Source organism: Alteromonas sp. KUL150, assembly GCF_009811475.1.
GTDB lineage: Bacteria > Pseudomonadota > Gammaproteobacteria > Enterobacterales > Alteromonadaceae > Alteromonas > Alteromonas gracilis.
On record NZ_BLIJ01000033.1, the window covers coordinates 57,672 to 115,342 of the forward strand.

A 57,671-nucleotide genomic window follows, 5' to 3' on the forward strand; every position below is an offset into this window, starting at 1 on the left:
GTATATTAAGTAATCAATTAGACGTGTGACTACTCGTCTTCATTAAACCTGCCTTCTATTAACTGCTCGATAGCAGCAAGCGCGTCTGTGGCATCAACACCGTCAACAATAACATCGACTTGCTCACCCTGATGACTTTCCAGCATCATTAAGCCAAGAACACTACTGGCGTCGGCTTCCTTGTCGCCTTTTTTCAGAATGATCTTGGCGTCAAATTGATTTGCAAGTTTAACAAGCTGTGTAGCTGCTCTAGCATGCAGGCCGAGCTTGTTTACAATAGTGAGCGTTTTTTGAATCGTCATTATTGGTTTAACTCCCTATGGCGAATTTGAACATCTGGATGAATTTCGCCGAAGGTTTTAGATAAAGTCTGAGCGATATATACCGAGCGGTGCTGCCCGCCGGTACACCCTATTGCGACGGTGACATAGCTTCGGTTGTTGCGCTCTAAATGAGGTAGCCATGTGGTTATCAGGTTTTGAATTTGCCAAATGAACTTGGTTACCACTGGTTGTGAGCCTAAGAAGACTTCTACCGGTGCATCAAGGCCAGTAAGGTGCTTAAGGTCGGGCTCCCAATGAGGGTTTGGTAGAAAGCGTGCGTCAAAAACATAGTCGGCGTCTTTTGGTATACCGTGTTTGAAGCCAAATGATTCAAATACCAATACAAGACGAGAGCTTTTTTTACCAAGAATGCGCTCTCGAATTAACTCCGCGAGTTGATGTATTGTTAGCTTATCAGTATCTAAATACAGGTCTGCTCTTTCTACAATAGGCGCAAGTAGTGCAGATTCGGCTTTTATTGCCTCAAAAAGTGATTTGTTAAGTTTGGCGAGAGGATGAAGACGACGGGTTTCGCTAAAGCGTTTGACGAGTACATCGTCGCTTGCGTCGATATAAACAATCGTCATCGACCAAGATGAGGGTAGATAATCAAGTATCTCGACTAGGTCATCAGGGTTCTTAGGTAAATTTCTGACATCAATACTCACCGCGACTTGATCGTATTCATCAACAACCGTGTGAGTGAGGGTAGGGAGTAGATTTACCGGAATGTTGTCAACACAGTAATAGCCTAAATCTTCTAGTGCTCGTAGCGCCACAGATTTACCAGAACCCGAACGACCACTGATTATAATCAGCTTCACCTCATTTCTCCCTAATAGACTGGTTTTATCTTGTTTGCGTTATCGATTGAAACGGCTCAATTGCCCAAATACAAACGGGCATTAGAAATTAACATAATGCAGAGAGGATCTCATCGCTCTTTGTAGCGCGGCGTATTGCCTTAATCGTCTCTTTGTCGCTCAGTTTACCGGCAACTGTTGCCAAGGTTTGTAAATGCCCTTCGGTTTGCTCTTCAGGAACCAGTAAAGCAAAAAATATATCTACCGGCTTTTCATCTAAGGCGTCAAAATCTATAGCCGGTGTACAGGTTACGACAATTGCAATTACTTTATCGAGACCCGCTAAACGTCCGTGAGGCAAGGCAATACCGTTACCGATACCCGTGCTTCCCATACGCTCTCGAGACATTAGACTGTTGAGTACCGTCGCCGAGTCGATGTTCTCATTATTTTTGGCGGCAATATCTGCGATTATCTCAAGAATTCGTTTTTTACTATTACACTGAACCGCACATTCAGTGCGGTCCAGACTTACGATGGCTTGTATGTCCATGCTTAATTAACTACTAATGTTTTTTCAGTTTTTCCTTATGCTTGATTACTTGCCGGTCGAGTTTATCAACCATGCTGTCAATCGCCGCATACATGTCGGTGTTTTCTGAGGATGCGAATACTTCTGCGCCACTTAAATGAACAGTCGCTTCGGCTTTTTGATTTAATTTTTCAACGTTCAGGATGACATGCACATTAGAAATGTGATCAAAGTGACGTTCAAGTTTGCTGAACTTCGTATCGACATAATTACGCAAAGAGTCGGTGATTTCGACATGATGACCAGTAAGGTTGATTTGCATATTTCGTCTTCCTTATATTATAGAGCCCGTTTAAATAAGGCTTTTGCGTTGGTTCGACGGCGGGATCGATAACGATTCCCGGTATTTTGCTATTGTCCGCCGAGCGACTTTTATGCCTTGCTCGGCCAACAATGAAGCAATCTTGCTATCACTTAGCGGCTTGCTAACATTTTCAGCGGCCACCAGCTTCTTGATCAATGCTCGAATAGCGGTGGATGAACACTCACCACCAGACTCTGTCGCAACGTGACTTGAAAAGAAGTACTTCAGTTCAAAAATACCACGTGGTGTGTGCATGTATTTTTGCGTCGTCACACGAGAAATAGTCGATTCGTGCATATCTACCATTTCTGCGACATCATTTAACACCATTGGTTTCATCATTTCCGGGCCGTGCTCGAAAAAACCCATCTGCTGCTGCACAATGCAATTCGCAACCTTCATCAGGGTTTCATTGCGTGACTCTAGGCTCTTTATGAACCACTTGGCTTCTTGCATGTGTGAGCGGATGAATTGAGAGTCGCTACTGTTCTTTGCACGACGACTCATCGCAGCGTACTGTTGATTCACGCTTAATTTAGGCAGGCTGTCGGGGTTTAATTCTACCACCCAACGACCATTCTTTTTGGCGACTGAAACATCAGGAATAACATATTCAGGCTCTTTAGTAACTAAAGCACTACCTGGGCGAGGATTCAAGGTTTGTAACAAACGCATAGCCTCACGCAGCTGATCTTCCTTCAGGCGACTCTTACGCATTAACGTGCGATAGTCTTTGCTACTAAGAAGGTCAGAGTACTCTTCGATTAACTGCTTCGCTTCAGCGAGCCACGGCGTATCGTCTGAAAATTGGCGAAGCTGAACCATTAAACACTCTTGAGGTGTCCGTGAACCAGAACCAATGGGGTCGAACATTTGAATACGCTTTAATACGCACTCTACTTCGTCCATCTCTATAGGCTCTTCTAAGTCATCATCGTTTACCGCATCAAGAATTTCTTCAAGAGAGACGGTTAGATAGCCAGATTCATCAATCGAGTCAATAATCGCCGTTGCAATTGCCCGGTCAGTTTCCGAGAAATGGGTCAGGCGCATCTGCCAAGAAAGGTGTTCTTGAATATCGTCAGTAGTTTCGCCTTGGAAAATCTGTTCATCATCACTTGATGGACCTGGCGCTGGCGCTGAAGATGCGGAATAATACTCATCCCACGTACTGTCGATAGGCAACTCGTCAGGGAGATCGTTTTTTTCTAACGCATCTCCGGCTTCCAGGGTGTCGCTTGATGCAGTAGCAGACGCTTCTGATGCTCCATCATCATTATCGAGATTGTTCTTTTCTGATTGAGGCTCGTCATTACCTTCCTCAACTTCTAACAGTGGGTTAGAGTCAAGCGCCTCTTGAATCTCCTGTTGAAGATCAAGAGTAGACAGCTGCAGCAATTTAATAGCCTGCTGAAGCTGAGGTGTCATGGTAAGTTGTTGGCTAAATTTTAGCTGTAAAGATGGTTTCATCTACGTCTTATTTAAATGCTCTAAATTGAATATACCAGAGCGAAATTGAAAAATGACAATTCGGTTACATTAACTATAGCCTGAATTGTTCGCCTAGGTATACATCCCTTACTTTTTGATTACTTAAAACCTGTTCCGCTGTTCCTTGCGCAATAAGCTCGCCATGACTCACAATGTACGCTTTTTCGCAAACATCCAATGTTTCTCGTACGTTATGGTCAGTGATAAGGATACCAATTCCTCTATCACGAAGATGTTGTATTATCTTCTTTATATCATTAACTGATATTGGATCAACACCAGCGAATGGTTCGTCTAATAAAATAAATTGTGGATTTGCCGCTAACGCTCGTGCTATCTCCACCCGGCGTCGCTCACCACCCGACAAACTCATACCCGCACTATTACGTATATGGTTGATATTAAATTCATCAAGTAGTGCGTCAGCTTCTTCTTCTTGCTGGTGTGAATTTAAATCTTTACGAGTTTGCAAAATTGCCATGATATTTTCGTGAACGGTCAACTTTCTAAATATTGATGCCTCTTGTGGAAGGTAGCCAATTCCGCGGCGTGCGCGCTCATGCATGGGTTGATGAGTGAGCTCGTTTTCGTCAATTTCAATCTTGCCTTTGTCCAGGGGTACCAGACCTACAATCATATAAAACGTGGTGGTCTTACCAGCGCCGTTTGGACCAAGAAGACCAACAATTTGCCCTGTAGAAACAGAAAGGCTAACGTCTCTCACCACTTGACGAGATTTATAAGCCTTAGCAAGGTTAGTTGCGCTAAGAGTGGCCATGGCTATTTGTTGTCCTCACTATCTTTGTCTTGCTTTTTCGATGTTTTACGAATGGTGTCAGGCGTAAATACCGTCGTAACGCGACCTTCACCATCTTCTCCGCTGCCGCCAGTAGCAAGCAATTGCTCGGTAATCATATCAAATGTAATGTTGTCACCTTGCACTTTACTCGTGTCTTGCTGAAGTTCGGCATTGCCAGCGAGAGAAATGGTGCGGTTAATAACCTCGTAACGAATTTCATTGGCTTTTGCCGAAACAGGCGTGCCGTCTTCTAAAGTTTGAGAGTAGCTCGCCGGTTTGCCTCTAGCGATGAAAATTTCACGACCGCTACCTTCACTGGCGATAACTTCAACTTCGTCCGCTTCAATCAGTAGTGAACCCTGTGTGATGAGAACGTCTTCTTTATAAAGTGCAGTCTTGTTTTTCCCATCAATAAACTGGGTGTTTGAACCTATTTTTATGGGCTGCGAAAAGTCGTCTTCGCTCGCGATCACCGCACCGCTAGCGATGGCAAGAAAAAGGCTAGTTGCTAGGGGAATAAGTGGTTTGTACATGATCTAATAGCTCGTATTCTTGTGTGCGTAAATTCGCGTTAAACCCATTGCTCAAAATAACGTACTGAGTACCTTGTATTTCAACGGGCTGGTCAGAAGTCATTTGTTTGGTGTCCAAATTTATTTGAATATATTCGGTTGATAAGCTTTGGACAAAATCATCGCTCGTTTGGTTCTCAATAACAACGCGATTTTCCAGCTGAATAAGCTCGTTGTTGTAGAGTGTGCCTTCTTTAGCCGTAACAACCCAAGGAGACGTTGCATTTTCGGTATAAAGGGTATATCTAGGTTGTTGAAACAAGACAAAACCTAGTTGGTCGTAATGCTCCATTGATTCAGCAAAAACCTTATGGTTCAGCTCCCCCTCTTGATTGTAGAGGGTCGTGGTTAAATTTTTCGCTTTATAAGTGGGCTTTAATGCGTCATTTTCACCACTGCTCTGCGCTTCTGGCTCCTCTTCCATCCATGTTGGTACATACATCAACATCGCTAGAATAAAAAGCGAAGATATACTGAGTCCTAAGCGATTAAAGCCAAATTGGCTCATACACTTGCTCCGAATATTTCATTCGCCACACCCTTGGCTTGTAAAATGGTGTCCGATATTTCACGAACCGCACCAAACCCCCCCGGGAGTGTGGTAATCCAGTTGGCTTGTTTAGCGACAAAAGGATGCGCATCGGCAACCGCAATCTTGACTGCTACATGCTTAAACATACCTGTGTCAGGCATATCATCGCCAACTGCTGCCACGTCATCGGCATTTAGTTCGAGATTTTCCATTAGTGCGCTCAAAGCCTCGGCCTTGTTTTCCTCACCTTGAATAATGTGCGCCACATTCAATGCTTTCATTCTGTTTTCAACAATGGCTGAACGACGACCCGTGATGACAGCGACATTAACATTATGGCTTACCAAGGCTTTGACGCCGTAGCCATCTCGCGTATGAAAGGCCTTTAGTTCTTCGCCCGCATTGCCTAAATAAATTCGGCCATCTGAAAACACACCATCCACATCACATACCAATAATTTAATCTTCGATAGTTGAGTGAAAAGTGTGTCATTCATTTCTGTGTATAAGGTTGCTGGCATTTATAGCACTCCCGCTTTGAGTAGCATATGCATATTAAAGGCTCCCACGGGTATGCGCTGAGAATCTGTTACCATAAGCGCACTGATTTTATGGGCTTCCATCAAGTTAAGCGCCTCTACAGCGAGTTGCTCAGAAGTGGTTGTTTTACCGCCTTTTGTCATTACACTTTCAACCGAGGCACCGTGAACGTCAATACGAGCGTCTAGAATTCGGCGTAAATCACCGTCAGTGAATACACCGGTAAGTGTACCATCAGAGGCAACAACGCCCGTCATCCCAAGGCCTTTTTTGGAAATTTCAAGAAGTGCGTCAGCCACTGAAGCATTCAAACTAACAAGCGGAATATCGCTACCAGTAAGCATGATGTCATGCACTTTAAGCAACAGCTTTCTTCCTAGACTCCCCCCCGGGTGTGACAATGCGAAATCGTCAGACGTGAACCCTTTCTGATCGAGAAGAGCCACAGCAAGCGCATCGCCCATAACTAAGGTGGCCGTGGTGCTTGATGTAGGGGCTAGGCCTAATGAGCAGGCTTCTTTATCCACACTGATATCGAGCACTACATCAGCGTGTTGGCCTAATGAACTTGACGCGCTGTTTGTCATCGCTACCACTTGAATTCCCAGTCTTTTAACGACTGGCAGCAAGTTGACTAATTCGTTTGTTTCACCAGAATTAGAAATAGCTAATAAAACATCACCCTTACTCAACATTCCCAAGTCACCATGATTGGCTTCACCAGGGTGCATGAAAAAAGCGGGTGTGCCTGTACTTGCCAGCGTGGCAGCGATTTTGTTTCCTATATGCCCAGATTTCCCCATTCCGCTAACAACAACTTTTCCCTTGCAGTGGTATAGAATATCGCATGCTGCAATAAAATTGTCGTTTAAACGTTCTGCAAGGTTCGCTATAGCGTGCGTTTCAATGTCGATAACGCGTTTTGCTGAGTCGATATAGTTCATCTGAGTTTGTGTATTCATGATTATCCGAACAGCCAGAATTGGTAGCCAATGAAGCAAGCAAGAAGTATAAATCCATTCGTTCTTGATATTGTACGCTTACCGATTAAATCAAAGCTGAACAAGAATAGCAGTAGCGTTAGTCCAAGCATTACGTACATATCTCGATTATAGACATCTGGATCCAACAAGCCTGGCGCTATTAACCCCGGCATTCCAAGTACGGCGAGCAGGTTGAAGATATTAGAACCAATAATATTACCAAGGGCTAAATCATCCTCACCTTTGAGTACGCCGGCAATGCTTGCAGCAAGTTCTGGAAGGCTGGTGCCAAAAGCAATGATAGTTAAACCAATCACCAAGTCAGATATCCCCATATACCTTGCAATTTCTACAGCGGAGTTCACCAAAAAATGTGCACTCAGGGGCAAAATGACCAGACCCACACCAATCCATATAAGCGCAGATGTATTTGAAACGCCTTTAGGTATTTCGTCAGCTGTTTCAGCTATCAATGGGTCTTCTTTGTCTACTTGTAGCGACAGCCAGGCCATCATGGCTAATACAAAAATAAACAGAGCAAGTAGAATAATGCCCTCGTAAGACTTAAGTTCGCCATCGAACAAAAAGCCGATAGCAATAAGGGAAATAATAAGAAGAGCCGGAAGCTCTCGCTTTAACGTTGTTGATGAAACAAGCAGCGGCTTAACCAATGCTGTTATGCCAAGGACAAGAGCGACGTTGGTAATGTTCGAGCCCAGCGCGTTTCCTACAGCGGTATTCATATTACCATTTACAGAGGCAATGGCGGATACCACGATTTCAGGCGCAGAAGACCCCATAGCGACAATCGTTAAACCGATCATCATAGGTGAAATACCGATGTTCTTTGCTAGCGCTGAAGCACCATAAACAAAACGGTCAGCGCTCCAACTAAGTACAATCAGCCCAATAAGAAAAATGACGATGTTTAAAAGCACAACAACCTGTAATAAAAAGTATTTCGCTAGATTGTCGCAAAAAGAGTGCCATTTGCCTATGCTCGCATTACTTTATTTTTATCAAATGCTGCGAAATGGTAAAAACCTGTGTTAAATGAAGAGTAAATCGACAAATTAGTCCTCGTTCGTTGCCTTTGATTGGCAGCGATAGCAGCAACACTGCATGTTGGTGTTCAGTTTCCATTAACAAACTATCAAATACGATAGACGTGCTCACTCACTTTCGACTTGTTGTCTTATATAAGAAGTGCGCTTGAGCGCGCGTGACCTTACATTCGTCTTAATCGAACATAACTTGTAACTTTTTGACTTTTGCGAGGGGCTTGAAAAAGCGTACAATGACACTAAATCACATCGCCCAGCCACGACTTTTTACCAATCGTGTTGATAAACTACACTGCCGAGTAAACTTTATTGGTATTATGTGTTCTTAAAGTAAACTCAAGAGTATACATTTACAGTAAAATGTTTAAGGCATAGAAATTGAATACGCTAGGCAACCTATTCAATTACTCTTTTAAAAGTGCAGTGTGGGTGAAATTTTTACAGCCACTTTCTTTCGTCAGGGGTCGACATTTAAGTACTTATGGATCATTTAGTTGAAGTAGATAACCTAACTTTCAAGCGTGCTGACCGCGTTATATATGACGGCATTTCGCTCAAAGTACCCAAAGGTAAAATTACTGCGGTAATGGGGCCTAGTGGTATAGGTAAAACAACGTTGCTGCGCCTTATTGGCGGGCAGTTAACGCCAGATGAAGGCGACGTGAGATTCGATGGTGACTCGATTGTTTCTATGTCGAGAAAGTCCCTTTACAACACGCGCCGAAGAATGAGTATGCTGTTTCAGAGCGGCGCACTTTTCACCGACATGAGCGTGTTCGACAATGTTGCGTTTCCGCTTCGCGAGCATACCAAGTTATCTGAAGATATTATCGCGACCATTGTCGCTTTAAAGCTACAGGCTGTGGGATTGCGCGGTGCTGCTCAACTTATGCCAAGCGAATTATCTGGTGGTATGGCGCGCAGGGCTGCACTTGCAAGAGCGATAGCGCTTGATCCTGATTTAATCATGTATGACGAGCCATTTGCAGGCCAAGACCCTATTTCCATGGGGGTCTTAGTAAAGCTTATTCGTGAGCTTAACGATGCGCTTAGCCTAACAAGTATCGTTGTTACTCATGACGTAACCGAAGTACTCACTATTGCAGATTATATTTATATACTGGCTGATAAGCGCGTAATAGGTGAGGGTACGGCTCAAGAAATCAAAGAAAGTGATTCTGAGCTGGTACAACAGTTCTTAAAAGGTAAAGCAGATGGTCCAGTGCCATTTCACTACCCTGCACCTGATTTGAAAACGAGTTTTTTGGGGGGCGATAAATGAAGTACTTCCAGTCAGTCGGTGCAAAAACGATCGCTAAAATAACTTCAATTGGACGTGCCACATTAATGCTGTTCGGTGCGCTAGTGGCAGTTCCTCGCGTTAAAAATATTCCGTTAGTGATCAAGCAGCTTTATGTTGTAGGCGTGCAGTCGCTCCTAATTATCATGGTATCTGGTTTGTTCATTGGCATGGTAATGGCGCTCCAAGGCTATACAATTTTGGTTGATTATGGCGCTGAAGGAAGCTTAGGTCCTATGGTGGCTTTGTCGCTACTGCGGGAACTGGGCCCAGTTGTGACTGCATTGTTGTTTGCTGGTCGTGCTGGCTCAGCGTTGACAGCTGAAATAGGCTTAATGAAAGCCACAGAGCAATTAAGCAGCTTAGAAATGATGGCAGTAGATCCGCTTAGGCGTATTGTGGCTCCTCGCTTTTGGGCTGGAATGATTGCCATGCCAATGCTGGCGATTATTTTTAGCGCCATTGGTATCCTAGGCGGGCATTTGGTCGGCGTGGATTGGTTGGGCGTTGATGCGGGCAGCTATTGGTCAATTATGCAATCAACAGTAGATTGGAACCAAGATGTCATAAACGGCGTAATAAAAAGCCTCGTGTTTGCCTTAGTTGTGACGTGGATTGCCATATTTAAAGGTTACGATTCTATTCCAACATCGGAAGGGATCAGCAAAGCGACCACTGAAACAGTGGTCTATTCATCATTAGCAGTATTAGGGCTGGACTTCGTGCTTACCGCCCTTATGTTTGGTATCGAGTAGGGGTTAGGAATGAGTAAGTATAAAACGGAAGTGATGGTTGGTATGTTTGTCATGCTTACTATAGGTGCATTGTTATTATTAGCGCTTAAAGTGGCAAATCAAACGGTAGCGACCGAAGGTGACACCTACACGTTATATGCAAAGTTCGACAATATTGGCGGGCTGAAACCGAGATCTGCAGTAAAAGTAGGTGGTGTTACGGTTGGTCGTGTGTCGTCAATTTCTTTGGATCAGGAAGATTTCACTCCTGTGGTAGAGCTATCTATCCTCAACGAATACAACGGCTTTCCTGAAACCAGTTCGGTATCTATTTTGACTTCAGGCCTATTAGGCGAGCAGTACGTTGGTTTTCAGCCAGGGTTCTCGTTTGACGGTGTGGCAAACTTACAAGATGGCGATTACCTGCAAGATACGAAGTCAGCGCTGGTTCTTGAAGATTTGATTGGTCAGTTCTTGTTTAACCGCGGTAGTGACGAAAACTAACCATTGCCCATTATATTGCTTGCACTGCATACAGTTACCAATGAATTACAGCAACTTGATGAAACTAATTTGACGGTAATCAGGTCTGCTAAACAGAGTTTGAAGTTAGGAGATAAAATTTTGAAAAAGATCATAGCAGCCATTGGCATCTTTATGATGTCGATAACGAGCGTAGTGAATGCGCAAGAAGTGAATGAGCAAAACCCGTATGAATTGGTGCAGGATGTAGCAAATCGTACGTTTGAACGTATTAAGGCTAATCAGGAGGCTATCAAAGCCGATCCAGAAATGCTTCGTACGATCATGGAAGAGGAACTAGTGCCGCATATCGATTATAAATTTGCGGCATTTATGGTGTTGGGTAAACACTTTAAATCGGTGCCTCAAGAGAAAATGGGCGAATACATCAGTGTGTTTCGACAATATCTAATTACTTCTTATGCAGTTGCGATGGGGTATTACGATAATCAAGAGGTGATATTCGAGCCAGAGTCATCTTTTGATGATAAAAAATCAGTAACGGTGCGTGCCGTAGTACAAGACCCCAGCCGTCCAGAAATTAAAATTGCGTTTAAAGTGCGTAAAGACAGTAAAACGAATGAGTGGAAAGCGTACGACATGGTTGCCGAAGGCATTAGCATGTTGAATAGTAAGCGTAGCGAGTTCGAATCAATTCTTCGTCAAGAAGGCATAGATTCTGTGATTGCTTTAATGCGCGATAAAATTGGTAAGCCGGTTGAATTAAAACAAGGTGAGCCGATTGAAATCGAGGGAGAGGCTGAGTGAGCCTCTTTGAGATAAACGACAAAGGTAACGTGATTGTTCACGGTCAACTTGACCGTGACACTTTGTCAAAGAATTTCTGGGAAAGCCTGAGCAGTAACGAGCGAGGCACCCTGCAGCAAAACAAACGTTGCACTCTGGATTTGAACGATGTCGAACGTGCAGACAGTGCCGGTTTGGCGTGGCTTATCAATGCCGTTAGGGATGCAGAGCAAAATGGTGTTAGCATAACACTCAGCAAAATACCGGAAAAGCTTCAAAAGCTTGCAAAAATCAGCAATGCAGATAGCTTTTTACCTGTAGAATAAACACCAGTTAGCGAATTAAGAAGTAAGTTATGGAATTGTCTGAAATTGAAAAAATCTTGAAAGATGCCTTAGACCTTCACGAAGTACATGTGAAAGGAGAGGGATCGCATTTTAATATTATTGCTGTAAGCGATGCGTTTAATGAAATGAGCCGCGTAAAGCGTCAGCAAGCTGTTTATGCGCCCTTAGCTGATAAGATTGCAGATGGCAGCATGCACGCAATCACAATCAAGACGTTTTCGGTTAAGGACTGGGAGCGCGAGCGCCAGTTCAATATCCCTCAATAATAGGCGCAGCTTGTGGATAAACTTGTAATAAAAAAGGGCCCAGCGCTAAACGGCACGGTTCGTATTTCTGGTGCTAAAAATGCGGCTCTTCCATTGTTGATGACAAGCCTGCTTACTGACTCTCCTTGTCGATATACTAATGTTCCTCGTCTTCGCGATATCAATACCACCACTGCGCTATTACGCGAGCTGGGCGTCGAAATTGCTCAACCTGCACCTAACGACATCGTTATTGATTCGAGTACGCTGGAGAGCGTGACTGCATCGTATGATTTAGTGCGTACTATGCGAGCGTCTATTTTAGTTCTAGGCCCTCTACTTGCGAAACAGGGTAAGGCAAACGTGTCTTTACCCGGTGGCTGTGCTATTGGTGCTCGCCCGGTCAATCTTCATTTAACTGGCCTTGAAAAAATGGGCGCTAAAATAGAAGTTGATGAAGGCTATATTCGTGCAGAAGTTGACGGACGCTTAAAAGGCGCGCGCATCTTTATGGATATGGTAAGTGTTGGCGCCACAGAAAACTTGCTTATGGCTGCGGCGTTGGCAGACGGTACGACGGTGCTAGAAAACGCTGCACGCGAGCCTGAAATTGTAGATTTAGCAAATTGCCTTATTCAAATGGGCGCAAAAATTAGTGGCGCTGGAAGTGACAAAATTACTGTTGAAGGAGTGGAAACGCTAAACGGCTGTGACTATGCCGTGCTACCTGATCGTATTGAGACGGGGACCTTCCTTGTTGCTGCTGCTGTTACTGGCGGAAAGGTTCGCTGTACCCATGCCGCGCCTGATACGTTAGATGCCGTGCTAGACAAGCTAGAGCAAGCTGGCGCTAAAATTACGACTGGTGATGACTGGATTGAACTCGATATGGAAGGGCGAAAGCCACAGGCAGTGAGGGTAAAAACCGCCCCTCATCCAGCTTTTCCTACCGATATGCAGGCCCAGTTTGTTACTTTAAACTGTGTTGCAGAAGGCACAGGTGTTATTACCGAGACCATTTTCGAAAACCGTTTTATGCATGTGCCTGAATTACAGCGCATGGGTGCTGAGATAGCGCTAGAGGCTAACTCTGCTGTTTCGAAAGGAAGCTCACGCTTAAAAGGTGCGCCCGTTATGGCAACTGACCTTCGCGCATCAGCAAGCTTGGTTATAGCCGGTCTCATCGCAGATGGGGAAACTCATGTGAATCGTATTTATCACCTTGACCGTGGTTATGAAGCTATTGAAGAAAAGCTCAGAGGTTTAGGTGCAAATATCGAGCGAGTGAAAGAATAAGCGAGAAGTCGTTATTCAGATAAAAGAAAAGCGCCTTTTGGCGCTTTTCTTTTATCGATAAAGTGAAACAACAGACTTCTACTGACTCGCGCGAAGTTCTCCAACCGTAGCTGTTAAGGTTAAAGAGGTACCGTCTCGGCTAAGTTCAATCTCAAGCTCTGTGCCCGGCTCTGTTTCAGCAATCATATCTAAGGTTTTAGACGCACTTTCCAGTCTTACTCCGTCAATTGCTACTATGATGTCGCCGGGACGAATGCCAGCGATGTCTGCTGGGCTACCCTTTGCTACCGCCGACACATCGATGCCAGGACGGTTGCGATTTTCACCACCTACGAAGCCGAGCTGACCGCGTATTACACGGCCATTACTGATAATTTCATCCATTACCCGTTTAGCAAGTTCATAAGGTACCGCAAAGTTAATTCCGTCTACATTGCGGACGCGGTTATTTGAATCGAGAACTTGGAAGTTAGCATTAGTAATACCCAACAATATGCCGTTGCTATCTACTAATGCTCCGCCGGAGTTACCTTGGTTGAGTACCGCATCAGTCTGAATAAAATCCACATAGTTGGAAAGTCCGTTTCGTCCTGCTCTGCTTACGATCCCCTGCGTAATTGTCTGACCTAAGTCGAATGGGTTACCGATAGCCATTACCACATCACCTACATGAGTATCTGGTTCTGGGACTTGAGGAATAATATGAAGGTTATCTGCAGTAACTTTTAGAACCGCTAGGTCTGTAAGCGGATCTGTACCGATAATTTGTGCTTCAAGAATACGGCCATCTTGAACTGCTACGTAAATGCTGTCGGCGTTTGCAACTACGTGGTGACACGTAAGTAGGTAGCCGTTTTCAGTCATGATCACGCCAGAGCCCAAGTTAGTTCGACCGCGCGATTGATTTCTAAAAAGCCCGGAACCATTCTCAATGCTTACGCTATAAATATTGACGACGGCTGGTGCAGAGCGGCTGAGCGCAGTGAAATAGCTTTCACGATTAGCACTTACTGATACATCAGTGAAAAAGCCTTGAGCCAGCCCTTTACCTTGTCGAAGTTCTGGAACAAAAATCAAAAGCAACGCTGCAACGGCAACGCCGAGGAGAACAGATTTTAATAAGAAATTTATTATTGAGCGGCCAGTCACAAGTCACACTTATCGTTTTCTGTCGCACTTACTCTAAACGCACTATTTTTGTGGTGCGACATCATAAAAAAGCGCGACGTTTTTAAATTATCATTCTTAACATAAAGGATATCACTTAATTGAATAAACTACCGTAATGAAAAGCAAATTTAGTGCAATCGAATTTGAATTATCATTTCCCTTCAATGGTGTCAGACAAACTGTTCACGTTTGCCATATTCTAGTATTCAAATAAAAACGGCGCTTTAAAGAAGCGCCGTTTTCTATTAGTCAAACTTTCAATCTAGCCTAAAGCTATTGTCTGATAACCAAGTACAATGTTGAATTACCGCGTTTCACGTTAAGCGCAATAACACCTTTCGCTTCATCTAGTGCATTTCTGAACTCAGCCACGGTAGATGTGCGAACTCGGTTAACACCTATGATCACGTCTTCAGACTGTAAACCAATGCGCGCCGCTGGTGCACCACGTTCAATGTCAGACACTACAACACCGGCATTACCCGCGTCATCAGTACCGTTTGCGAGCGTTGCACCCTCAAGCGCTGGGTGTATTTGAGCCGCAGTAACAGTGGTATCTGCCGCATCATCTAGCACCACATCTACCTTCATTTTCTTACCTTTGCGCATAACAGTAAGCTCAACTTCAGCGCCGGCCCCCATGCTTGCAATCTTAGCTCGCAACTCTTGGAAGCTGTTAAGTTTACGTCCATTTATAGCGGTAATAATATCACCCGCTTGAATTCCACCTTTTTCTGCTGCTGAATCAGGCTGCACCTCACTAACGAATGCACCAATGTTAACCTCAGCATTCATGGCTTCAGCCAGACCCGCATCGATGTCACTACCAAGAATACCTAACAGGCCGCGTCTTACTTCACCAAACTCAGCAATCTGATCAACTAAACTCTTCATCATGTTTGCTGGAATGGCAAAGCCGATACCAACGTTTCCGCCGTTGGGACCAAAAATTGCGGTGTTAATTCCAACGAGTTCGCCACGTAGGTTAACCAGTGCACCGCCCGAGTTACCTCGGTTGATTGCGGCGTCAGTTTGAATGAAATCTTCGTACCCGCCAATGTTTAAACCTGAACGACCTAATGCGCTAACAATACCTGAGGTGACTGTTTGCGATAGACCAAATGGGTTACCAATTGCTACCACAAAGTCGCCCACACGCAGGGCATCTGAGTCGGCTAATGGCAGTGCTTTCAAATCGTCCGGATCAATTTTCAGTAGCGCGATATCGCTTTGTTCATCTGAACCCAGCTTCTTCGCTTTGAACTCACGACCATCCGTTAATTTGACGGTGATTTCATCCGCGTTATCAACTACGTGGTTATTGGTTACTACGTAACCTTTGTCCGCATCAATTATGACCCCAGAACCTAGACCTCGGAAAGGACGTTCCTGAACTTGCTCTTGCGGTGCACCAAAGAAGTAGCGAAACATTTCTGGTACACGCTGTGTAGAAGTTTGCGTGCCTTCTACAGCAATACTTACTACGGCAGGCGTCGCCTCTTCCAGCATGGGTGCTAGAGAGGGAACTTCATCTTTTTTATCTGAAAAGAACGGTAACGCCGCCTGTGTGTTAGCAGTAAAGCCCAGAGAACTAACAACAACGGCAGACGCCAATAGACAATGGCGGAAAGACATTTTCATGTTCGCTTACACTCCTTCATGTTATATGCGACATAGCATGGTTTCACTAAAAGAGTCCGAGGTCGTGATAAAGTTCCCGATGTTACTGTTTTTCTGCGTTATTCTGCTCAGAACCACCGACGAACAACCCTGAACCTGAGTTTGCAAAGTCCTTTGGCTGTGTGTCAGAAACACGGTTAACTTTAGACTTATCTGAACCTTTTAGATTATTACGTAAATAGGTTGTGGCTTGCTCCCCGTAGAACGGGACTTTGCTGCCTTCTTCTTCACCGCCTTGCTCAAGCAGTGTTTCGTACTCAACAATCTGTTGCTTTAGTGTTTCGCACTGGCTTTCAATGCTCTCTAAACTCTGACGAGTTTGATGAATGTGATGCTGTGCTTGCTGTGCAAGGATCTCTTTAACTTGCTTCTCAGTCTGTGCAGCACTGCCTGCGCCCTGCTTTTGCTGAAAAAAACGACCTACAAAAAAGCCAATAATTAAACCAACAACTAATAGAGCAAGAGATACTAACAATTCCATTATATTCTCCGAATAAATCTACATCGCGCAGCCGACCTTTTGTTGTACGATCTAAAAGCTGCTTTCGACCATAAGCTGAATATAGCAAGGTCAAACCCGAAAAGCGCATACATAGTCACATTTATTCAGTGTATGTCGAATTTCAATGTGAGATTCTACCGTGATTTCCATTAAAATTAAGGTCATAATTGAGAAATTCAAGCAGGTCGGTGCAGCAAGCGCCACTATTGACTTTTGTACGGAGTGAATTCGGCGATGACGCCATGGGAAAAATATCAGCTAGATCTTCAGTCGTCTGATTTTCATTACGACGCAGCACAAGAAAATGCAGTAAAAGAACTTCAACGTTTGTTCGACGAACTGACTCAGCCTGAAAAGAAAACAACGTGGCGGGTGAAGTTAAAAGCAGCATTTGGTAAAGGCCACGCCAAACCAGGTATTCAGGGTATCTACTTCTATGGAGGAGTAGGGCGAGGCAAAACCTACCTTGTTGATACTTTCTACGATTGTCTCCCGTTTGAAAAGAAGATGCGCGTTCACTTTCACCGTTTTATGTATCGTGTACACGACGAATTAAAGCAGCTCAAAAGTGCCCAAGACCCCCTAAAGTTAGTGGCTGCTAAGCTGGCAAAAGAAGCGCGGGTAATATGCTTTGACGAGTTTTTCGTGTCTGATATAACCGATGCCATGATTTTAGGCACGTTAATGGAAGAGCTGTTCGGGCACGGTATTGTGCTGGTGGCGACGTCGAACATAGTACCTGACGATTTATATAAAAACGGATTGCAACGTGCGCGGTTTTTACCAGCCATCGACTTACTAAATCAGAATACCCGTGTGGTAAATGTTGATAGCGGTATTGATTATCGTCTTAGAACGTTAGAGCAAGCCGAAATTTATCACTACCCACTTGACGAAAAAGCCACCGAGAACTTGCATAGCTACTTTTCTCAGCTAGCGCCAGAAGAAGGCTCTCAAGGCGAAGACATTGAGGTGAACAATCGCGAAATACCAACGCTTAGAAATGCTGACGGGGTATTAATGATTGATTTTAAAGCCCTGTGTGGAGGTCCTCGCAGCCAAAGTGACTATATCGAGTTAAGCCGTTGTTATCATTCGGTGCTATTAGCCAATGTTATGGAAATGGGGCAACATAATGACGATGTGGCGCGCCGTTTTATTGCCATGGTGGACGAATTCTACGAGCGAAATGTAAAGCTGATCATATCTGCAGAAGTCGCGTTGGAAAGCCTGTATACCGAAGGACTACTTAACTTTGAGTTCAGGCGCTGTCTTAGCCGCTTAAAGGAAATGCAGTCACACGACTACCTAGCAACCGAACACTTGCCGTAAGCACAAGTGTGTGGGGTCAGAGTACATTTTGAACTCATTGAAAATGTGAAATCTATTTACCTATAGCCTTTCTAGGGGCGTTCACATTGGTATTACATTAAAATTAAGGTAGAATTTCGCCCAAATTTTTTGTGTTGCTTAGCCTGCCGTTATTTTAGGCAATGTTTCGCTTGGTAATTCTAAGCACTGTCGCGCTGCGCCATTTTAGAAACGTCGCGTTCGGCAATGTTACCAAGTAAGGCAGAGCGGCGCAGCCTGGTTTAATGGTCAGGCAAATAGTAGCCCGATAAAACCCAACGCAGCATTTTAAATTGCGAAAAAGAGAATTTTAAGATGGGAAGAGCATTCGAAGTACGTAAAAACGCCATGGCAAAAACTGCCGGCCAAAAAACTAAAGTTTATTCTAAATACGGTAAAGAAATTTACGTATGTGCGAAAAATGGTGGTGCCGACCCAGACACTAACCTTTCACTTCGCCGCCTAATGGAAAAAGCAAAGAAAGACCAAGTACCAAGCCACGTTATTGAAAAAGCGATAGATAAAGCCGCTGGCGGCGCAGGCGAAGACTTCCAGCCTATGCGTTACGAAGGCTTTGGCCCGGGTAACTGTATGGTTATTGTTGATTGCTTGTCTGACAACGCAAACCGTACCATTACTGAAGTGCGCAACTGCTTCACTAAAACTAATGCCAAGCTAGGTGCACAGGGTGCGGTATCGCACATGTTCGATCACCAGGCTGTTTTCCAATTTGAGGGTGACGACGAAGACGCCATCTTAGAAGTGCTAATGGAAGCAGACGTAGACGTAACTGAGGTTGAAGTTGAAGACGGTAAAGTAACCGTATATGCGCCGCACACCGAGTTTTACCAAGTAAAAACAGCGCTAACTGAAGCCTACCCAGACATTACTTTCATTGCAGAAGAAATGAGCTGGATGCCTCAGACTGAAACTGAGATTAGTGAAGAAGACATGCCGATGTTTGAAAAATTCATGGACATGCTTAACGATTGTGACGACGTACAAGACGTTTACCACAACGCGATTACGCCTAATTAATTGATTTGAGTAAATAAAACGTTTACTGAGATTAAATAAGTCGTTTACAGTAAATAAAGCGTTTAATAGATAGCTAAAGCCCACTTTGAAGTGGGCTTTTTTATTGTCTCTAGTAGTAACAATCAACGTTAGTCTCGAATCTCTGTGAAATACCAAATTGATTTATTTGTCACCGTAATCTATTAATACCTTCTTAAAATCAAGAGTTTCGGTATAGAGTCTGTTAGCATATAGCTAGGTTAGGAAGACTGAAATCTAAAATGCTAAAAATTAGAATGCAAAAAGCAGATAATGGAGATTGTATTTCAATAGAAACCCAATCTGAGTTTGTCTTAATTGATGGTGGTACGGCTCAATCTTTTTCAAATTGGAAAGGGAGTATTATTGGCAAAGATAAAATAGACTCATTGATCGTCACTCATATCGATAATGATCATGTTAATGGCATTATTAAATTACTTCTGCATGATGACTGCCCCAATATAGAACAGTTTTATTTTAATGGTGCTGAGCAACTATTTGGTCAGTTGGGCGATACCGATGAGCCGGACCGTATATCTGACACAAAATTGAAGGCCTTGTCAGTAGAAGGTTCTACAACCCGAAATAGTGAACAAATAGGGTACTCAGAAGGCTCTTCGTTATCGTACTTACTTGCTAAAAAGAATTGTCACTGTAACGTTATTGTTGACGGCACAGCTCTTTATAGAGAAAAATGTCAAAGTTTTTATGTTGGTTCAATAAAGTTTTCAATTATCGGTCCCGAGAAGGCTGCTTTACAAGACTTGAAAAGCGACTGGGAAGATAAATTAAATGAAAGACGTATAAAACCCAAAATTATTAGCAAAGCTTATTATGAAGCGTTTGAACAATATGCTAAGAATCTCCAAGGCTCTGTCAAAAATGTTGTTCCTATCACTTCCTCCGAAGAAACTTGTATTGAATCTTTGTCCAAAGTAAATTTTGAAGATGATAACTCCCTACCTAATAAGAGCAGTCTATCTTTTTTGATTGAATCAAATGGTAAACGATTACTTTACCTATCTGATTGTGATGCCAAGATGGTTACGTCTTGGCTAGATGATCTCGAGTTAAAAAATATAGAAGTCGATGCTGTGAAAATATCACATCATGGAAGCAAAAATAACACCAGCTTAGAGTTGTTAAAGCGGATTGTTTGCAATAAATACCTGATTAGTACAAATGGTAAATCACATGGTCATCCTGATTTGGAGGTGTTGGCACGAATAGCAGTTGTCAACAAAAGTTCTGGAGCAGAGATCTTTTTAAATTATGAAGTGGAGCATATTCCTGATTGGTTCATGACTGATCTTGAAAATAACTACCCCAACATAATTTTATCCATGAACTCTTGTGAGGTTGTCTTATGAGCACAGATTTAATCAAAGATTTTAAACTAGATTCTATTTATATTGTTGAGTCATTAACGTCTAATGGTTCATGTAAGAGAGGTACTTGTTTTTCTATTTCTGATAGCTTGATATTAACAGCTAACCATGTCGTTAGTGAAGCCGCATCACTAAAGATATTCCTGTCTAGTGATAATTATGCCGATGATAAATGGATTGAGGCGACTTACATTTACGGAAGTGATCAACTCGATGTGGCTATTCTGAAAGTAGCAAATGGAATTACTAGCAACATTATCGAATTGTATAAAACAACAATTAGTCAGGATAGTGAAGTAAAGTTATGTGGTTATCCAGTTGAGAAGGGGCACTACCATGCACCAATAAATGTTGAGGTAACTAATACATTTGCTCATATGACTTCAAAAGAATTTAGCTTTGAAGTTTCTCAATCAAGTACTGTCAGTCAGTACAAAGGTATGTCCGGGTCTCCGGTACTCTATGGTGGTAGATGTATAGGTATTCTTTTAGTACAGCAAAGCAGCAACACCCTTTATGCGGTTTCGGCTGTTGATTTTTTAAATGATGAATCGATAAAAAAAGCTATAGAGTCAGATAGTATTGCAGTAAAACTCCAAGAGGGTTTAGATTATAAATCGCCAACTTACCCTAAATCTCCCTTTAGTTATTGCATACATTGCACTAAAGATATGCCTAGCATCAAGGGTATTGATATAGGTTTCACTCTTGAATGTTGGAATATAGGCAATTTCACTGAGACTGTGTATGACTGGATTATCGACTATGCCCTTTCTCATAAAGCTAAAGCTAATTTTAAGGGAAGCTCTAGGAGTTTATTCAAGTACGCTAGAGATAACTATCCGTCATCAGATTTGAATGCATTAGCGGATCTTTGTCTGCATATTGCTATCCGTGAATCATACTCAACTATTCCGATAATGAACAAAGTTTTCGATCAAAACAACAAAACGTTTTCTTGCACTCATGCAGTTTTAAACTTTGATAGCATCGAGTTATGGATAGGAGCATCTTCTGTGAGCACTACAGTTGAAGATGCAGTAAAACAAGCAATTGAAAACGTAGAATACATTGCAAACATACAATCCCTTAAAACACGCTTGTATGCCCTTACTTCCGAGATCGATTCGACTTGGCCACATAAAAATAAATTAGAAAGGCTTGCTGACTCAGAACTCGATTTAGAAGATAGGTTTGATAAGATCATAATACCGATTTTCATCATGCACGATAGTGAGCTTATAACCAACTACGATAAGAACAAATTTATTAGCTCCTTTGAAGGTGAGATTCAAGCGTGCCGAAGATTGATTCAAGGTGAGCTTAACGAAAGTCTAGTCAAATTAATTAATTTAAGAGTCTTTTACTTTCCCGTATCTAACATTAATCAACTTAATGATGCATTAATTAAGGAGTTGAACTCATGATTGATTGGTATCAAGAAGCAAAAATTAAATTGAATAATAGCTCATTTGACGATTGGGATAGCTTTCTTTCATCTCTTATTAATGAATTTAATAGTCATACTCATGACACTTTAGTCCAAGATATTGTTATTAGAGCGTTAGAGCGGAAAAAAGAAATGAGAGGTGCTTTCATTTTGGATCATTTGTTAGGTGAGTTGGGGCTTTTTCCTTACATGGATAGAAAAAATTCAACGACTAAAGACAAAATAAAGCAGAGTTTATTTACTACTCCTCAAGACAATGGAAAAACATTTCATATACGACAAGCAGAAGTGTTTCACAGAATCATGAATGGTGAAAATATCATTCTTAGTGCCCCCACAAGTTTTGGTAAAAGCCTGATAATTGAAGCCTTAGTTGCTAGTAATGAATTTGACAATATAGTAATTGTTGTCCCAACAATAGCCCTGATCGATGAGTTAAAGAAAAAGCTATTCAAATATAAAGATAAATATAAAATCATTACTCAAGTTACTCAGGAATCTACTAAACGTAACATTTACATTCTCACTCAGGAGAGAGTCCTAGAATACAAAGGATTATCATCAATAGATTTTTTTATTATTGATGAGTTTTACAAGCTAGCACCAACTAACTCTAATGATGAGAGGTGCGACAGACTAAACTTGGCGTTTAGAAAATTGTATAAGGAATGCAAGAGGTTCTACATGCTTGGCCCGAAGGTTAATGGGTTAGTTTCTGGTATTGAAGAAGAATTAAGATGTACATTTCTTAAGTTCGATTCCTATGTGACTGTCGCTACAAATGAATACTTTTACCCAATAGAAGCGACAGGTAAAGATGCAATTGTTGATGTTGAAAGAGATCAAAAATTATTCAACATATTGAAAAATATAGGTCGCGATGAGCAAACAGTAATTTACTGTAAATCACCTAAAAGAGTCAGTTCATTGCTGTATAGGCTGATCCAATCGGAACTTTTAGTCCCTGACAATGCTAATGATGATTTATCTGAATGGCTATCTGATAATTTTCATGAAGATTGGTCTCTCGTTGAAGGTGTGAAACATGGTGTTGCATATCATCATGCTCAGCTACCTAGAGCTGTGGGAGCTTTAATTGTCGACTTGTTTAACGACTCAAAGATTAATATTCTTATTTGTACATCGACTTTGATCGAAGGTGTAAATACCAACGCTAAGAATATCGTAATATACGATGACTGTATTACGAGAAAAACAAAGCTAGATATGTTTACGTTTAACAACATATCCGGACGCTCTGGAAGAATGTTTGAACATTTTGTCGGAAATGTTTTTATTTTTGGCGATAAACCCCAAGTCGAACTACCATTTATAGATGTCCCTGTACTAACTCAAAGTGAGAACGCATCAGAGTCTTTATTGCTTCAACTAGGTACAGAAGTTAAGGACAATAACAATAAGGACAAAGTTAGGAAATTCTACGATCAGGACGTACTTCCCATATCTTTGCTACTAAAACATCAAGGAATCAACCCTAATAAGTTAATTAAATTTGCTGAAGATTTGATTGAAAACTGTGGTTCTTGGAACAATTCAATGCAATGGAACAGCATCTACCCAAGCGATGAAGAACTAAAGCATTTTTCAATGATTTTATTCGACTACTTCAATATTTCAGCAATGGGGGGAGGCACGGTAAGGACCAAAGCTCAATTAAATAAAAAACTCATTGATATAATTAATAAAGTAGATGATAGAAACTTGATCCTAGAAGATTATAAATTTTGGGGTAAAAATGATCAATCTTATTGTATTGATGATGCTGTTCAGTCAGTGTTTAATTTCAAGAAAAATTTAGTTAATTATAATCTTCCAAAAATCATATATGCTATCAGCGATATACAGGAAGTTATTTTTAAAAGGTTTGATTACAGCTATGGAGACTATAAGGCATTCGCTGCATCACTAGAAAATTTCTATTTACCATCCGCAATTAACTCACTTGAAGAGTTTGGTATTCCTAATCAAATAGCCAAGAAAGTCATAGAGTTTACTGATATTGAAGATTTAGAGAATATTGACTCTGTAATTGAAGTGCTTTCAAAATCTAGAAATGATTCGTTTCCTTATTTAACAGAATTTGAACAGAAATTTTTGAAAAAATCTCTATCCTATATATAGAATTTTTTACTAAATTTAAAAAAACTGGTTAAGTTTTGATGTTTTATAAATGAACAATTGGCTTCAGATCATTTTTTCGACGAAGATGATTTTGAGTTCTTAACTATTTTTTCTTCAGTGCTTTCAGCGAATCGATGTTGCTTTACGAAGTGCTCAAACGCTAGTTTGTTGCTTTTGTTAAATGGCTTCAGAAATAACTCAAATTCTATCAATTTTTCTTCTGTGATTCTCATTACGTAAATGTTGGGTAAATTGTCAATTTTAAAATTTTAGTAATGCATGAGTTGCCCGTCAAGTATGACCTTTGTTGACAAAGTTAATTTGTTTGTTACGATAAAGTGAGTTTCGAAGTGAAATTCAGTTCAGCCTCTCGTTTTTATCAATAAAAACCTTTAATAGTTACACATTCTAGTTGTTTGTGGTTAGTTATTTTTTTTGTTTTCAACGAATTTATTGACTTTACCAATAACTTTTCGTGGTTTTTGTGCTTTTCCTTGTCAATTTCGATATTCAAGACTATTTTCCGATTTGTAGCCATTGGAAAGTAAGTTATGAAAAATGCAAATTCACCTAAAATTAAACAGCCAACTGTTACTGAGTTAACTGAAAATAAAATTGACGATTACTTAACCCGGAGAGAATTCGAAGGTAAGTACATTCCGTATAAAACCGCTCGTCAGTTCTCAAGCATGGGAAATGCCTCAACTGAGCAACTAGCCCAAGAAACACAACGTCACGAATACTTTTCAGACATGGAACGGCATTTTGGATTGACACTCAGTTATTTAAAAAACGTCTCTAAGGTAAAGACGCAATATCCTTTAATAGATGTTGATACAACATTAGCGGTTGCGTCTCGTCTGAATATCGCCCATCCCCGTTTTGCACCAAAACGTGGATTGGTAAAAGATGCTAATCAAGGGTATCAAGCATCTATCATGACTACAGATTTCTGTTTTCAATATGTCGATATTATGACAGGTGAAACAAAAAAGATTGCTGTCTCGTTAAAATACAATGATGAAGTGCTTATAGTAGATAGTGGTGATGCTGTTACTGGCCGCACACAAGATAAACTGAAAATCGAACAAGCTTATTGGGAAGATGAAAAGCAGCAAGAGTATCGTTTAATTACATCTTCACATTGGACGTTGAGTCCGAACTTAGTCAAAAATCTTGCAATAGCTAGAAGGCATCGTAACCTTGATGTTCCCCATATTATTCTTAAGTCTTTTCAAGTTCATTTTTTAGAATTCCTTACTGGTAGAAAGCGTCATCGATTGGCAGATTTGGTTTTTTTGGTATCCAAAAAAATGTCTATCTCGTTTGAAAAAACATACGGCGTATTTTGGTATCTCATCTGGCATAAAGGCTTACAGGTAGACCTATTTCGTCCGCTTGCTGATGCAAGTTTTGTCTTTAAAGCTAAGGAGGACTACGCATGGGAATGGTAGGTCTTCCGACAGAAGAGGCATTTGATTATTCAATTAACGAAATCATAAAAGCTAAAAATATAGATGAGAAAGAACTCGAATATACCGTTGCGTATACTTTTCCTGAATCAAAAGTAGTTGCGCTATCTCTACAACGTAAAAAACCTATTAAGCCTATTCTGGTTAAAGTTGGCGAAGATATCGAAGGGCGTGCATGGGACATGTTTGAAAGAATGCCTAATACGTTTAGTTCGTCTAGACATTATTTGTCTGCCACAGAAAGTCGTGTAGCCACGGCGTATGAGAGATATTCAAAAATAAGACCACTAATTGAATCTAATGACATAGAATTATATATCAAAGGCGATTTATCCAGAAAATCTTTTGATGCTTACGCCAAGCAAGCCAAGATAACCCCTCAGTCGTTATATAACTATCTCAATCAATACTTAGCATTTGGTTCTCACCCTTTAGCGCTATTACCACTAACGTATCTTTGTGGAACTAATCGAAAGTTACCTTTAAATAGTGAAGAGGCTGAAGCGAAGAGAGCTAAACGAGGTGGAACGTTTATTGGCGCAAAAGGCGATTCCGACGAATATTTAAGACGAGATGCTACGCAAGAAGACATAAAGCGAATTAAACAATTCATAAAAAAGCATTTATCTAAAGTTTCTGACCACAAATATACTTCGTTACATAGCGAGTTTTGCCAACGCCTTTGTTATTCATCGGCTGACGTATATGGACGTAAAGAGCGCTACCTTGACTTTCGTAAGTATATTTCTATTGATCAATTTACGGCTCACTTTCAAAAGCATGTAGATTGGAAGAAGTGGGAAGAGCTTAAAACGAGTGTAAAGGCAGTTCAAAATAATCAAGACATTACGCGTGGTAAAGCACAAGAAAACTCTATTGGACCAAGTGACACATATGAAATTGATGCCACTACACTAAATATTTACGTGGTATCGAGAATCAACAGCAGGGGCGAATATACAGCTAAAGAGGTGATTGGTCGCCCGTACTTGTACTTCGTAGTTGATACCTTTTCGGGGGTTATCGTAGGCTATTGCATTACTTATCAGCGCGGCGTTTCCGCGGTCAAAAAAGCACTTTACAATGCTTTTACGAATAAAGTTGATTTTTGTGCAAGGTACGGAATTCAAATCGACGAAGATGATTGGCCTTGCCAACACGTATGCGTAAGGTTGTTCTGCGATAGAGGGGGAGAATATACCACTAGTCTTTATGATGACATGCTGGCAGCAGACTTGAAATTAGAAACCATTACCTTTGCAACTTCTTACTTAAGTAAAAAAAAGGGGACTGTAGAGGTAAATTTTGATTCTCAAGACAAAATTCTGTTTCAGCGATTGGACGGGAGTGTAAAGCCGAATCCTGCAAAAGATGCCGTTCACCCTTCAAACTTCGCCATACATGATATTGACTCGTTAAATCGACTAATTATTGAATCGATTTTGTCGTTTAATCGTCAAAGAATGAACCACACACGGTTACAATCTTTTGATGTGTTTGAAGGTGTTAAGCCGACGCCTTTAGCGCTATGGAATAAACACATTTCTAAAAGAATGGCTTCTGGAAATCGTCGCCCCAAAAAACTAGTGATGTACGCGATGTTGGAACAAGAGGAAGCAAAAGTATCCATCGACGGTATACTCATTTTATCGAGTGAGCTTACATATAGAACATCCCACAAAGGCTTCCAAGATTGGCAACAAAAGATCAGCTTTAGTGGTCAGGAGAAGCCTTTAATAAAAGTGCGTGTAAACAAGGATGACCCGCGTTACGCATGGTACTTATCAAAACATTTTGGTACGGAAATCATCGAATTCACACTGGCGTCGCATGATGAAAGGTTTGAAGACCTAACTGCTGAAGAAATTAAGCAGCAAAAACAAATCGAAAAGCAAAGGATGTCTATCAATCGTAAAGACCGAAGAATGGCAAACGTTGCCTTGCAAGCATCGATAGCTGAAGAACGTGAGTTATCAAACGAAAACACTTCTACCAGACCTCCAGACCGCAAAGGCATCGTTGCCGGAATACAGGACAACTTCAGGCAAGCACAGAAATCAGAAAACGCCAGAGATGTTATTGAAACTCGAAATGTGTTTGGCACTAGTGCAATTGATTCATCCGCAGATTACTTTGATACTCCATCGTTAAATAGTGAAGGAGGCAGTGATGACTGAAGCGACCCTTCTGCTTGAAAAATGGATTGATGATAATCCATTTATTACATCGCTTCAGATGCTGAAGCTAACTGAATCTGAATTAATATCTCGACTATCGGCAAGGGACGATATTACTCCCAATTATTCTACATTATCAAACGGTATCAAACGTGTTGGTTTGGCTAAACGATTTTATGTTCCGCCAGAGTATACATTTGATTTGTATAATCAAATTCATCACATGATCCTTATTGGTTATCTCAATCGCCACCCTAAGACAGACGATTACGATAAATATCTCAACTTAGTTGAAAACGGCGAGGTTTCGGTAAAAGACTTGCCTGCTCCAAATACTCTAATAGACGCTGGTACTGCCATGCTTTGTATGGGGCGCTCTGGGCATGGTAAAACTACCGTTCATGATAAGTTGTTAGAAACGTTTGAACCTCTTGATAACTTTCATCCCCCTTCTGAAAACACTGGATTTAGACGACTACCGCAGGTCATGTTTGTAAAAACTTATATTAAAAGTGCGACAAGTAAAAAAGCTTTCTTAGTTTCAATTCTTAATGCCATCGATAAAAAGCTCAATAGTCATTTCACTGCAAAGCTTCCAAGCAGAGACACTGTTGGTGAGCAGGTTATTTATGTCATTAAAATATGTCGAATGGTTGGCCTTGGTTTACTTGTAATAGATGATGTCCAATGGGTTTTAAACTCTAAAACCACGAAGGATAACAAGGTTGTTACTAATGTTTTTTTAGAAGAGTTTTTCAACGACTTAGGCGTGCCAATGATTTTCATTGGTACGCCTGAAGCTGGCGACCTTTTCAGTGCTCCTGAACAGAGCGAGCAGTCTGAACGGCGTTTAATCAGTGATGGTAAGTTTATTCTAAGTGATCACTCTATTGAACACATAACATGGAAGACAATGGTTAAAGCCTTAAGCACGAACTTTTTAGGTATGGGCGAGAAGTTAGTTGATAAGGAGTTTGAACATGCAATTTTTTATTATTGTGAAGGGAACATAAGCAAGTTGAAGCGACTAGTAAATCATATACTAAGTGCGAATTTGAGTATGACCAAAAGTAATCGATTTAACTCTTTGTATACAGCGCATGTAGCCACTCACATACGCAAAGAATCGATTAAACCGAAGCTACCTAAAGTTGATGTCACGCCAGCCAATTCTGCGGAAAAAACAGCGCAAATAGTTGATAAAACTACGCAGAAAAAGGACTCAAAAAAGCAAGAACGCATTGATCGGATAAAGCGACTTCAAGCCCTAGATATGGGGGACGAGTGAGCTCATGTTGAACACCAGTCTTTCATCCATAATGCTAGAGAATATTAACATCAAACCCGGTGAGTATCTTCCGACCTATTTCTATCGACTCAAGGAGTATGCAGACTTTTTCGCTCCAAAGGAATTTTTAAGCCTTTTTCAAATATCAAGTCCTCGTTTGATAGGAGAGACCATGCCAAGGTGGGCAGTGAAGTTTGCAGTACAAGCCTATGGAAGAAAAAGATTCGAGGATGTATTGACTGACAATATGGTGGGCAAATATTGGCAAGGATTCATCTCTCGTGATGTATTAAATGCACATGTGAAAACTCAATTGAATGACAAGGCAACTGGACGCGTACTGTTTAATGCTGAAAAGCTACTAATGCCTTATCACTCTCTAAAATACTGCTCAAAGTGCCATGATGAAGAAATAAGAGCCAAGGGCTTTGCTATTTGGAAAGCAGATCATCAAGCAATGACTGCTTTTATTTGTCATCAGCATAATACCGCGCTGAGGCAACGTTTAGTGAGCGAGTTTAATGGGTTTGAATGCTCAGGCGATTTTTTTGATAAATCTTTTTTTAGCACTCCTCATATTACACTTTTTCATCGTTGGCTTGATTGGGAAACCAAGCTTCTGATGAGAAGCGGTATTGAATATCAGCGGGAGCAAGTCGAACTTCACAAGCGTGTGTTTATGGAGAGTAGCTTCTATTCCCATTCCCCAAGTAAAGTGAGCGTTACTCTCAATAAGCAATGGCAAAGTGCGCTCCAACGATACTTCATTGTTTTGTTTCCAAATTTACAACGTTTTGCTGAAGTCACTGCTAATAATATTGCATTCAAAGCCAGTGCTATGATGGCTCAAAATGGCAGTATTCATCCTTTAATGTTTTTGTTATTCAAGTTTTTCTACATGCATGAATATCGGCCATGAGTAGAATCTTGTACACACCTCGAATTCAACCTGATGAGACTTTGTTTTCGTATGTTGCTCGGTGTCATTGGCTATGGGGAGATGTCTCATACTCAGATACTTCGTTGGAATGGTTCGGCTATGAAGGGGCGTGTTTAAATCAGCTTTTGCCTAGTCATATTCAGGATATCTCTTGTCACTCTGAATACGGTATAGACTATCTCTTACATAACCACACAGCTTACCCTTTGCATATTCTTTATAACGCCCGCCATGAAGCACTGAAGGCGGCAATGTGTGGCGCTGGTGATATGAACATAGCAAACCTTTCATGCTCACCACAGTTGGCATTTGGCTCTTTAATACAAAGCAATTACTGCCCAGAATGTGCTAAAGAAGATATGGCTAAAATAGGTATCGCTTATTGGCATTTGTCACACCAATTGTGGGGAGTGAATGCATGCTTCAAACATGGGTGTGAATTAACCAGTGTTCCTTTTAACCATCGAAAATATCGGCTCCCACGTTATTTTAAGTCAATACAGTCTGTTATTCCTTCAGACGCTAATGCACAGCAGATAGAATTCGCAAAGCATATTGTGCAATTGCTACGTAGCAACAATAATGAAAATGTTGGTCAGCAATACTTTAAAAGTCTATTTCACTCACGAGGGCTGTTTACATCGCAAATGCATATTCGGATGTCTACGGTGTTAGAGCGCTATAACGAGGTAGCTGAAGCGCTTTGTCTCCCCAGTGTGTTGAATACCAGAAGTATTCGTCGAATAATTTTTGAACGAGATTTAAGCATTCATCCATTGAAACCTATTTTGCTTGAATTTGTAGTAAAAGGACTGCGCGAAAAATCAGCGCCTCCCCCAATACCTGCTCCTAAACCCCTAAAAATGTCTGAGACAATTGAGTCACGAGCAATAGCACTATTACAAAGTTATCAATTTAACGTTGCGGAGATAAGCAGGCGCTTGAAAGTGAGTCATGGCTACGTAAAACAATTAGCCAACCGAATTGGCGTAAAGACAACAGAACGAAAACAAATTGTCACCGCTGACATAGAACGACAAGCAATAAAAATGGCAATCGAAAATGTGAGTTGTAAGGATATTGCAGCCAAACTTGGTGTGTCAGAACCATCGATTACTGGAGTAGTTCAGTCTGTTGATGGGCTAAGCCTATGGCGTCAATATTTAAGAATGTACGAAAAGCGGGATGCCGTAAGAGCGACTCTAATCGAAGAGAGAAAACGCCGTGGCCTACTTAAGCGTTCAGAGTTAAAAGAGCATCAAGGAAACGCTTTGAACTGGGCATATCAATACGACAAAACGTGGCTTGATGCTACCTTTCCCATCCAAGGCAACCATGCCAATTACAGTGCAAAAATTTGGGAGAAGCGAGACACATCTCTTTTTCCCAAATTCAAAGGGTTCCTTAAGCAACAATTAGAAACAACCAACAAATTGCCTAGTAAATATGCGTTAGACAAAGCATTTGGTAATCATCGCTGGTTTACATGCAATTTTACTAAGCTTTCAAGGTGCAAGCGCATGTATGACATGGTCAAGTTCAAAATAACACAGAGCAATGAAGGGAAGAGCGAATGACAAAAAAATCTGGAAGTAATAGAGCGAGTCAGAGGAGTGATAAGTTGCAACTTGATAGCTCTTTGATAGATGACGCAAAGCAAGCGATAGCTAATTACCCGAAAACACCCAGTGAGCAAATAGAGCAGTGGGCCTATGTCGGAATGATAGTTGAGCGTCAACTGACAGGCCAAGAGCAATTACAATTAATGACTGGCGAAGCTGTAATGTCATTTAAGACGAACACAAATAAAGAGGGAGAGAAACGTAGGTAGCGTTTCTCCCCCTGTATAATCGCGATAATACACAACCTCAAAAATAGTATAGCTTAAATTTCAACCCAAAGTCTCGTTGAAGACACTGGACTCTATTTCACTATAAAAGGTAAGTGTGAAACACCCTTGGGGAGAATCATTTTCAGAGGCAGACAGTCTTACGCATAAAAAAGCCGTGCTCAACACTATCATTAAGCCCAAACGGCTTTATTCGAGTGATGATAGTAATATCCTTAATGATTTAATCGGTACTGTTGAAGCATCGTTTTCTACAATTGCTGTCTTTAGAAAGAAAAAAAAACTTGCCAAATCAACAAATGAGTTGGGGTTAAGTCACTGGCTCATATCTAACTTTAAATGCAGTGACAGACAAGGATTGGACAGCAGCGGCAACGCAGGGCTTTCTGGCCTAAGTTCCACAGCAGATGGTAGGCAGCTTACAGATAACTACCTTTTTGGGATAGATAGAAAAAGTGGCGCATTGTCTCGAACCTCAGGCCTCAGCGCATCTCAAAAGCAAGAGATTAGGAATGCATTTAACAGTGGAAAGATTAAAACCCGTTACACTGTTGTGAAAGACAGGCATGCTGGCGCAGGTGTTACGCAGGGGCTCACAAAAAAAACTGAACTGGGTGTTGGCGGGTCATCTCAAATTAATGAAATCGTAATTATTGAATTGCCACTAAAAAAATAAGGCGTTAAGTAATTGGGGCCCTTTTGCGAGGCCTCTTTAAGGAAAAGAATGAAACAACTTCCAGACGACACTAAACAAGAGCTTTCACTTCAGTTGAAAGATACACTTCAGACCATCGAATGTTATAATCCAGCCACTGCGGCCAACAAGGTGACGAGTTACTATGGTACAGCTGGCACAAGCTTTGTAGGGGGATTTAAAGCGAACCTACTCGGTGATGAAAATTTATCAGAAAAGTTGTTTGTCGACGTTATTCCAAATTCTAGGATGGCCGTAGCAGAGAATAAAGTATCTCATGATAACAGCTATCAATACGCCCTATTTAGTTACGCACTATTGCTCGGTTATGAAGAACAGGTTGAGGAGTCGGCAGCTCTACTTTTAGCACTGGACATTCCCAACGATATGAGATTTAGAGCTCCGCCAGAATTCTACCTTATGCTTGCCCATCTATGGCGCGGTGAAACCGATGCCGCTATACAAATGCTTGATGGTATAGAAAAGCTGGAAAGCAAAAAAAGTGAATTCTATATTCAACCCGGGGTTAGCAAGCTTGTAAGAGGCGTTGTAAACAACGAGCCCAGTTTAATGAAAGAAGGTGCACGCCTTCTGTTTGACAAGCACTTACACACAACCAAATACTTCAGAACGGCACTTGAAAATAATCATTACTTTTGTGAGCCCGTTACGTTATTGACCATAGTAGGTCGTAAACTGGGTGTTGATGTGAAAGCCAACATTGGCGATACAACCGCCGTGTTGAAAACGAAAACATTTAGCCCAATTGATAGGCCCGAAATACCCGCCAACAAGAAGTTCGAAGTGCCCGTAGACCTATTGCCCTCTTGCTTTCTGAAAACACGAGGCTAATTCTACTGCATTTTGATTTGTGCATTAGCCTTAACAATTAATTCTTGGTATATCATCACAGCTTGTTGTTGCACGCTTTGATAGGCACTCTGAAAATGACTGGTTAAAATTAAGAGAAAGATTCGAAAAGGAATACGAAGAGAAACTTTAGTTTTTGAAGGTACTTAAGTAAAGGGCTCATCAAACGGACCCTGTCAATTACATACTCATTCCATCAAAATCAATTTCAATCGAAAGTGTAAAACCTAAAGCCTGAAGGTCTGCTGTTTGTCTGAAGCGGACTTTCGCAAAAGTTATGTCCAACATCCGCTAAAGGCCTCATAGCTGTCGCTTAAGTACTAGCTTGGGGAAGGCAGCTACTTACAAAGTTTCGACTATGAGATTGATTTTTTTAAACATCTTTATTAAAAATAAGGTTCCACCCACTTATTGATTTTACTGGGCAGTATTAAACGACTTATTTACTGTAAACATTAATTTAAAGGCTTAATAAAAATCATAAAAGCCCTCGATAACTCGAGGGTTTTTCATTTCAGACGTATCTGCAGCGTACAAAAGTTACATTGCGTAAGCATGAAGCAAGTACTACCGGTGACGATTGGTACTTTTAAAGGTTTACGGTTTGATATTTTATCGGTGCTAATTTCTTGAAGATTCGATTTTCCTGTTGATAGGTAAGACCCACGTCGCGCATAGCGCCTTGAACATACTCAACCAAAATATAGAACTCACGCTCTTTGATGTTAAGACCAGTGTGAGATTCCAACATGGTTTTTCCATCGTACTCGCAAGGTCCACCAATAAGCTCACAGGTTTGCAAAACGAGCTGGTCTCGTAGATGCTTTTTTGGCACCCCTTTAAAGTAGTGACCAATGACAGGGTCGGTATAAATACGGGTAATGGCAACGCCGTATATAGTGTTCAGGGTTTTATGGCCACCAATTTCATCATACAGGCTTTGCTTTTCAGTACTTGCACAACCAGAAAGTAAAATGTTTAGCAGTGCTATTGCTGCAATGGGAACACATTTCAACAACTTCATAGGTGGTATCTCCCCATTAAAAATTGCCATTTATCGTTAAATAAAAGCCTGAAGAACTTTCTTGTAGCGGCAAGTTGCCCAAATCGACATAGGCAGCGGTAATTGAAAGTGACTTATTGGGAAAATAGGCAATAAAGGCATCAACAACTGTGTCTTCTTCGGCTAGTCCGCCTAATCGATTGGCTTGGGTTCTAAACTCAGTGCCAATGGCTGTAGTTGGGCTGATTAGAAGAGCCAATGAACCTTCCCATTCAAGTTTTGCACTGTCATCACCTTCGGCCCCAAACCCTAGTAAACCAAACACATTTGCTTTTGTGTACCTGGCGGTTAAATTGGTGAGTAAGTTATAGCCAGACGGTGTGCCTAACCATAATTTTGTCGCTGAGAGGTACACGTCAGTGCCGCTGTCGTCTTTTGCCCCTAATAGAAGCGGAACGCCTGTTTCAGGAAGTGGTACAGAGCCATCAGGAAGAGAGAGTGAGCTATCAAAATCTCTGTTTTTCTTGTACTGGACGCCTATCGCTATTTGAGGAAGCCAAGAATCTTGTGCGAAGACGCCATCTCCAAATACTTTAACTTTCGCGCCTACAATATCCTGTTCAACTGTCGCGCTGTTAGCGTTAGATATTGCACCTTCGGTAAGTAAAGCAAACACATTGCTGGTTAGCCCAGATGAAATATCTAAGCGCTGGCGCTGTAAGCTAATTTCGACGCGGTCAAATAGGCTAAAACCCGCACCAGCCGTAGTGAGCGTATAATCGTTTAGGCTTAAATATTGAATATTGGCAGAGTAACTAACTTCTTCTTTACTCGTGTATCCACCGATAAATGCCCAAGGGGTTATGCCGCCACCAGCGGCGCCTTCAAAACCTGTAATCCCGCCTGAGGCTACTAAACGAGAACCACTGTCAGCGAATGTTGTAAATGAAATGAGCAAAGAGGATAACAGCAAAACCTTTATCATAAGGAAAATCCTATTTTATGTTGCAGCTATTCCATATTTCTTTGAACAGCATATTGGCTACATAATGGTATCAAGGTTGCCCAGCGTAGGCTAATCGTATCGCGTAGTACATTATTTAGTTTGCTTATTCATTAGTGCAAACGTTTACCTAAGCATGTAATTTTTTAATGAAATCGTTCCAAATAAGTGGTTTAGATAAGTAATAACCTTGTGCCCAGTCACAGCCGCTTTGTTTTAAATATTCAAGTTGCTCTTGAGTTTCAACACCCTCGGCAATAACACGCAGGCCATATAATTTGGCTAAATTTTGAATCACCATAACCATTTTTTTTCTGGCTTCTCTTTCAGAAAATAAATCGTTCACAAAGGAACGGTCTATTTTTAAGCAGTCTGCAGGGTAATTTATAAGCTGGCTAAATGCGGTATAGCCCGTGCCAAAATCATCTAAGGCTAATGACACGCCCAGCGCTTCTAACGCTTCCAAAGTTGCCATACATGTCGTATCACCGGCGACAAAAGCAGTTTCTGTCACTTCAAGTTCTATATATTCAGGCGACACTTTATAGGTTTCTAGTAACGCTTTTACTTGAGCGGGGAAGAGTTCATTGTGTAACTCTACGCCAGAAATATTTATGCAGATTTTTCCTTCAAAGCCATATTTTGACTGCAGGTTAACCAGTGCCTTCAACGCATTATTGATAACCCAAAGGTCGATATCTTTTATCAGCCCGGTGGCTTCTGCGACGGGAATGAAACGATCAGGACCTATTTCCTTTAGGTCCGGCGAGTGACACCGAAGTAAAGCTTCAACAGCAACTATGGTGCTATCTCCACAGTCAAATATCGGCATATATACCAAAGAAAAGTGCTCTTCACTTAATGCGAGCTTAAGGCCTTTTTCTATTTGTTGACGCTCTTTAAGGCTGTCTGCAATATCTTGCGTAAAAAACCTAAAGCAGTTTTTACCACTGCGTTTTGCGTTATACATTGCTGCATCTGCGTGGTTTATCAACTCTGAAGGTTCAGTTGCATCATCTGGATATACTGCGATACCTATGCTTGCATAGGTCATATGCTTAATACCGTCGACTTCAAAGCCGCCGTTGAATACGTCTAAAACGCGTGAAGCGACTGTTGCGGCATTTAATGGCTCTTTAATATTCGGTAGCAATACAACAAACTCATCCCCGGCAAGTCTGGCTAAACTCTCGGTGCTATTTTTAAATAACTGATCCGTTGGACGAATAGCTTCCCAAAGCCGTTCGCTGAATTTGAGCAACAAACGATCTCCTGCTTCATGCCCATACTGGTCGTTCACTTGTTTAAAGTTATCTAGGTCAATATAGAGCAAACCGATACGCTGATTGTCTTTTTCCGCTCTGCTTAACATTCGATTTAGGTTTGTTTTAAAGCTCCATCGATTTGGTAGGCCTGTCAACGTGTCATAATAAGCCATCTGACGAATATCATCGTCGTGAAGCTGCATGATGGTTTCATATGAGCGTTCTTCAGATCGCAATGCGGCAAGACATATAGCATTAAGTGCTAGTGTGGTAAGTAAGAAGCGGAGAGACTCAACAAGGGTGTAGCTAGTCATTAAAATAGCTGACAAGGGGGTAAATAACAGCAAAGTACTGGTCACACTGAAAATGCTGAATACTGCTACCGCGGGCCAAAAGCGATTGATGAAAAGGTTAATTGCGGCAATGGGATATATCCACAGCATTCCCGTGTTGTCTTTACCGCCTGTGATAAGGAGGCTTATTGTTAAGACAAACAAAATTGCGCTTAAGATGATAGCGGCTCGCTCTACATTATTAGAGCGCTTCAATACATACAGGTTTATTAAACCAACGACTGCGTTTATAAGCAGTACGCTGCCTAGAAATATTGTCCCATCGTACAAACTGTAGCTACCCAACGCACACAGGAAAATAACGCCAATAATGGTAAGTACGTAGCATAACGTGTGGCGCCTGCTTCTGCGGACTGCAATCATTTCTTGCTGACCAGCAGTTGTTTGGCGAGGCTGATTGGTTGCTGTCAAAGTGTTTCCTGTTTCCGCAATAAGAAAAAGCTAAAATGAGTGTTGTGTTAACTAAGATTCTGAACAACTCTTTTAAAACCAATGATATTCTTAAACGTTCTATCGCTCATACTAGCTAGCGATTGTAGTAATATTCATCTTCAAAAATAATTTGAAACTGATTCATGAAATAGAGGGCTTATCATTGAAAAAGCCAATCTATACCATACGCACAACTTTACCAATATCTACTTAATCTTTGAGGAGTAAGTTGTGACGAACCCTATTATAGAAGATCTGAAAAAACGTTATACGGTCAAAAAGTATAATGTAAATAAACGCATAGCCGCTGATGACCTTGCCACGATCCTTGAAGCATTGAGGTTATCAGCCTCTTCTATCAATTCGCAACCTTGGAAATTTGTGGTTGTAGAAAGCGACGAAGCCAAACAGCGTTTGCATGATAGCTTTGCCAACAAGCACCAGTTTAACCAGCATCATGCCAAAGAAGCGTCGCATACAATCCTGTTTGCTTACGATCCGACGTTCACTAAAGAAAAGTTTGTTAAGCGTGTTGATGCAGAGGTTGCATCGGGACATCTCCCTGAAGACATGCGGGAAAACTTTATGGGTGCCTATGCATTTGCCGAGGCCAATACCGACCAAAGTGGGAATAACGCATCATGGACGAAGGCTCAGGTGTATTTAGCATTAGGAAATGTTTTGCATACGTTGGCCCGCATGGGGATTGCATCAACGCCGATGGAGGGCGTAGACTCTGATATGTTGAGTGAATTGTTCGCTGATGAGCTAGACGGTCATATTTGTGAGGTGGCGCTAGCTATGGGGTATGCTGATACAGAGCAAGACTGGAACCACGGTTTGCCTAAAGCACGTTTACCGAAAGAAGATGTTATTACTGTCGTATAGGTGTACCTATACTTTTAAAGCGCAAAATAAGTTATTTCTGAGCTGGAAAAACTTCAAAAAGGGCCCTTTCTCTGGGCTCTTTTTTATTGACGATTGAATTACGCTATTTCACCCCCATTTTGACTATCAGATCGAAACCGTACTCTTACACTAAAAGAATTACTAGATTACTCGTGCACGCTGTCTTTAAACGCTTTTACCCCGCTTCATTTGCGCCTTTTCTTGTGGCGTGGGTATTGTCGTATCTGGTTGTCAGTACAGGCTTTCAGACACTTGATGTTGCGAGAAATGCTGAAGTTACGTCTCAGTCACCATTTGCCAAGTTTGTTCACAGTACGCAAAGCTATTCCCTTCGATTTAGTTCCTCTAAACTGTCGGATGGCAAAGGCGACAAGCATGATGATGTAGACACTTTCGGGTTAATACCATCATCATCTGCCCCCGTTTTTAACGATCTTTTATCTGCCAATGCCTCATCGGCACTTCTTTTTACTCACACTAAAAAATGGGTTAGACCAAGCCCACGCAGTCCGCCTTCGGCCCTGAGTTAATGCTTATTTGCGCCAGCACGCGAGCAAATTTGTTTTGTTCCCCGTAGTGGCGTCTTAAAAAACGTAATTATTCAGGATTTTAAAATGGCACGATTTTCATTTCGTGGCTTTGTGTATGTGCTTATCGTTGTGCTCGGTTTACTGAGCGCTGCGCCCAACATATTGCCACAATCAGTTAAACAGCAATTACCTACGTGGTACACCACTTCCACACTATCTTTAGGCTTAGACTTGCAAGGCGGTTCGCACCTGCTCTTAGCCGCCGATACCAACGCCTTAATTGAAAAGCAACTCAACAGTTTTTCGAGTGATTTATTTAGTGAGTTGCGAAGTCAAGATATACGCTATACCAAAGCCTCTCATTCACTTACCCCTAGAACGGGAAGTGACAGTAGTTCGGGTAGTATTGTTTTTACTTTGCGTAATTCAGATGATGCAAGAAACGTAAAAAACACAGCATTTCAAGTTTCCGCGCAACCAAACGGCTCAAGCGCACTTGATGTTACGATAAAGCAAAGCACTGTTACTCTTACGCTTAACGAGCTATATACCGAACAATTGGTTAAAGACACGTTAAGCCGAAGTGTTGAAGTAGTTCGTAAGCGTTTGAATGAAACGGGGCTTACCGAACCTAGCGTTACTTTACAGGGTAAAGACGCGGTTTTAGTGCAGATGCCGGGTATGTCTGACCCAACCCAGGTTAAAAAACTGCTGGGCACTACTGCACAAATGACCTTTCATTGGGCCGCGAACAGCCAGTCTGAGCAGGTAATGAATAAGCAAGATGCGGCGGGTAATACCTATCGTTTAGAGCAAAAAGTAGCGCTAGAAGGTGAACACATTACCGATGCGGCAGGTGTGTTAAGCACCGAAACCGGTCAGCCAGTAGTGACCTTTCGTTTAGACAGCGCGGGCGCAAAGCAATTTGCCGCTATGACGCGCGACAACATTGGTCGCGTACTTGCTATCGTACTTGACGACAAAGTGGTGACAGCCCCCGTCATTAATAGCGTAATCCCTGGTGGTCGCGGTGAAATAACCGGTAATTTTACGTTGCCTGAAGCGGGCAATACGGCATTAATGCTTCGCACCGGCGCGCTACCCGTTCCACTTACCATTATAGAAGAACGGACGGTTGGACCTGATTTAGGCAGCGATGCAATCCAAACCGGAGTAGAAAGCGGTGTGGCAGGTGCGTTACTGGTATTGGCATTTATGGTGGCGATTTACGGCAGGTGGGGCGCTATCGCAAGTTTTGCTTTGTGTATCAATATGGCGCTAGTGTTTGGCGCACTAACTCTGTTTGGCGCAACATTGACGTTACCAGGCATCGCAGGTTTGATCCTAACCATGGGCATGGCGGTGGACGCGAACATTTTGATCAATGAGCGTATTCGTGAGGAGAGTAAAAAAGGCCGTCCGGCAGCCAGTGCAATAGAAGTGGGGTTCGATAAAGCCTTTGCGACTATTGTGGATTCAAACTTCACTACGTTAATAGCGGTAAGCTTGTTGTTTATGTTTGGTAGTGGCCCTATCAAAGGGTTTGCAATTACTATTGCCCTTGGTCTTGTCTCTTCGGTGTTTACTGCGGTTGCCTTAACTAAAATGCTGATGCTAAGAGTGGTTAAGTCGAAGCAAAGGAATACGCAAGATCGCGCGCAGCAGCGCGTTCCTTTGCGCTTTTCATCACCGCTTTTGCGGTTAAGCGATAAGCTTAGCGGTATTAATTTTCTGGCAAAGCGTAAAATTGCACTCGCTGTTTCGGTCGTGCTAACAGTGCTTTCAATCGGCTTGTTTGCTAAGCCTGGCTTACATTATGGCGTCGACTTTACCGGTGGCACCATGATTGAGTTGACCGCACCAACCCTTACTACCGATGAGCTAAGGAATGTGATTGAAAGCAATGGCTTTGATCAAATAGCAATTCAAGAATATGGCAGTGAACATCACTATTTATTGCGAGCACCTGTTCTAGATAGCAGTGGCGAGCTTGAAAATAGCAACGCAAAGCAGACTGACGCACTAAAGCGTGCGATTTCGCAAGCCGACAGTGAGGTAAGTTTTGATAAAATTGATATGGTTGGACCCAAGGTCAGCGGAGGCTTTGCCGAGCTATCCATTCTAGCATTGCTTATCGCAGGTGGCGGCATGTTGGTGTATCTGTGGGCACGCTTTGAAGCGCATTTTGCGAGCGCAGCGCTGCTAACCGTGATACTCGATTTAACCAAAACCATAGGCTTTTTCGCGCTTACGGGTATCGAATTTAACTTAACGGCTGTTGCAGCACTGTTGGCGCTCATTGGTTACTCTATAAACGATAAGGTGGTGGTGCTTGATCGCATCCGTGAGTTATTGCGTTTAGACCCAAACAAGCCATTGGCAGATACCATTAATGATGCTGTGAACAGCACGTTAAGCCGCACGGTATTCACTTCCGTTACCACGCTGTTGGCATTGTTACCGATGGCTATTTTTGGTGGTGATGCAGTAGAAAGTTTTGCAGTCCCTATGGTTTTTGCTGTGGTGATTGGCACGTCATCGACCTTGTTTATCACCTCTACGCTGTTGTATTTGTTGGGCAGCAGAAGAGAGAAACAAGGTAAAGCGCAGTTAAAGCCTACTGCAGAAGAGATTAAGGCGTCGCTGTCACACATCCCTTAGGCGGCACAAGTTCCTTAACCCCAATACCTCAGCGGGCTTTTGTACCTCAATACATTGGTGCAAAAACGCGGTAAGGTAGCAGTATTAACAGGAACCTTTGATTCTCTCACGCATACCCGAATAATTTGCGTGAGAGCATCAAGGGCAATAAGGAACGTATAATGTTTGCAGTTGATCACATTATTTTACTCAGTGCAGTGCTTGCCATTTTGGGCGTACTGGCCAGTAAGTTGTCTCCGCGCTTTGGCGTACCTGTTTTGGTGCTATTCCTCGGTGTGGGTATGTTGGCTGGAGAAGATGGTATTGGCCGAATACTCTTCGACAATGCCGATGCCGCACATGCTATAGGCACATTTGCGCTTATATTGATTTTGTTTGATGGTGGCCTGCAAACGTCAAAGAAGTCTATCATTCAGGCATGGAAGCCAGCGGCTTTGCTCGCCACCTTTGGCGTAGTGGGTACAGCTGTGCTTACCGGCGTGGCGGCAATGATTATCCTCGATTTACCGCTTTATAAAGGCTTGTTGCTTGGCGCTATCGTGGGGTCAACCGATGCTGCTGCGGTGTTTTCCGTTTTGCGCAATGCCGGCATCCGCATTCCCGCTAAAATAAAATCGACACTAGAGCTGGAAAGTGCGTCGAACGATCCCATGGCCATATTTCTTACCATCGGTCTTATCACACTCATTCAAGACAGCACCACTAAGCCGCTAGATTTACTTTCGCTCTTTGCCAGTCAAATGGGCGTAGGTGCTGCTGTAGGAATTGTCATCGGTGGAATTGCGGTTTGGCTATTTAGGCGAGTTTCCTTAATGGCGATTGGTCTTTACCCCGTATTTGTGATGTTATTTGGCGTGTTGTCTTTTGGTTTGGCTGCAAATTTAAACGGCAGCGGCTTTCTCGCTACCTTTATTACGGGCGTGATTGTGGGTAATAGCCGCTTTGCTTATCAGCGTAATACTTTCGTGTTTCTGGATGGGCTGGCTTGGCTAGGTCAAATCGCCATGTTCGTTATCCTCGGCTTGCTAGTTACCCCCACCGAGCTCTTTGTAAACTGGAAGGAAGGTTTACTCATTGCGTTTGTGCTTATTTTTATTGCACGCCCGCTGGTGGTAATGCCTATTTTGTTGCTTTCGAAGTTCTCGTTCAAAGCATCGCTTCTCATATCATGGGTGGGTTTGCGAGGCTCTGTACCGATTATTTTAGCCATCTTTCCGCTGATATTCGGTATGCCTTACGCAGAGCTAATTTTCAATGTGGTGTTCTTCATTGTGCTGATCTCAGCCCTGTTACAGGGCTCAACTTTGCCCTACGCGGCGCGCAAGTTAGGCTTAGTATTAGAAGACCAAGTAAAGGAATCGAGCACGCTGGAAATTGTCAAAGTTGCCAAAAGTAAGCGAGAACTTATAGAAATAGAAGTTTCTAAATTATCACCGGCACTAAACAAAACTATCAGTGAATTGTCTCTTCCAGAGAATACAGTAGTGGCAATGATTGCCCGTGGAGAAGAAACCCTTATACCTAAAGGAAGCACTAAAATAGAAAGGGGCGATCAGATTTTTATCATTACGAAACTGCTAGATAAAAATTCAGTAGAGCGATGTTTTTATGGTGAGTAGGAATAGGGTGCTATTGTAAGGCACTTCATGTAGAATGCGCCGCGGAGTTGGCCAGGCAATCGCCGCTTTCGTAAGAAAGGGGAGGAAAGTCCGGGCTCCAAAGGGCAGGGTGCCAGATAACGTCTGGGCGGCGCGAGCCGACGACAAGTGCAGCAGAGAGAAGACCGCCTAAGCATGTTTACATGCCGGTAAGGGTGAAAGGGTGCGGTAAGAGCGCACCGCACCTCTGGTAACAGAGTGTGGCAAGGTAAACTCCACCCGGAGCAAGACCAAATAGGATCCCTCAACGTGTGGCCCGCATGGGGATCGGGTAGGTTGCTTGAATCAGTGAGCGATTGCTGATCTAGAGGAATGGTTGCCCACGACAGAACCCGGCTTACGGCCAACTCCACTCTTTTCTAAACAAGCCTTATGACGCGCTTTTTTGACGTTTAGGTGAAGCCTCTACCTGAAGGCACACTCCTTCAAGCAAAGATACATTATCCTTCGTTACTGAAAAAATATCGGAAGACCTGATGTGAAAATACCCGCGCCTGCAGTTTTGTCACTAGGCTGGGTAATACGGTTGCACACACAGCTTTGGAAATACGTACTGTTTGACGAGAATAAAGGCTCTGCTAAATCGTGGGTAAATACGATAGGAAAAACTTCAGTATAATCCTGTTAAGATGGGTTGTGTCTTCTAAGGGCGATGTACCTTTCGAAAAAGGCTAATGACGGATATCCTTAAAAACCAAGGTCGTATATCAAGGTTGGAAAAAGGTAAGGAAGGTAAAGTGGAAAAAACGGCGAGCATAAGCCATGCATTGAAAGGTAGTTTTGCGATTGTGATGGCAAGTTTCTTGTGGGGAACTACTGGTACCGCCGCTCAGTTTGCACCTGAAATCAGCCCCCTGGCTATTGGCGCATTTGCGATGGGTATCGGCGGTGTTCTGCTGTGCGTGAGTGCTCGTAAATCCTTGTTTAAGGATATGCGCATTCTATTTTTAAAACCCCTTACTTTTTTGTTTGGAAGTGCTTGTGTTGCCATCTATCCGCTCGTCTTCTACAGTTCAATGCGCCTGTCTGGCGTAGCCATAGGTACCGTAGTATCTATTGCTAGCGCGCCTCTTTTCGCTGCCCTATTGGAATATGTTCTAAGTAAAAAGCCCGTGCCTTTAAAGTGGTTTATTAGTTTTGTATTTGGTGCGATGGGCATTGGGCTGTTAGCAATGGGTAAGTCACAAAGTATGCTGACGTTAGCAGCATCGCAGCATGACCAAGTGTTAGGCGTTATATTAGGTTTAACTGCAGGTTTAACCTACGCAGGGTATTCATGGGCTGCGAAACAACACATCGACGCGGGTGCAAACTCCCAATCAGCGATGGCAGGTCTCTTTGGTTGTGCAGCACTTGTTCTGCTGCCTTCCCTTTGGTTTACCGGTCAAAATTTGTTTGCAAACACTGTTCACACTAGTGTTTCACTGTATATGGCAGTGGTACCTATGTTTCTTGGTTATTTACTATTTGGCTACGGCCTTCGTACTACCGAAGCCAGTAAAGCCACGCTTATCACGCTGATTGAGCCATTAGTTGCTGCACTTTTTGCAATCTTCTTAATTGGTGAAGTGTTCAAGCCGGTGGGATGGGTAGGAATGACGCTCGTGTGTTTCTGTCTTCTCATTCAATCGATAAAGCTTCCCTCTGTCTTCGAAGGGACTCGTCACAAGGCAACCACATAGTCTCGTTGATGCTACTTTAAAAAGCTATCAGGCGAGAAACAGTAAATGCTAGAGCGCGCCGCAGCATACGCCCTATTAAAACTCGAAGAAAATAGCGCCATTTACAATGAAAAGTCAGAGTACATGGTTAGCGATTTTTCAGTACTTGCCCAGTATTCAACTTTTTCAATGAGATCTTCGGCGTCAAAAGGTTTACTTAAGTAGTCATCCATTCCAGCGCTAACACAGCGTTCTTTGTCGCCTTTCATCGCATTGGCGGTTAAGGCGATAATAGGGATATCTACGTATCTCGCGCCCGCCTCGCCACTTCGAATACGCTTGGTTGCCTCAAAACCGTCCATTTCAGGCATTTGACAGTCCATTAAAATAACATCAAACGTCACCTTCATTTTAGAAAGTGCTTCCAGCGCTTCAAGCCCTGATTTGGCACTTAAGGTAGTATGACCGGTCAGATGCTGCTTAACGATAACTTGGTTTATGTCATTGTCCTCAACAATAAGTACTTTATGTTTCTTACCTTTTGTTCGTTTCGCTGTTGATGGGGGATAAGATGGCTTAAGTAGGTCTTCGTCAGCTTTTTCTAGTTTTACTGTAAATGAAAAGGTGCTGCCATGCCCCTTAACGCTATCGAGCTTTATTTCACCGCCCATGAGCTCACAAAGCTGTTTGCTGATAGAGAGGCCAAGACCGGTTCCGCCGAATTTTCTGGTTGTAGTTAAGTCTTCTTGCGTAAAAACATCAAAGATTGTGCTTTGTTTATCTTGAGCAATACCGATGCCAGTGTCTTTTACACTGCACAAGAGACTAAGTGTGTCATCAGCATTTTGCGTAATACTTGTCGTCACCTCAATGTGGCCTTCATCGGTAAATTTCACCGCATTGCCAAGTAAGTTGGACAGGATTTGTCGAAAGCGAACATCATCGCCTTGAACTACATGAAACCCTTGAAGATCGAAGTGGAAATGCAGCGCTAACCCTTTTTCCTGACACAGAATAGCGTATTGGCTTTGCAAGTTTTCAAGTGACTCGAGTATGTCAAAGGGGCTGCTTTCTATTTGCAATTGGCCAGCTTCAATTTTAGAGAAATCCAAAATATCGTTTACGATATGAAGCAAACCTTGAATGCTAAATTTGGCAAGGGACAAGTAGTGCTTTTGCTCTTCACTTAACTCTGAACCTGCTAGCAATTGAAGAACACCGGAAATGCCGTGTATAGGGGTTCTAATTTCATGGCTCATACTCGCTAGGAAGCTAGATTTAAGGCGAGCAGACTCTTCCGCTTTTTCCCGTGCTTCTTCAAGATATTTTTCGGTTTGTCGCTGCTGTGTTACGTCTTGCTGGAAACCAATATAGTGAGTCACTTCCCCGTTTATTTTAACGGGGGTAAGGTTTAAGAGGTTGTAGAAGCGCGAACCGTCCTTTTTGGAGTTAAGGACGGTAGTTTCAATAGGCTCACGAGTGGCAATGGCATTTCTAATGTCATTGATGGCTTCTGAATTAGACTCATTGCTTTGTAAAACTCGACAATTTTTTCCTATGATTTCATCGCGAGTAAACCCTGTTAAGGCTTCAAAGGCATTATTGACATAAATAACAGGCTGTCCGACTCGTTTTATGTCGGAAATAATAATAGAAACGGTAGCTTCATCCATGGCGTGAGTGAGCACTTTGACGTGACTTTCAAGGGAGCGTTGTTCTGTCTCATCACTGCCAACAAAGATATCACCCCGGATGTTGCCGTTAGCATCCCAAAGTGACGTTTTGGTCCATTGGATATAAAGCTCTTTTCCTTCCTTAACCGAAAAGTGTCTAAGCTCTTTATTTTGAACGGAGGCGAGTTTGTGAGTAATCGATTTCAGAATACTTTTTTTATCGCCATATTGACTATCGCAAAAATCGTCAAATCGTTTATTAGAAAGTAATACGTCATTATTTTGATCGACAACAACAAGCATGTCGCCCATTGATTCTAAAACGTTAGAAAACTGCTCGTTAGATAACGATACTTCGGTTAAGTCCCAGATAAGCTTATCAAAAGCATCGCGAATATCGGCGAGCTCTTTGGCCTCAACTTGTTTTTCTTCTACACGAGGTTTCTTATCTTCGCTATTGAGCGTGCTTTTAATTCCTTGGTAGAGTTGAGAAAGTGTCCTTTCCGCTAGTGCTCCTGTCATAGATACCATGTGCAGAATGATGAATACAAAGCCGACAATCATGGTAACTAAGACAATACCTGTCCAAGCGAGCTCTCTGTAAGCCGTAATCGTGGGTTTTACACTGTAAAGGTTGAGGTTTGCCCAACTCGCTTGTTTTATTGCATAACCTTTGGCGTCGAAGTCAGAAAAATTTGTTCCAGGCGCAATTAACGTGGGTTCGCTGCTGAACAAGACTTTACCTTCTTTATCGGTAACAAGCTGATTGGTTAGGCGCGGGTAGGGAGTCAAGAGAGACTGTAAACTATCTACGTACATTACCAGCGCGCCTTCAGCTACTCCTTGCAGTAAAACAGGTACACTGATTAACACGCCGTACTTCGATACTGAGGAAAAGGTGTTTGACGAGCCTAATGTTTGCTGTCGCCAGGCGTTGCTTAAAGACTCTGGCAGTGTCGCATTCCAGTTTTTGTCGATAATTCTTTTTCCGGTAAAATCAAAAAGTGCAAACTCCACGCTCTCAGCCTGGGTTAAATTTAAAGAGCGAAAGAACATGGGTAGATAGTTATCTCGCTGCTCGAAGTCTACCAGAGCATTAATGATAATATCATTCGCTGCTAAGTCGGCGAGTTGTCGAGTCGTGTCATTAACGATGTAGTTAATGTCTTGCTCAAGGCCATCTACCGAATGCTGTTGAAGTTTATCGGTTTGTTTAACGATAAAGTGAAAAGAGAGTCCAAATAAGGCAACCGACAGCACTGTTATCAACAATGCCAGTCGTGGGATCATGCTTGAAATAAGAAGCGAGCGTAACCTCGTAGGCTCATTCAGCATTATTTTTGGCCTACCGTTACCAATTGACCTTTCTCGTTATATTTAGTCATAAAATAATCCTTTGACCATAGCGCATCATGCCTGTTTGCAGTAAAAGGAACATCATAGTTCTTTACTGCGCCCTCGATATTTTCCAGTGACTCGAGAGCATGTCGCAATTTATCAGTTTCTATACTATCAGCTTTATCGGCAGCCGCGGCAATTAAATGAATTAAATCATAGGTATGAGCCAATCCGGTAACGCCATCAATAGCGTAAATGTCGACAAGGCCGTATTTATCGTAGTAAGCATCTAAAAGCTTTTTGGCTTTGCTATTTCTCTGATGACTAAAATGGAACGTTTGGAGCACCGAAATATCGTAATCGCCCATTGGGTTCGCCAAAGCCGAAAAAAACTGCCCTGATGCTATGCCCCAATGTGATATTACAGGTAGAGAAGCTACATTTTGCTTTGCCATTTCATCAACTACAACAGCCCCTTCGGGCACATTGGTAACTAAAATAATGCCCTCGGCATCACTCGCCTTTATGGCTGCAATGCCTTCTGAAAAGTCTTTTTGTTGCCAGTTTATCCAATGGACAGAGGTAATTGTGACCCCGTTTTCACTTGCTGCCTGATTGAGTGATTTGAGATTAGAGCGGCCCCATCCAGTGCGCTCTAGGACGAGTGCTACCTTCGATAGCCCTTTCTGCTTTGCGTGATCAATGAGCACGATGGCAGCTTCGGCGTCCCGAACGGAAACGCGAAAAACATTATTGGGTTCATACCCATTATCTACAATGGGAGTTCCGGCTGCCCAAGGTACTAACATCAATAGGTTTTCGCTGTGTAAAATATCTATTTCAGCAAGCACAACCGGCGTGTGAACCCCGCTGATAACGGCAAGTAGGTTAGGCATCTCAGCAAATTGTTGAATGTTGAATACGCCACGAGACGGATTTCCACGGTGGTCTTTGGCTACTATTTTTATTTTGCGACCGAGAATGCCGCCCGCAGCATTTATTTCATCAACAGCGAGTTCGACGCCTCGCGTGATAGCTAATCCTCCTTCCACAGCAACTGCAGATAAGTCAGCATCAATACCAATCACTAAAGGCTCTGCTGACCCGAAAGCGCGACATGAAATTAACAGAGATGAAACGCAAAAGAATGCCGAAATAAGAAGTTTTGAACGCATAAAAATAATACTCAAATCATTACCTCAAAAGTGTATAGCAATGCGCTCTTACTTTTTTCGGAATCGTATTATTCTTTAGTATAAATTTAGTGTGGCGGATAAACCGATAAAACAGCACCAACTCTGTATTGAAACGTTAAGAGGGTAAATGTGGCATGATTCTACTATTAATGCTTATTAGTATTATGTTATCTCTTTGTTAACAATGCAGGTGCGTAAAGAAGTTGAGTGGTAATAATACGCCCAGTGTATTTTTTGCCAACATAATTAATAGTGTTTGACAGTGTTGCAAGCAGTGATAAACGGTAGTTTGGAGTTCGTGTGCGAAAAATAACCCTGCCAACAATAATCGATATTGAAGCAAGCGGTTTTGGTGCAGCAAGTTATCCCATTGAAATTGGTATAGTGCGCTATGATGGTGCAAAGTGGTGCAAATTACTCAGACCTTTCGCCTCTTGGGTACATTGGGACAAAGAGGCTGAATCGCTGCATGGTATATCACAGCAGATGCTGCAAGCGAGGGGGGAAGAGCCGTTAACCGTTTGTATGGAATTAAACAATTTCTTAGGGAATACGGTTGTTTATAGCGATGGCTGGGTAGTAGACAACCCGTGGCTTATCAAATTGTTCGCTGCTGCTCAGGTGGAGATGTCTTTCACATGTCGGGCGCTTGACTATATTTTGAGCGAGGCGCAAATGGAGAAGTGGCACGAAGTGAAAAATAATTTAAATGCTGAGTTTGATGTTAAGCGACATAGAGCGAGCTCAGATGCAATGATAATTCAACAAACCTATGCAAAAACCCTAGAACTTACTAGAACATAATCCGTGGTTTAAAAGAGATAATTGACACCAAGTGATAGCGCCATATTTTCCTCTTCACCCACCTGCCGGTGTTCGATTTCAACAGCCATGTTTAAACCATCTCCACCGCCAAGAAGCCAGCCCAAACGAGTAAACGTACCCTCGTCATGAGGCAGATAAAGCCACTCTGCATAATGTTGGAAAGCCGTATTGTTAGTTTTATAGGTAGCATAAAGTTTTTGTGGAACCCAAGTATCGAAGCGTCGACTGGCGCTAATCATTCCCTGCGAACCGGCAGGGTAGGTAAAACTGCTGTCATAATAATGCGTTTCAGTAATCGATTGAACGCGATACATACTGTTGAGCTGCCATCGTGCAAGTTTTTTACTTTTAAATTGAATGGGATTGAAGTGGGCGTCAGATGTTTGTGCTGATACCGGCATTGTTATCAATGCTAATGCAATGCATAAAACGGAAGAAATACCGGTAACGACATTCATAGAAGAACCTAAGTGTAAATTGTCACCGCATGCGTAGAACGTTATCGACAAGCGGTGGTATCAATAAACAAACGAACATTTTTTAATCATAGGCTAAATGCTGGGGCTTGAAAACAGAAAGCGTGATTTTTTATTCTGCACCTTCGATAAGGCTACTTATATAAAAACGCCGCCGATTGAAAGTATCATTCGGCGGCGCTTGAACAGAGCTGTAGGCCCTTTATTTTTAAACAGAGGCTTTAAGTGCTTCCGCTTTATCTGTTGCTTCCCATGGGAATTCATCACGACCGAAGTGACCGTATGCTGCGGTTGGGCGGTAAATAGGGCGCTCAAGGTCAAGCATTTGAATAAGACCATACGGGCGTAAATCAAAGTGTTCACGCACTAATGCAACGAGTGTTTTCTCATCAACCACACCTGTACCGAAAGTATCGATGCTGATAGACGTTGGCTCTGCAACACCAATGGCGTAAGACACTTGAATTTCACAGCGCTTGGCAAGACCAGCTGCAACAATGTTCTTAGCAACGTAACGACCCGCGTAGGCTGCACTGCGGTCTACTTTTGACGGATCTTTACCAGAGAAAGCGCCGCCGCCGTGACGGGCCATACCGCCGTAAGTATCTACGATGATTTTACGACCTGTTAAGCCGCAGTCGCCCATTGGACCACCGATTACGAATCGTCCCGTTGGGTTGATGTGAAAGCGTGTATTTGTGTCAATCCACTCGCTTGGAAGCACAGGCTTGATGATTTCTTCCATTACCGCTTCACGTACTGTTTCAGTGCTTACTGAATCACAGTGCTGAGTTGACAGTACAACGGCATCAATGCCAACCGGCTTATTGTTTTCATACTTGAAAGTAATCTGGCTTTTCGCGTCTGGGCGAAGCCAGTCAAGCTTGCCAGACTTGCGTACTTCAGCTTGTTTTTGAACAAGGCGGTGAGAGTAAGTAATTGGCGCTGGCATTAATACGTCAGTTTCATCGCTTGCATAGCCAAACATTAGGCCTTGGTCACCTGCACCTTGCTCTTCTAAGCTTTCGCGGTCAACGCCTTGGTTGATGTCAGGAGACTGTTTACCAATAGCATTTAATACAGCACATGAATCGGCGTCAAAACCCATATCAGAATGCGTATAGCCAATTTCTTTTACTGTTTTTCGGGTAAGTTCTTCAATATCTACCCAAGCTGAAGTAGTGACTTCACCACCTACTAAAACCATACCGGTTTTTACATACGTTTCGCAGGCCACCCGAGCGCGAGGATCTTGCTCTAAAATTGCGTCAAGAACCGCATCTGAGATCTGATCAGCAATTTTGTCCGGATGTCCTTCAGACACTGACTCGGATGTGAATAAATGCGTGGCCATAAATGCTCCGTAAGCGTTAAATTATCAAAATAGTCGTATATTGTACTAAAACAAGTTATAAATACCAGTCTTTACTTCTAGACGTCTAAAAGTCTCTTTGTTACGAAATGTTGACAAAACCCGATCAGTATCAGGGTTATTTCTATAGAATAAAGAGACTTAGGCAAAGATAAGAGGGTTTTCATTACCGTGCTAATACGCATCGGTGAGCGTATAGACCATTTTTTACTATTACTTTCGCTATTAGCAATGAAAACTCATTGAACTGTTAGGTGGCATAGGTAAGAATAACGCCACATTCAATCGTATAAAGAAGTAGAGCAAACGCCTTATCTCTACGCTCGTCTAGCTCTGCTAGCCCGCTAAGATACGAAACAAAAGATACAAAATAAACCAGGAGACAACATGCCCTCTCGTCGTGAACTCGCCAACGCAATCCGTGCATTAAGTATGGACGCCGTTCAACAAGCTAAATCTGGTCACCCAGGTGCCCCCATGGGGATGGCTGATATCGCACAGGTACTATGGGGTGATTTCTTATCTCACAATCCTGCTAACCCGTCTTGGGCTAACCGCGATCGCTTTGTACTTTCAAATGGTCACGGCTCGATGCTGTTGTATTCTCTACTTCATCTTTCAGGCTATGAACTGCCAATTGAAGAACTAAAGAACTTCCGCCAGCTACACTCTAAAACACCAGGACACCCAGAATATGGCTATGCACCAGGTGTTGAAACCACCACAGGTCCACTTGGCCAAGGTATTAGTAATGCTGTAGGTATGGCGCTTGCTGAAAAAGTACTAGCTGCACAATTTAACCGTGACGGCCACAACATTGTTGACCATCACACCTACGCATTCCTAGGCGATGGCTGCTTGATGGAAGGTATCTCACACGAGACGTGTTCACTAGCCGGTACACTTGGCCTTGGTAAGCTTATCGCATTTTGGGATGACAACGGCATTTCAATTGACGGTGAAGTAGAAGGCTGGTTCACCGACGACACACCAGCGCGCTTTAAGAGCTACGGCTGGGAAGTGATCGATGGTGTTGACGGTCACGATGCTGAGCAAGTAAAAGCTGCCATTGAGAAGGCACAAGCGAATACGGCGCAGCCTACGCTTATTTGTTGTAAAACCACCATTGGTTTCGGTTCGCCTAATAAAGAAGGTACCGAGTCTTGTCACGGTGCACCACTAGGTGAGGACGAAATTGTTGCTACTCGCGAGAAGCTTGGCTGGAGCCATGGCGCTTTCGAAATTCCAGACGATATTTATGCGGGCTGGGATGGCAAAGAGAAAGGCTCAAAAGCGGAAAGTGCCTGGAATGACGCTTTCGCAGCATACGAAGCCGCCTACCCAGAGCTTGCAGAAGAATTCAAACGCCGTGTAAATGGCGAACTGCCAGCAGATTTCAGCGACAAAGCAGACGCTATCATCGCTGAACTTCAAGCTAACCCACAAAACATTGCTTCACGTAAAGCGTCGCAAAATGCATTAAACGCGTTTGGTCCGTTACTTCCTGAGCTATTAGGCGGCTCTGCCGACCTAGCAGGTTCTAACCTTACCATTTGGGAAGGTAGCAAAGGCGTTGAAGCAAACGATGCATCAGGTAACTACATTTATTATGGTGTACGTGAGTTTGGTATGTCTGCCATGATGAATGGTATTGCCCTTCACGGTGGCTTCAAGGCATACGGTGCAACCTTCCTAATGTTTATGGAATATGCACGTAATGCGGTACGCATGGCGGCACTAATGAAGCAGCCTGCAATTTTCGTTTACACCCACGATTCAATCGGTCTAGGTGAAGACGGTCCAACGCACCAGCCGGTAGAGCAGGTGGTTGCGCTACGTGCAACGCCTAACCTTGATAACTGGCGTCCTTGTGATCAGGTTGAGTCTGCTGTTTCGTGGAAGTCTGCTATTGAGCGCACTGACGGCCCAACAACGCTAATCTTCACGCGTCAAGGCTTAGCGCAGCAAGAAAGAACGGCCCAACAAGTTGCAGATATCGCTAAAGGCGGTTACGTACTTAAAGATTGCGAGGGTACACCAGAGCTTATTCTTATTGGTACCGGTTCTGAAGTTCAGCTAGCCGTAGAAGCAGCAGAGAAACTTACCGAGCAAGGTAAGGCCGTTCGCGTAGTATCTATGCCATCTACTGACGTATTCGACCGTCAGTCTGCTGACTACCGTGAAAGCGTATTGCCTTCTAGCGTTGTTAAACGCGTAGCTGTAGAAGCGCTGTCTAAAGACAGCTGGTACAAGTACGTTGGCTTTAATGGCGCTATCGTGGGCATGGATACCTTTGGTGAGTCTGCACCTGCTGGCGACCTGTTTAAGCACTTCAACATTACCACTGACGCTGTAGTAGAGGCTGCACTGTCTCTGTAAGAGGTAATAGATAAGCCTATGGTAAATATTGCCATAAATGGGTTTGGTCGTATTGGTCGCAACGTGTTGCGCGCGCTGTATGAAAGTGGGCGCAACAACGAGTTTAACGTGGTGGCCATTAACGACATTGCAAAACCTGAAGGCATTGCACATCTACTTAAATACGATACCGCCCACGGGCGGTTCCGTTTTGATGTGGCCTTAGAAAACAACACGCTGAATGTCGCAGGCGACGATATTACACTGCTCGCGATAAGCGATATTAAAGACCTACCCTGGAAAGACTTGGGCGTTGATATTGTGCTTGAGTGTACAGGCAAGTTTGATGACAGAGCGTCGGGGCAAGCACATTTAGATGCAGGCGCTGGCAAAGTGCTTTTCTCGTCACCCGGTTCACCAGATTTAGACAATACGGTCATTTTTGGTACTAACGAAGACACGTTGACCAGTGAACAAAAATTAGTCTCTAACGGCTCTTGTACCACAAATTGCATTGTTCCTGTCATCCAAGCATTAGACGCTGCGTTTGGTGTTGAAAGTGGTACGATCACAACCATTCATGCCTCTATGCATGACCAACAGGTTATCGACGCCTATCACGAAGATTTGCGCAGAACCCGTGCTGCAAGTCAGTCGATTATCCCCGTTGATACACGCCTTGCTGCTGGTATAGAGCGCATTCTGCCTAAGTTTGCGGGTAAGTTCGAAGCCATTGCGGTTCGGGTGCCTACTATCAATGTCACTGCGATGGATTTAAGCGTAACGCTTCAGTCTAAGGTAACCATTGAACAAGTGAACCAAGCCCTTCGCAATGCAAAAGCGGGGCGTTTGCAGGGCATTTTGGATTACACCGAAGAACCATTGGTGTCGGTAGATTTCAATCACGACCCACACTCGTGTATTGTAGATGGCACACAAACAAGAGTCAGTCACAAACAACTGGTTAAAACACTGGTGTGGTGTGACAACGAATGGGGTTTTGCAAACCGTATGCTCGACACAGCAAAAGTGATGTTCGACGCAAAATAACGCATTGATGCTGCCAGGGCTGGTGGCACCAGCTCGCGCAGCTTTCACAGTTAATTTGAGTGTATTTTATCTTTAAGACACGCTCTACTGAATTAAAATTAACATAGGAAAGACGATGGCAATTCCAAGCATGAGCGATATGGCTTTAAAAGGTCAGCGCGTATTAATTAGACAAGATTTAAACGTGCCGGTGAAAGACGGCAAAGTAACCTCAGATGCCCGTATCAAAGCATCAATTCCTACTATTAAAGCAGCCCTAGACGCTGGTGCGGCAGTGATGGTGATGTCTCACCTTGGCCGTCCTACTGAAGGCGAGGCTGCAGACGAGTTCTCACTTCAACCTGTTGTTGATTATCTTAATGACGCCCTAGACGTACCGGTTAAGCTTGTAAAAGATTACCTTGACGGTGTTGAGCTTAGCGAAGGCGAACTGGTTATCCTTGAAAACGTACGTTTTAATAACGGCGAAAAGAAAGACGACGAAACGTTAGCAAAACAGTACGCAGCACTTTGCGATATCTTTGTTATGGATGCGTTCGGTACTGCTCACCGCGCACAAGCGTCTACTCATGGCGTTGCTAAATTTGCACCAAAAGCCTGTGCTGGCCCATTACTTGCTGCAGAATTAGACGCACTTGGCAAAGCGCTAGACAACCCTAAGCGTCCAATGGTTGCTATTGTGGGTGGCTCTAAAGTATCTACCAAGTTGACCGTGTTAAAAACATTGGCTGAAAAAGTAGACCAGCTGATTGTTGGCGGTGGTATCGCCAATACCTTTATCGCGGCACAGGGCCATAATGTCGGTAAGTCTCTGGTAGAAATGGATTTAACTGAGCAAGCTACGCAGCTGATGAATGAAGCGCAGGCGAATGGCGGCAATATTCCAGTGCCAACAGATGTTGTAGTGGGTAAAGCGTTTGATGAGAATACTGAAGCTACGTTAAAAGTAGTGAGTGACGTTGCTGACGACGATATGATTTTTGATATCGGCCCAGACTCATCTAAGGCGTTAGAAGACATTATTAAAAACGCAGGAACTATCGTATGGAATGGTCCTGTAGGCGTATTTGAATTTGAGCAGTTCAGTGCCGGTACGAAAGCGCTGTCCGAAGCTATTGCGGCAAGCGACGCATTCTCAATCGCAGGTGGTGGTGATACACTAGCAGCAGTTGATAAATACGGAATTGCCGATAAGGTTTCTTATATTTCAACAGGTGGTGGCGCGTTCCTAGAATTCTTGGAAGGTAAAACACTACCAGCGGTAGCAGTACTAGAAGAAAAAAATAAATAAGCCTAAGCGCTGCGTAGAAACGCAGTGCGTACAAGCTCTCGATAGCTAAGGCCTAGTGCAAATGTTGCCCCATTATGTGTCACGCTCAGTAACAGCATTTTTGAGCGTGACCCTATAATCGGAAACGATTACCCCAGCGAAACAGTGACGTCCGCTGGCATAAATACCAATTTTATTACAGATGTGTTTATTAAAGGTGCAGGCATGCCGCGTCTGAGACAAACAGATCTTTAATAGAATTGGTATAACAATAAACCCTACACCTGTCTATCAAGGCAGTAATATACAAAAGGAGTGTTGCAATGGCATCACAAGCTCAGCAGGCAATGCTGGATAAACTGAAAACACAAACCGGTTTTATTGCAGCGTTAGATCAAAGCGGCGGTAGTACCCCGAAAGCGTTACGCTTATACGGCATCGAAGAATCTGAATATAGCTCAGATGAAGAGATGTTCAACCTTGTTCATGAAATGCGTACGCGCATTATCACCAGCACCCCTTTTAGCGGCGAGCGCGTTCTTGGCGCAATCTTATTTGAAAACACCCTTGATAGAGAAATTGAAGGCATGCCTACTGCTCACTTTTTATGGCAGGAAAAGCGTGTTATTCCTTTCTTAAAGGTTGATAAAGGGTTGGCAGAAGAAAGTAACGGCGTGCAGGTAATGAAGCCCATGCCTGGTCTTGATGCATTACTCGCTAAAGCAGTAGCGCAAGACGTGTTTGGCACTAAGATGCGCAGTGTTGTTAAGCTTGCCAATCACCAAGGTATTAAAGACGTAGTCGCTCAGCAATTTGAAGTGGGTAAGCAAATTTTAGCAGCGGGCCTTGTTCCAATCATTGAGCCAGAAGTGGATATTCACAGCCCGCAGAAAGCCGAAGCCGAAGCGCTACTTAAGTTAGAGATTTTAACTCAGCTTAACCTTCTTAGCGAAGGTCAGGAAGTCATGCTTAAGCTAACGCTGCCAACAGAAGCTAATTTCTACAAAGAGCTTGTTGACCATCCTCGCGTACTTAAAGTGGTAGCGCTATCTGGTGGCTATAGCCGCGAAGAAGCAAACGCGAAACTGGCAGAAAACCAAGGCATGATTGCGAGTTTCTCTCGCGCATTAACTGAAGGCGTATCTGCTCAGCAGTCTCAAGAAGAGTTTGAAGCAACGCTAGATACTGCAATTGAAGGTATCTACCAAGCGTCTAAAGTTTAATTCTCTCTTTTTAAATTGATTGTAAAGAGCGCCTAATGGCGCTCTTTTAGTTATGAGTTCCGTTTACTTAGGGTGACACCTTTATCTTGGTAACTACACCTTATAGCTCGCCATTACCTTTATCCTTAACCTAATAAGCTCGTCTTAGCAATTCCTAAAAAAGGCGAATCTCTACGGGATTAGTGCCTTA

General features: G+C 42.8%; 51 protein-coding genes and 1 other RNA gene. 31 read left to right on the forward strand and 21 right to left on the reverse strand.

The features are described 5' to 3' along the window. Positions 1-29: 29 nt before the first annotated feature. From GVO62_RS07410 to GVO62_RS07460, 11 genes are all read right to left on the reverse strand, one after another. Entirely contained in the window at positions 30-302 is a 273-nt protein-coding gene (locus tag GVO62_RS07410) for an HPr family phosphocarrier protein (RefSeq protein WP_159118415.1), read from the reverse strand. After that, complete coding sequence (gene rapZ, locus GVO62_RS07415) at positions 302-1,147, reverse strand: RNase adapter RapZ (protein WP_105930672.1); 846 nt, start codon at positions 1,145-1,147, stop codon at positions 302-304. Before rapZ ends, GVO62_RS07410 begins: the two co-directional genes overlap by 1 nt. Before the next feature lie 88 nt (positions 1,148-1,235). Further along, on the reverse strand, positions 1,236-1,679 hold the full coding sequence (gene ptsN / locus GVO62_RS07420) for a PTS IIA-like nitrogen regulatory protein PtsN (protein WP_159118416.1): 444 nt from the start codon (positions 1,677-1,679) through the stop codon (positions 1,236-1,238). A gap of 13 nt (positions 1,680-1,692) precedes the next feature. Beyond that, positions 1,693-1,980 carry a ribosome hibernation promoting factor gene (hpf, locus tag GVO62_RS07425; protein WP_012517338.1) on the reverse strand — a complete coding sequence of 96 codons (288 nt, stop codon included), beginning with the start codon at positions 1,978-1,980 and terminating at the stop codon, positions 1,693-1,695. Positions 1,981-2,010: 30 nt separating this feature from the next. Next, positions 2,011-3,492, reverse strand: coding sequence for an RNA polymerase factor sigma-54 (locus GVO62_RS07430; RefSeq protein WP_159118417.1), 1,482 nt, complete (start codon positions 3,490-3,492; stop codon positions 2,011-2,013). A 73-nt stretch (positions 3,493-3,565) separates the two neighbouring features. Then, positions 3,566-4,291, reverse strand: a complete 726-nt coding sequence (gene lptB, locus GVO62_RS07435) for an LPS export ABC transporter ATP-binding protein (protein ID WP_105930669.1) — start codon at positions 4,289-4,291, stop codon at positions 3,566-3,568. 2 nt (positions 4,292-4,293) lie between these two features. Then, on the reverse strand, positions 4,294-4,845 hold the full coding sequence (gene lptA / locus GVO62_RS07440) for a lipopolysaccharide transport periplasmic protein LptA (protein ID WP_159118418.1): 552 nt from the start codon (positions 4,843-4,845) through the stop codon (positions 4,294-4,296). Then, positions 4,814-5,392 carry an LPS export ABC transporter periplasmic protein LptC gene (gene lptC / locus GVO62_RS07445; protein ID WP_159118419.1) on the reverse strand — a complete coding sequence of 193 codons (579 nt, stop codon included), beginning with the start codon at positions 5,390-5,392 and terminating at the stop codon, positions 4,814-4,816. The genes lptA and lptC overlap by 32 nt, the downstream gene beginning before the upstream one ends. After that, positions 5,389-5,937 carry a 3-deoxy-manno-octulosonate-8-phosphatase KdsC gene (gene kdsC, locus GVO62_RS07450; RefSeq protein WP_120960760.1) on the reverse strand — a complete coding sequence of 183 codons (549 nt, stop codon included), beginning with the start codon at positions 5,935-5,937 and terminating at the stop codon, positions 5,389-5,391. Before kdsC ends, lptC begins: the two co-directional genes overlap by 4 nt. Next, positions 5,938-6,918, reverse strand: a complete 981-nt coding sequence (locus GVO62_RS07455; RefSeq protein WP_159118420.1) for a KpsF/GutQ family sugar-phosphate isomerase — start codon at positions 6,916-6,918, stop codon at positions 5,938-5,940. It lies immediately after the preceding gene. Positions 6,919-6,920: 2 nt separating this feature from the next. Then, positions 6,921-7,877 carry a calcium/sodium antiporter gene (locus tag GVO62_RS07460; RefSeq protein WP_159118421.1) on the reverse strand — a complete coding sequence of 319 codons (957 nt, stop codon included), beginning with the start codon at positions 7,875-7,877 and terminating at the stop codon, positions 6,921-6,923. Between the two features lie 607 nt (positions 7,878-8,484). Here GVO62_RS07460 and mlaF point away from each other — a divergent pair. From mlaF to murA, 7 genes are all read left to right on the forward strand, one after another. Further along, positions 8,485-9,285: a phospholipid ABC transporter ATP-binding protein MlaF gene (gene mlaF, locus GVO62_RS07465; protein WP_105930663.1), complete on the forward strand. Its 801-nt coding sequence runs from the start codon at positions 8,485-8,487 to the stop codon at positions 9,283-9,285. Continuing rightward, a complete protein-coding gene (gene mlaE, locus GVO62_RS07470) occupies positions 9,282-10,058 on the forward strand; it encodes a lipid asymmetry maintenance ABC transporter permease subunit MlaE (protein WP_105930662.1) in 777 nt (258 codons plus the stop codon). The genes mlaF and mlaE overlap by 4 nt, the downstream gene beginning before the upstream one ends. A 9-nt stretch (positions 10,059-10,067) precedes the next feature. Then, a complete protein-coding gene (gene mlaD / locus GVO62_RS07475) occupies positions 10,068-10,541 on the forward strand; it encodes an outer membrane lipid asymmetry maintenance protein MlaD (RefSeq protein WP_105930661.1) in 474 nt (157 codons plus the stop codon). A gap of 120 nt (positions 10,542-10,661) precedes the next feature. Next, the gene (locus tag GVO62_RS07480) at positions 10,662-11,327 is read left to right on the forward strand and encodes an MlaC/ttg2D family ABC transporter substrate-binding protein (RefSeq protein WP_105930845.1); all 666 of its coding nucleotides are present in this window, start codon (positions 10,662-10,664) and stop codon (positions 11,325-11,327) included. Continuing rightward, entirely contained in the window at positions 11,324-11,632 is a 309-nt protein-coding gene (locus tag GVO62_RS07485) for an STAS domain-containing protein (RefSeq protein WP_159118422.1), read from the forward strand. The genes GVO62_RS07480 and GVO62_RS07485 overlap by 4 nt, the downstream gene beginning before the upstream one ends. A 29-nt stretch (positions 11,633-11,661) precedes the next feature. Then, entirely contained in the window at positions 11,662-11,919 is a 258-nt protein-coding gene (locus GVO62_RS07490; RefSeq protein WP_012517351.1) for a BolA family protein, read from the forward strand. Positions 11,920-11,931: 12 nt separating this feature from the next. Beyond that, positions 11,932-13,194, forward strand: a complete 1,263-nt coding sequence (gene murA, locus GVO62_RS07495; RefSeq protein ID WP_159118423.1) for a UDP-N-acetylglucosamine 1-carboxyvinyltransferase — start codon at positions 11,932-11,934, stop codon at positions 13,192-13,194. A gap of 78 nt (positions 13,195-13,272) precedes the next feature. Here the strand turns inward: murA and GVO62_RS07500 are convergent, their stop codons facing one another. The 3 genes from GVO62_RS07500 to GVO62_RS07510 form a co-directional block, all read right to left on the reverse strand. Beyond that, a complete protein-coding gene (locus tag GVO62_RS07500; protein ID WP_105930658.1) occupies positions 13,273-14,343 on the reverse strand; it encodes a trypsin-like peptidase domain-containing protein in 1,071 nt (356 codons plus the stop codon). Between the two features lie 294 nt (positions 14,344-14,637). Continuing rightward, a complete protein-coding gene (locus GVO62_RS07505) occupies positions 14,638-15,999 on the reverse strand; it encodes a DegQ family serine endoprotease (protein ID WP_159118472.1) in 1,362 nt (453 codons plus the stop codon). An 88-nt stretch (positions 16,000-16,087) separates the two neighbouring features. Continuing rightward, entirely contained in the window at positions 16,088-16,525 is a 438-nt protein-coding gene (locus GVO62_RS07510; protein WP_159118424.1) for a ZapG family protein, read from the reverse strand. Positions 16,526-16,780: 255 nt separating this feature from the next. Between GVO62_RS07510 and zapE the strand changes: the two genes are divergently transcribed. The 13 genes from zapE (at position 16,781) to GVO62_RS07575 (ending at position 33,207) form a co-directional block, all read left to right on the forward strand. Continuing rightward, on the forward strand, positions 16,781-17,878 hold the full coding sequence (gene zapE, locus GVO62_RS07515) for a cell division protein ZapE (protein WP_159118425.1): 1,098 nt from the start codon (positions 16,781-16,783) through the stop codon (positions 17,876-17,878). Positions 17,879-18,211: 333 nt separating this feature from the next. Next, positions 18,212-18,934, forward strand: coding sequence for a YebC/PmpR family DNA-binding transcriptional regulator (locus tag GVO62_RS07520; protein ID WP_105930655.1), 723 nt, complete (start codon positions 18,212-18,214; stop codon positions 18,932-18,934). Positions 18,935-19,194: 260 nt separating this feature from the next. Further along, entirely contained in the window at positions 19,195-20,325 is a 1,131-nt protein-coding gene (locus GVO62_RS07525) for a ComEC/Rec2 family competence protein (RefSeq protein WP_159118426.1), read from the forward strand. Next, complete coding sequence (locus GVO62_RS07530; RefSeq protein WP_159118427.1) at positions 20,322-21,770, forward strand: Hachiman antiphage defense system protein HamA; 1,449 nt, start codon at positions 20,322-20,324, stop codon at positions 21,768-21,770. Before GVO62_RS07525 ends, GVO62_RS07530 begins: the two co-directional genes overlap by 4 nt. Then, positions 21,767-23,935 carry a DEAD/DEAH box helicase gene (locus GVO62_RS07535; protein WP_159118428.1) on the forward strand — a complete coding sequence of 723 codons (2,169 nt, stop codon included), beginning with the start codon at positions 21,767-21,769 and terminating at the stop codon, positions 23,933-23,935. Before GVO62_RS07530 ends, GVO62_RS07535 begins: the two co-directional genes overlap by 4 nt. A gap of 551 nt (positions 23,936-24,486) precedes the next feature. Further along, positions 24,487-25,389 carry a TnsA endonuclease N-terminal domain-containing protein gene (locus GVO62_RS07540; RefSeq protein ID WP_159118429.1) on the forward strand — a complete coding sequence of 301 codons (903 nt, stop codon included), beginning with the start codon at positions 24,487-24,489 and terminating at the stop codon, positions 25,387-25,389. Continuing rightward, positions 25,377-27,584, forward strand: a complete 2,208-nt coding sequence (locus GVO62_RS07545) for a hypothetical protein (RefSeq protein ID WP_159118430.1) — start codon at positions 25,377-25,379, stop codon at positions 27,582-27,584. The genes GVO62_RS07540 and GVO62_RS07545 overlap by 13 nt, the downstream gene beginning before the upstream one ends. After that, the gene (locus tag GVO62_RS07550) at positions 27,577-28,872 is read left to right on the forward strand and encodes an AAA family ATPase (protein WP_101563526.1); all 1,296 of its coding nucleotides are present in this window, start codon (positions 27,577-27,579) and stop codon (positions 28,870-28,872) included. Before GVO62_RS07545 ends, GVO62_RS07550 begins: the two co-directional genes overlap by 8 nt. A gap of 4 nt (positions 28,873-28,876) precedes the next feature. Further along, positions 28,877-29,791: a hypothetical protein gene (locus GVO62_RS07555; protein WP_159118431.1), complete on the forward strand. Its 915-nt coding sequence runs from the start codon at positions 28,877-28,879 to the stop codon at positions 29,789-29,791. Beyond that, entirely contained in the window at positions 29,788-31,389 is a 1,602-nt protein-coding gene (locus GVO62_RS07560; RefSeq protein ID WP_159118432.1) for a TnsD family Tn7-like transposition protein, read from the forward strand. The genes GVO62_RS07555 and GVO62_RS07560 overlap by 4 nt, the downstream gene beginning before the upstream one ends. Continuing rightward, positions 31,386-31,643, forward strand: coding sequence for a hypothetical protein (locus GVO62_RS07565; protein ID WP_159118433.1), 258 nt, complete (start codon positions 31,386-31,388; stop codon positions 31,641-31,643). Before GVO62_RS07560 ends, GVO62_RS07565 begins: the two co-directional genes overlap by 4 nt. Before the next feature lie 115 nt (positions 31,644-31,758). Beyond that, positions 31,759-32,337: a hypothetical protein gene (locus GVO62_RS07570; protein WP_159118434.1), complete on the forward strand. Its 579-nt coding sequence runs from the start codon at positions 31,759-31,761 to the stop codon at positions 32,335-32,337. A gap of 48 nt (positions 32,338-32,385) precedes the next feature. Continuing rightward, positions 32,386-33,207 (forward strand): hypothetical protein, encoded by an 822-nt coding sequence (locus tag GVO62_RS07575; protein ID WP_159118435.1) that lies wholly within the window; start codon positions 32,386-32,388, stop codon positions 33,205-33,207. 607 nt (positions 33,208-33,814) lie between these two features. Here the strand turns inward: GVO62_RS07575 and GVO62_RS07580 are convergent. From GVO62_RS07580 to GVO62_RS07590, 3 genes are all read right to left on the reverse strand, one after another. Beyond that, positions 33,815-34,249 carry a group I truncated hemoglobin gene (locus tag GVO62_RS07580; protein ID WP_159118436.1) on the reverse strand — a complete coding sequence of 145 codons (435 nt, stop codon included), beginning with the start codon at positions 34,247-34,249 and terminating at the stop codon, positions 33,815-33,817. A gap of 16 nt (positions 34,250-34,265) precedes the next feature. After that, a complete protein-coding gene (locus GVO62_RS07585; RefSeq protein WP_159118437.1) occupies positions 34,266-35,213 on the reverse strand; it encodes a DUF3034 family protein in 948 nt (315 codons plus the stop codon). 148 nt (positions 35,214-35,361) lie between these two features. Continuing rightward, entirely contained in the window at positions 35,362-37,260 is a 1,899-nt protein-coding gene (locus GVO62_RS07590; protein ID WP_236547096.1) for a putative bifunctional diguanylate cyclase/phosphodiesterase, read from the reverse strand. A gap of 252 nt (positions 37,261-37,512) precedes the next feature. Between GVO62_RS07590 and GVO62_RS07595 the strand changes: the two genes are divergently transcribed. From GVO62_RS07595 to GVO62_RS07620, 6 genes are all read left to right on the forward strand, one after another. Then, a complete protein-coding gene (locus GVO62_RS07595) occupies positions 37,513-38,169 on the forward strand; it encodes a nitroreductase family protein (RefSeq protein WP_159118438.1) in 657 nt (218 codons plus the stop codon). 236 nt (positions 38,170-38,405) lie between these two features. Then, positions 38,406-38,720, forward strand: a complete 315-nt coding sequence (locus GVO62_RS07600; RefSeq protein ID WP_236547097.1) for a hypothetical protein — start codon at positions 38,406-38,408, stop codon at positions 38,718-38,720. A gap of 84 nt (positions 38,721-38,804) precedes the next feature. Next, complete coding sequence (gene secD / locus GVO62_RS07605) at positions 38,805-41,381, forward strand: protein translocase subunit SecD (protein WP_159118440.1); 2,577 nt, start codon at positions 38,805-38,807, stop codon at positions 41,379-41,381. Positions 41,382-41,542: 161 nt separating this feature from the next. Next, positions 41,543-43,000, forward strand: a complete 1,458-nt coding sequence (locus tag GVO62_RS07610; protein WP_159118441.1) for a potassium/proton antiporter — start codon at positions 41,543-41,545, stop codon at positions 42,998-43,000. A 43-nt stretch (positions 43,001-43,043) separates the two neighbouring features. After that, positions 43,044-43,394, forward strand: an RNA gene (gene rnpB / locus GVO62_RS07615) — RNase P RNA component class A. Positions 43,395-43,830: 436 nt separating this feature from the next. Further along, entirely contained in the window at positions 43,831-44,721 is an 891-nt protein-coding gene (locus GVO62_RS07620; protein WP_373996010.1) for a DMT family transporter, read from the forward strand. Positions 44,722-44,822: 101 nt separating this feature from the next. On the opposite strand, the gene GVO62_RS07625 is transcribed toward GVO62_RS07620, so the two are convergent. Both GVO62_RS07625 and GVO62_RS07630 read right to left on the reverse strand, forming a co-directional pair. Continuing rightward, positions 44,823-47,708, reverse strand: a complete 2,886-nt coding sequence (locus GVO62_RS07625) for an ATP-binding protein (RefSeq protein WP_173359620.1) — start codon at positions 47,706-47,708, stop codon at positions 44,823-44,825. Further along, on the reverse strand, positions 47,708-48,886 hold the full coding sequence (locus GVO62_RS07630; RefSeq protein WP_159118476.1) for an ABC transporter substrate-binding protein: 1,179 nt from the start codon (positions 48,884-48,886) through the stop codon (positions 47,708-47,710). Before GVO62_RS07630 ends, GVO62_RS07625 begins: the two co-directional genes overlap by 1 nt. Before the next feature lie 321 nt (positions 48,887-49,207). Between GVO62_RS07630 and GVO62_RS07635 the strand changes: the two genes are divergently transcribed. After that, entirely contained in the window at positions 49,208-49,711 is a 504-nt protein-coding gene (locus GVO62_RS07635; RefSeq protein ID WP_120960736.1) for a 3'-5' exonuclease, read from the forward strand. 8 nt (positions 49,712-49,719) lie between these two features. Here the strand turns inward: GVO62_RS07635 and GVO62_RS07640 are convergent, their stop codons facing one another. Then, positions 49,720-50,190: a hypothetical protein gene (locus GVO62_RS07640; RefSeq protein ID WP_120960734.1), complete on the reverse strand. Its 471-nt coding sequence runs from the start codon at positions 50,188-50,190 to the stop codon at positions 49,720-49,722. Between the two features lie 226 nt (positions 50,191-50,416). Next, on the reverse strand, positions 50,417-51,562 hold the full coding sequence (metK, locus tag GVO62_RS07645; RefSeq protein ID WP_105930646.1) for a methionine adenosyltransferase: 1,146 nt from the start codon (positions 51,560-51,562) through the stop codon (positions 50,417-50,419). A gap of 405 nt (positions 51,563-51,967) precedes the next feature. On the opposite strand from metK, the gene tkt reads away from it, so the two are divergent. The 4 genes from tkt (at position 51,968) to GVO62_RS07665 (ending at position 57,481) form a co-directional block, all read left to right on the forward strand. Continuing rightward, positions 51,968-53,959: a transketolase gene (gene tkt / locus GVO62_RS07650; protein WP_159118442.1), complete on the forward strand. Its 1,992-nt coding sequence runs from the start codon at positions 51,968-51,970 to the stop codon at positions 53,957-53,959. Between the two features lie 18 nt (positions 53,960-53,977). Continuing rightward, on the forward strand, positions 53,978-54,988 hold the full coding sequence (gene epd / locus GVO62_RS07655) for an erythrose-4-phosphate dehydrogenase (protein ID WP_014948384.1): 1,011 nt from the start codon (positions 53,978-53,980) through the stop codon (positions 54,986-54,988). 115 nt (positions 54,989-55,103) lie between these two features. Continuing rightward, the gene (locus tag GVO62_RS07660; protein ID WP_159118443.1) at positions 55,104-56,279 is read left to right on the forward strand and encodes a phosphoglycerate kinase; all 1,176 of its coding nucleotides are present in this window, start codon (positions 55,104-55,106) and stop codon (positions 56,277-56,279) included. A gap of 302 nt (positions 56,280-56,581) precedes the next feature. Next, positions 56,582-57,481, forward strand: coding sequence for a fructose bisphosphate aldolase (locus GVO62_RS07665; RefSeq protein WP_159118444.1), 900 nt, complete (start codon positions 56,582-56,584; stop codon positions 57,479-57,481). Positions 57,482-57,671 lie beyond the last annotated feature (190 nt).

Bases quoted from the DNA above. Each gene is read 5' to 3' on its own strand.
- GVO62_RS07620 (WP_373996010.1), top strand. From the start codon at position 43,831: ATGGCAAGTTTCTTGTGGGGAACTACTGGTACCGCCGCTCAGTTTGCA.
- mlaF (WP_105930663.1), top strand. From the start codon at position 8,485: ATGGATCATTTAGTTGAAGTAGATAACCTAACTTTCAAGCGTGCTGAC.
- GVO62_RS07455 (WP_159118420.1), bottom strand. From the start codon at position 6,918: ATGAATACACAAACTCAGATGAACTATATCGACTCAGCAAAACGCGTT.
- GVO62_RS07535 (WP_159118428.1), top strand. From the start codon at position 21,767: ATGATTGATTGGTATCAAGAAGCAAAAATTAAATTGAATAATAGCTCA.
- GVO62_RS07430 (WP_159118417.1), bottom strand. From the start codon at position 3,492: ATGAAACCATCTTTACAGCTAAAATTTAGCCAACAACTTACCATGACA.
- lptC (WP_159118419.1), bottom strand. From the start codon at position 5,392: ATGAGCCAATTTGGCTTTAATCGCTTAGGACTCAGTATATCTTCGCTT.
- GVO62_RS07505 (WP_159118472.1), bottom strand. From the start codon at position 15,999: ATGTCTTTCCGCCATTGTCTATTGGCGTCTGCCGTTGTTGTTAGTTCT.
- GVO62_RS07565 (WP_159118433.1), top strand. From the start codon at position 31,386: ATGACAAAAAAATCTGGAAGTAATAGAGCGAGTCAGAGGAGTGATAAG.
- kdsC (WP_120960760.1), bottom strand. From the start codon at position 5,937: ATGCCAGCAACCTTATACACAGAAATGAATGACACACTTTTCACTCAA.
- GVO62_RS07540 (WP_159118429.1), top strand. From the start codon at position 24,487: ATGAAAAATGCAAATTCACCTAAAATTAAACAGCCAACTGTTACTGAG.
- GVO62_RS07490 (WP_012517351.1), top strand. From the start codon at position 11,662: ATGGAATTGTCTGAAATTGAAAAAATCTTGAAAGATGCCTTAGACCTT.
- GVO62_RS07580 (WP_159118436.1), bottom strand. From the start codon at position 34,249: ATGAAGTTGTTGAAATGTGTTCCCATTGCAGCAATAGCACTGCTAAAC.
- GVO62_RS07510 (WP_159118424.1), bottom strand. From the start codon at position 16,525: ATGGAATTGTTAGTATCTCTTGCTCTATTAGTTGTTGGTTTAATTATT.
- GVO62_RS07545 (WP_159118430.1), top strand. From the start codon at position 25,377: ATGGGAATGGTAGGTCTTCCGACAGAAGAGGCATTTGATTATTCAATT.
- mlaD (WP_105930661.1), top strand. From the start codon at position 10,068: ATGAGTAAGTATAAAACGGAAGTGATGGTTGGTATGTTTGTCATGCTT.
- lptA (WP_159118418.1), bottom strand. From the start codon at position 4,845: ATGTACAAACCACTTATTCCCCTAGCAACTAGCCTTTTTCTTGCCATC.
- GVO62_RS07660 (WP_159118443.1), top strand. From the start codon at position 55,104: ATGGCAATTCCAAGCATGAGCGATATGGCTTTAAAAGGTCAGCGCGTA.
- GVO62_RS07550 (WP_101563526.1), top strand. From the start codon at position 27,577: ATGACTGAAGCGACCCTTCTGCTTGAAAAATGGATTGATGATAATCCA.
- GVO62_RS07525 (WP_159118426.1), top strand. From the start codon at position 19,195: ATGCTAAAAATTAGAATGCAAAAAGCAGATAATGGAGATTGTATTTCA.
- GVO62_RS07575 (WP_159118435.1), top strand. From the start codon at position 32,386: ATGAAACAACTTCCAGACGACACTAAACAAGAGCTTTCACTTCAGTTG.
- GVO62_RS07630 (WP_159118476.1), bottom strand. From the start codon at position 48,886: ATGCGTTCAAAACTTCTTATTTCGGCATTCTTTTGCGTTTCATCTCTG.
- lptB (WP_105930669.1), bottom strand. From the start codon at position 4,291: ATGGCCACTCTTAGCGCAACTAACCTTGCTAAGGCTTATAAATCTCGT.
- GVO62_RS07625 (WP_173359620.1), bottom strand. From the start codon at position 47,708: ATGCTGAATGAGCCTACGAGGTTACGCTCGCTTCTTATTTCAAGCATG.
- zapE (WP_159118425.1), top strand. From the start codon at position 16,781: ATGACGCCATGGGAAAAATATCAGCTAGATCTTCAGTCGTCTGATTTT.
- GVO62_RS07555 (WP_159118431.1), top strand. From the start codon at position 28,877: ATGTTGAACACCAGTCTTTCATCCATAATGCTAGAGAATATTAACATC.
- GVO62_RS07410 (WP_159118415.1), bottom strand. From the start codon at position 302: ATGACGATTCAAAAAACGCTCACTATTGTAAACAAGCTCGGCCTGCAT.
- GVO62_RS07560 (WP_159118432.1), top strand. From the start codon at position 29,788: ATGAGTAGAATCTTGTACACACCTCGAATTCAACCTGATGAGACTTTG.
- GVO62_RS07665 (WP_159118444.1), top strand. From the start codon at position 56,582: ATGGCATCACAAGCTCAGCAGGCAATGCTGGATAAACTGAAAACACAA.
- tkt (WP_159118442.1), top strand. From the start codon at position 51,968: ATGCCCTCTCGTCGTGAACTCGCCAACGCAATCCGTGCATTAAGTATG.
- GVO62_RS07640 (WP_120960734.1), bottom strand. From the start codon at position 50,190: ATGAATGTCGTTACCGGTATTTCTTCCGTTTTATGCATTGCATTAGCA.
- GVO62_RS07610 (WP_159118441.1), top strand. From the start codon at position 41,543: ATGTTTGCAGTTGATCACATTATTTTACTCAGTGCAGTGCTTGCCATT.
- secD (WP_159118440.1), top strand. From the start codon at position 38,805: ATGGCACGATTTTCATTTCGTGGCTTTGTGTATGTGCTTATCGTTGTG.
- hpf (WP_012517338.1), bottom strand. From the start codon at position 1,980: ATGCAAATCAACCTTACTGGTCATCATGTCGAAATCACCGACTCTTTG.
- epd (WP_014948384.1), top strand. From the start codon at position 53,978: ATGGTAAATATTGCCATAAATGGGTTTGGTCGTATTGGTCGCAACGTG.
- GVO62_RS07530 (WP_159118427.1), top strand. From the start codon at position 20,322: ATGAGCACAGATTTAATCAAAGATTTTAAACTAGATTCTATTTATATT.
- mlaE (WP_105930662.1), top strand. From the start codon at position 9,282: ATGAAGTACTTCCAGTCAGTCGGTGCAAAAACGATCGCTAAAATAACT.
- GVO62_RS07585 (WP_159118437.1), bottom strand. From the start codon at position 35,213: ATGATAAAGGTTTTGCTGTTATCCTCTTTGCTCATTTCATTTACAACA.
- ptsN (WP_159118416.1), bottom strand. From the start codon at position 1,679: ATGGACATACAAGCCATCGTAAGTCTGGACCGCACTGAATGTGCGGTT.
- GVO62_RS07520 (WP_105930655.1), top strand. From the start codon at position 18,212: ATGGGAAGAGCATTCGAAGTACGTAAAAACGCCATGGCAAAAACTGCC.
- metK (WP_105930646.1), bottom strand. From the start codon at position 51,562: ATGGCCACGCATTTATTCACATCCGAGTCAGTGTCTGAAGGACATCCG.